A 55,836-nucleotide genomic window follows, 5' to 3' on the forward strand; every position below is an offset into this window, starting at 1 on the left:
CGCCGAGGAGGGAGTCCATGCGGAGCATCGGCGACTGACGAGAAGCCGGCGAGGTGCGTGCCCCGGCGGCGCGGACCCGGCCCCACCAAGGAGACGGCCCCTAGGACACGCCGGTGCCCCGGCCGCGTGGACGGGCCGGGGCACCGGTGGATGACGTGGCGTCAGGGGGCGGTGATGCCCGGCTGGGCCCCGGCACCGAAGGCCCAGCCCTCGACGTCGCCGGGGGCGGGGTTGTAGCTGCCCGCGCCCAGGGTGCTGTAGACCCAGGGGGTGCCGTGCTGGGCGTGCCAGTAGGACCAGTAGGCCGAGCCGCTGGGAGCGGTGCAGGTGGTGGGCAGGGCGTTGATCTTGCAGACGTAGCCGGGGAAGCGCGGGTGGAAGGAGTAGGAGAAGCCGGCCCCGGTGAGCGCGGCCAGTCCGCTGCTCGGGTCACCGGGGGCGCAGCCGGTCTGGATGCCTCCGCCGACGGCGGTGAAGTCCACCACCACGGTGACGCCGGAGGTGCCGGAGCAGGCGGCGGCCTGGGCGGGGGTGGCGGTCACCACGGCGGAGGCGGCGAGCAGGCCGGCGGCGAGGGCGGTCGCGCCGAAGGTTCTTCTGGTGGGCATGGTCCTCGGGCTCCTTCGGGTCAGCGGCAGGCGAGCGCGGGGGCGTCCGGACGGGCGCCGTGCGCGGAGAGGGTGGCCAGCGAGGCGCCGGAGAGGCCGAGCACGGCCTGGGCGGTGGCCCGGTTGGCGGTGGCGGCGTCGAAGCCGGTGGCGTCGTAGGCCACCGCGCCGCGGTTGACGGCGGTGGCGGAGCAGCCCTGCTGGAGCTTGACCAGGCTGGACCAGCCCTTGAGGCCGGCGGCGTAGCGGCCGCCCGAGAGCAGGGCGGCGGTGGCCAGGCCGGTGCTGTTGGCGTTGGAGGCGGTGGCCCCGGCGGCGGCGAAGCCACCGTCCGCGTTCTGGTGCGCCGTCAGCCAGCCGAGGCCCGAACCCGCCTTCGCGGTACGGCCGGTGGCGGCCAGTGCCTGGACCGCGAGGGCGGTGGCGTCCGGGTCGGCGGTGCAGGTCGGCTGGCCGAGGGCGACCGGGAAGCCGCCGTCCGCGCACTGGGTGCCGGCCAGGAAGTCCACGGCGGCGGCCGGGGCACCGGCCGGGGTGCGGTGCAGTGCGAGGACGGCCAGGGACTGGCCGAAGGTGTTGCTGTAGTCGCCCCACTGGGAGCGGTCCGAGAACCGGCCGGACGGTGTCTGCAGCCCGCGCAGCCGGGCCGGGAGGTCGACCCCGCCGAACGAGGCCGGATCGGCGCCGCGGACCTGGGCGGCCAGCAGCAGCTTGGCGGTGGCACCGGCGTAGGCCTCGGTGGTGCCGTCGCCGAGGTAGCCGGCGGTGTTGGCGGGCTGGGCCAGCCAGCTGGTGGTCCTGGCGGCGGCCTGGTCGGAGCTGCGGGAGGCGGCGAAGGCCAGTACCGCGTCGACGGTCAGGCCCTGGTCGGGGTAGGCGACGCCGTCGAAGACCGATTCGAAGTGGTCGCCGTTCACCAACTGGCGGGCCAGCCACCCAGCCGCGGCGGCGTCCGGCCGCAGGGTGGCGCCGCTTCCGGCGGTCGCCGAGGCGGTGGTGGCGGGCAGAGCGGCGGTGAGGGTGAGCGCGGATATCGCGAGCAGACCCAGGGAGCGGCGGAGCGCGAGCATGAACTGCCTTTCCGGGCCTGGACGCAGGGGCCCGGCGGCGCCGCCCCTGATGCCGGGCAGCCCGCGAGGCTCCGGCCCGCAGACCACGACGGGAGGAGTGGGCACATACCTCCGCCGCCGGGTGTCCGGGCTCGCCACCGACCGGGGCCGGCGGCCTACCGTTGCGGGTCAGCGCCGGCTTCGGACCGGCTTCCCCCAACGGCGGAGTCAAAGATCTGACGGCCCATCATCCCGGCGCCCCGGAGCCGGGGTCAAGGACGGGTCGCCGGCTGCGCCGTCCCGGCGGAGACGGGGACGGCCCCGTGCTGCTCCTCCTCGGGCCGGGCCTCGGCGGGGAGCAGGAAGGTGATCGCGAAGAAGGCCGCGAGCAGGCAGGCCTGGACCAGCAGGGCGTGCTGGAAGCCGGTGGAGAAGTCTCCGGTCCCGGCGCGGGCGAAGAACACCGAGCCGAAGACGGCGACGCCGATCGAGCCGCCGACCGCCTGGACCGCGGAGAGGACACCGGAGGCGGAGCCGATCTCCTGGTCGTCGACGGCGGCGAGCACGAAGCCGAACAGGGCGGCGATCACCATCCCGGAGCCGATGCCCGCGATCGTCACACCGGGGAGGACGTCCAGGATCGAGAACGGGGCCGCGTCGAGGCCGTCGAGTTCGTACCAGAGCACCGCTGCGCCGAGCAGCTGCACCGCGGGCCCGACCTGCAGCACCCGGCGGCCGATCCGGTCGGCGAGGAACGCGCCGCTGACGGCGCCGCCGATCGCGGTGCCGACGGCCAGCGGCAGGTTGCCGAGCCCGGCTTCGCCGGCGGTGTAGTGGTGGCCGATCTGGAGGTAGAGGGTCAGGACCAGCTGGGTGCCGACCAGTCCGCCGAAGAACAGGGCGATGCCGCCGAGCCCGACGGTGAAGGCCGGCTTGCGCAGCAGGCCCGGGGTCACCAGCGGTTCGCGGCCCGCCGCCGCCGTCCGGCGCTGCTGCGCGGCGAACAGGGCGAAGCCAGTCGCGGCGGCCGCCATCGACAGCCAGGTCCACAGCGGCCAGCCGTCCTCCTGACCCTGGTTCAGCGGTAGCACGAGCAGGGCGCAGGACGCCGCCACCAGGGTCGCGCCGGTGGTGTCGACGCGCACGCTGCGGTCGCCCGGCCGCCCGGGGACGGACTTCGCGGCGACCAGCAGGGCCGCGAGGCCGATGGGCAGGTTGACCAGGAACACCGACCGCCAGCCGAGACCGAAGAAGTCACCCTCGATCAGGAAGCCGCCGAGGACGGGGCCGATGATGCCGCCCATTCCCAGGACGGGGCCGAACACCGCGAAGACCTTGGTGAGTTCGGGGCCGGAGAAGTTCTCCCGCAGCAGGCCCAGGCCCTGCGGCAGCAGCAGAGCCCCGGCGGTGCCCTGGAGCAGGCGGAAGGCGATCAGTGACCCGGTGTCGGGCGCGAGGGCGCAGAGCAGCGAGCAGACGGTGAACGCGGTCAGGCCGATCAGGAACATCCGGCGCCGGCCGTAGCGGTCGCCGAGCCGGCCACCGAGCACCAGTCCGGCGCCCAGGGTCAGGGTGTAGCTGCCGATCACCCACTGCAGGCCGGTCGGACCGGCCCCCAGCGAGGCCTCCAGGTCGGGCCCGGCGACGTTGACGATCGAGGCGTCGAGCAGGTCCATGACCTCGGCGACGAGCATCGCGACCAGGACCAGCCAGCGCCGGCGGTGGGGCCCGGCGGTTTCGCCGTGGGTGGCGGACGGGTTGTCCACGCGAGATACCTCCATGGTGAAGTAGTTTCACGGTGAAGGTAAAGCGGGGACGGTAGGTTGTCAAAGCGCGGCCACCCGGACCGCGGGGAAGAGAACGGCGGAGGGCCGCCGGCATGGAGGAAGCCGTGGACGACGGTGTCGCGCAGCAGCGGGAGCGGTTGACCGAATCGCTGCGGGTCTACGGGGGCCACTACGCCGAACTCGGACGGCGCTTCGCCGCCTGGCTCGGCCTGCACTCCACCGACGCGACCGCGGTGCTGGAGATCGCCGCCGCCGAGGAGCGCGGCACCCCTCTGTCACCGGCCCGCCTGAGCGAGCGGATCGTCCTGTCCACGGGCGCCACCACCGCGCTGCTCAACCGCCTCGAAGCGGCGGGCCACATCACCCGGGCCCGCGAGCACACCGACCGACGCATCGTCACCCTGCGCAGCGGCGCGCACATCCACGAGCGCGCCGACGAGTTCTTCGGCCCGCTCGGCCGCCGCCTGGACGCCACGATGGCGCACTACCCGCCCCGGCTGCTGGAGCAGTTCGAGGCGTTCATGGCCGACCTGAACGCGACCGTGGACGCCCACCTCAGGGACGGGGACGCGGGCGCCCCGCCGTCCCCCTGACCGGTGGCCCGCACGGGCGCCCGGGTACGGCTCCGGGCCGGGACGCGTGGGTGCGCCCCGGCCCGGGAGGGAGTGACGGCGGGTCAGCCGCGGAAGTTCTCCGGGCGTTCCGGGGAGGCCTCGGCGAGGGCCTTGGTGACGGCCTCGACGCCGGCCCGCAGGCCGTAGACGGGGGTGTCGGGCTGCTGGCGCCAGGACTCGTCGATGGTGCCGGAGTCGACGCTGTCGAAGCCGAGGGCGTCGATCAGCTCGCGGACCAGCTGCTTGGCGGCCGCGTCGTCGCCGGCCACCGGGAGGGCGAGCCGGTCCGGGTCGCCGGCGGGGAGGGGGCGGTCGAGGATGTCCTGGGCGTAGGTGCCGTTGAAGGCCTTGACCACCGGGTGGCCGAGCTGGCGCTCCACCCAGCGGCTCTCGGTGACGCCCTCGTCCTCGATGCCGGCGATCCGGCCGTCGCGGTTGCGCGGGTAGTAGTTGTTGGTGTCGATGACCACGAAGCCCTCGGCCGCGCCGGCGAACAGGTCGTCCGGCAGGTCGGGGACGTTCTTCAGCGGGATGGTCACCACGACCAGCTCCGCACCGGCCGCCGCCTCGGTGGCGAGGACGGGGGTGGCGCCGGTCTCGGCCGCCAGGTCGGAAAGGGTCTCGGGGCCACGGGAGTTGGCCACCGAGACGTCGTGGCCGAGGGCGCTGAGGCGGCGGGTCAGGTTGCCGCCGATGTGGCCCGCGCCGATGATGCCGATCTTCATGGGGTGTGCTCCGTGTCTGTCGGTCGGGGAGGTGGGTCAGGCCAGCGCGCTGAGCTCGGCGAAGTCCGCGTCGTCCAGGGTGACCAGGGCGCCGCCGAGGTTCTCCTCCAGGTGGGCGACCCGGGAGGTGCCGGGGATCGGCAGCACGACCGGCGAGCGGCGCAGCAGCCAGGCCAGCGCGAGCTGGGCCGGGGTGGCGTCGAGGCGGGCCGCGATCGAGTCCAACTTGCTGCCCGGGCGCGCGAGTTCACCGGTGGCGATCGGGAACCACGGGATGAAGGCGATGCCCTCGGCCGTGACGTGGTCGAGCACCCGCTCGGAGCTGCGGTCGACCAGGTTGTAGCGGTTCTGCACGGAGACGATGGTGGCGTGCTTGCGGGCCTCCTCCAGCTCCTCCACGGTGACCTCGGAGAGGCCGAGGTGGCGGATCTTGCCCTCCTGCTGGAGCTGCGCCAGCTCGCCGAGCTGGTCGGCCAGCGGCACCTGCGGGTCGATCCGGTGCAGCTGGTACAGGTCGATCCGCTCCAGCCCGAGGTGGCGCAGGCTCAACTCGACCTGCTGGCGCAGGTACTCGGGCCGGCCCACCGGGTGCCAGCCGTTCGGCCCGGTCCGGGTCAGGCCGCCCTTGGTGGCGATCACCAGGTCGTCGGCGTACGGGCGCAGCGCCTGGCGGATCAGGTTCTCGCTGATGAACGGGCCGTAGGAGTCGGCGGTGTCGATGAAGGTCACACCCAGCTCGACCGCGCGGCGCAGCACCCGCACCGCCTCCGCCGGGTCCTCCGGATCGCCCCAGACCCCGGGCCCGGTGAGGCGCATCGCGCCGAAGCCGAGCCGGTTGACGGGAAGGTCGCCGCCGAGGGCGAAGCTGCCCGAGGCGTCGGCGGGACGGGGGCTGGACGAGGTGCTCATGGAGCACTCCAATCGGTCGGTCTCACGGTGCGTCAGCGGTCCGACGGGCGCCGTGCTGCCCGTCACGTGGATGCCGAACCGAGACCTTCCGGGGAATGTTCCCGTGTTGCGGCAGCATTGCGGTGCTCCGTTCAGTCGCCCGGACGGAGCCGCAGCCGTCAGGACTTGGTCTTGGAGAGCCGGTCGATGCTGATGGTCAGCGCGCTGTACGCGCTCTGCGCCTCGGCGGCCTCCGAGAGCTTCGGGCCGCCGGTCAGGCCGGTCGCCTTGTTCTGCACGCAGTTGGTGGCGGTGCGCTCGGTCTCGTCGAGCGCCTTGGACCAGTACTTCTGGGCGGTCTCGTCGGGAATCTCGCGGTACGCCTTCGCCGCTGCGACGTGGTCGAGCACCTCCTTGCAGCCCGCGATGACGGTGCTGCCACCGCCCTGGCCGCTGAGCTGTATCAGCTTGCGGATGTCGGTGCCCAGGGTGACGGTGTGCTCCTTGCCGCCCTTGTCCACCCAGCTCTTGAAGGAGTTGTCGTCGGAGGAGGAACAGCCGGCCAGGCCGGCCGAGAGCAGGGCGGCGGTGGCCAGCACGAGTACCCCGCGCAGGACGGGGCGGGGGTGGATCTCGACGGTCATGAGTGGGCACTTCCTTCGTCTCGGAGCCTGGGCGGCAGCGGAGCTGACAGCCTGTCAGGTCCGGGTGACATGTCGCAGCTCCTTCCCAGCTCCGGCCGCCGGCTCGGGTCACCGGTGCCGGCCGCTCAGCCGGTGATCCGCCAGGCGGTCCGGTCGAGGTGGAGGACCCGGTCGGCGCGGGCGGCCTGGGACGGGTGGTGGGTGATGGTGACGATCGCACCCGGGCGCCGGCGCAGCGCGTTCTCGACGTGGAGGGCGGTCGCGGCGTCGAGGTGGCTGGTGGCCTCGTCGAGGACGAGCAGGCGTGCCGGGCTGAGGAACGCACGGGTCAGGGCGAGGAGTTGGCGCTCGCCGGGGGAGAAGGCGGCGGCCGGGAGCACGGTGTCGAGGCCGCCGTGCCGGTCGGCCAGGTGCGCCGCGCCGAGGGTGCTCAGGGTCTCGGTGAGTTCGGGGGTGGAGCGGGGCGGGCCGGGCCAGCTGAGGTTGGCGCGCAGGGTTCCGGTGAAGACGTAGGGGTCCTGGGGCAGCAGGGTGCGAAGGGCGGCCTGCTCCTCCGGGAGCAGCGCTTCGGCGGACAGGCCGGAGAGCAGGACCTCGCCCCGGTCGGGCGGGAGGATTCCGGCCGCGACGGCGGCCAGGGTGGACTTTCCGATGCCGGAGGGGCCGACCACGGCGAGGGACTCGCCGTCCTCGATCGTCAGGTCGAGGTCGGTGAAGACCGGTTCGGCGTGGGCCCCGTAGGAGAAGGCGGCGCCGCGCAGTTCGAGGGCGGGCGCGCCGGGGACCGGTGCGGCGCGGGCGTGCGGGGCCGGGGGCAGGGCGGCGGACGTGGTGGCCGCGAGGCGGCCGGCGGCGACGGTCATCCGCAGCCAGGACGGGCCGAGGCCCTGCATCAGCAGGCGCACGGCGGGCTCCAGGGTGCCGAGCAGGTAGGCCAGGGCTCCCAGCAGCCCGCCGGGGGTCAGGCCGTGGCGCAGCAGCACGGGTGCGGCCAGGACCAGGACGGCGAGCGGGCCGTGCACGCCGAGGGCGACCAGCAGGTGGCGGACGGCGGCGAGGCGGGCCAGCCCGCGTCCGGCGGCCTCGTTGGCGGCGATGTCGGCCAGGATCCGGTCGAGGGCCCGCTGTTCGGCGCCGCAGGCGACCAGATCGCGCAGGGCCGTCGTGGCGTCGAGCGTGGAGGAGGCCAACTCCTCCTCCGTGACGAAGAGTTCGCGCTGCCGTCGGGCCATCCGGGGGGTGAGGGCGGCGAAGGTCAGCAGCGCCAGCAGCAGAGGCGCGGCGACCGGCGGCACGGCGGCCGGGGCGAGGGCGGCCGTGCCCACCAGGACGGCCGCGACGGTGAGCAGGAGGTGCGAGACCAGCAGGAGTTGACCCGCCAGGCCGTCCCGGACCGCCTCCACCTGGCGGGTCACCTGGGCCACCGCCAGGGCCGCCGCGCCGTCGCTGTGGCCGCGCGCGCCGGTGGCACGGCGCAGCAGTCCGGCCGAGGCCGTGGTCAACAGCCGGTCCCTGGCCGGTTCGACGGTCCGGGCGAGCGGGCCGTAGGCGCGGCGGGTGGACCAGGCGGAGAGCAGTGCGGCGGCGGCGAAGAGACCCAGCCAGGCGGCCGCCCGGCCGGGGCGGTGGGCGAGGAAGCCCTGGTCGACGGCGAGGGAGAGGGCCTTGCCGGAGAGCGCGGCGGGGGCGGCGGAGAGCACGGTCCAGCCGGCCAGGGCCGCCAGCTCCCGGGCGCTGCCGGTGAGGGCGGAGCGGAGCAGGGTGAGCGCGGGGCGGGGTGAGGCGGTCATCGGCGGCTCCCCGGCGCGACTGACGGCTGGACGGCGGATTCGGCCGACGGCGCGGCGGCGGGCTGGTCGGCGGGCTGCTCGGCGGGCTGGTCGGCGGGCGGAAGGGGCGCAGCCGTCGGTGCCGTGGGTCCGTCGGGGGTCTCGACGGTGAACAGCGCGCGGTACTCGCGCCGTGCCCACAGCACCCGGTGCGGGGCGACCGCCCGTATCCGTCCACCCTCCAACCACGCCACCAGGTCGGCCCGTTCGGCGATCGCGGCGCTGCGGGTGGTGGTGAGCCTGGTCCGCCCGGCGGCGTGCACCGCGAGGGCGTCCAGGACGGCGTCCTCGGTGGCCCGGTCCAGGCTCGCGGTGGCGTCGTCCAGGACGAGGAGGCGGGCGGGGCGGCAGAGTGCCCGGGCCAGGCCGGTCCGTTGGCGCTCGCCGCCGGAGAGCGGGGCGTCGGCCATCGGGGTGCGGTAGCCGAGGGGGAGGCGGCGCAGGAAGGCGTCGGCCCCGGCGGCCCGGGCGGCCCGCTCCAACTCGCCCTCGCCGAGCGCGGGTCGGCCGAGGGCCAGGGCCTCCCCGACGGTGCCGCCGTAGAGGACGGGGTCGGCGAAGGCCACCGCGACGGCGCCGCGCAGCCGGTCCGGCCGGACGGCGCCGAGGTCGGCTCCGTCGAGCCGTACCCGGCCGGCGTCGGGGGCCGTGAGCCCGGCGGCGAGGGCGGCCAGTGCGGAGGTCGCACTGTCGTCCGATCCCACCACGGCGACCCAACTCCGGCCCGGAACCGTGAGGTTGAGGCCCACCAGCAGCGGCGTCAGCGCCACCTCGTGGAACTCCAGGCGGCCCGCCCCGGCCGGCAGCGGCCGGACTCCGGCCAACGGCGCCGGTACAGTGGTGAGTTCGGCGATCCGGGCCGCGCCCGAGCGGGCCCGGGCCAGGTCCAACAGGCTCTGGGCGGCGCCGAACCCGCCCAGCCCGACGGTCGCGTAGGCCAGCGCGGCGGCCAGTCCGCCGGGGCTCAGCCGCCCGGCCGCCAGCTCGGCCCCGGCGGCGGCCAGGACGGCCACGTGGGTGGCGGGCGCGAGCAGTCCGACCTTCCAGGCGGTCTCGCGCTGGCTGGACCAGAGGCCGTGGCCGTGTCGCGACATCTCCGGCAACGGGCCGAGCACACGGGCGAGTTCGGTCTCCTCGGAGCCGGCGGCGCGGATGCTCCGCGCGCCCCGGAGGGCCTCGACCAGGCGGTTGGCGATCTCGCCCTGCGCCACCTGGTACGCCTCGCCGTGGCGGGCGGTGCGGCCGACCTGACGGCGCACCAGCCACCACCCCAGGGGGGCGGCCACCAGGAAGGCGAGGGTGGGCCACGGGGCGAGCAGGAACAGCCCCGCCACGGCGCCGAGGCCGGTCACCAGCTGGGCGGCGGTGTACACCACGGCGGCGCCGGCCAGCCCGGCCAGCGGGGCGCTGCCGGTCAGCCGGGCCGCGAGGTCCCCGGCCGCTGGGCGCTCGCCGGTACGGGGGCCCACCGGGCCGGGCCCGGCGGCGGCCAGGTGGCGCACCGTCGCCCCCCGCAGCGCGGCCGTGACGGCGGCCGCCCCGCGCGGCGCGGCGAACTGCGCGGCCGACTCGGCGAGCGCGAACACCGCGACCAGGAGGACCAGTTGGGCCCCGGCCGACATCCCCGCCCGGTGGTCGTCACCGGCCAGGGTGCGGTCGACCGCGCGGGCCAGGGTGCGCGGCAGCAGCAGGGTGCAGGTGGTGCTGGCGGCCACGGCGAGGGCCAGCAGCACGGTCCAGCGGCGGCCCAGTCGGAGGACCGGGCGGAGGGGCGAGGGACGGGAGGTGCGCGGCAGCGGCACGGGCGCTCCTGGGTGGCAGCGACGGGGAGCGGGAACGCCGGAGCCGGCCGTGCGGCGGACCGCACGGCCGACGGGGTGGATCAGACGCAGAGCACCGTGCTGACGGTGCTGTTGGTGCAGTTCACCACGGACAGGGAGCTGATGACCGAGCGGTACTCGGTGGTCTCCTCGGGGGTCTCCAGGGCCTGCAGGTCGAGGATCGCCATGGCTGTCTCCTTCGGTACTGGGTGGAGCGTGGGCTTCCCGGCGGTCGCCGGAAACTGGTGGGGCGGCATGACCCGGCCGCGACGGGGCCGCGGGCCCGGAGGCCCGTCGGGGTGAGGGGCGCGAGGGGCGCGAGGGCAGCAGGGGCCCTCGGGTGCCTCAGGGCCAGAAGGGCATCGGTGCGGTGCCGTCGTACACCGAGGCCAGGGCGGTGAGCACGCCGGCGGTCCCGGTCGCCAGGTCCATCGACAGGCGCAGCAGCTGCTCACCGGGGAAGGCCGGGTGGCTGCGGTGCGGCAGCACGTGCCAGGCCAGACGGCGGACGTGACGGGCGATCAGCTCCTCGGTGCGGGCGTCCGCCCGGCCGTCGGCGGAACGTTCCTGCGCGAGCAGGGCGATCAACCCGGCGCGGCCGTTGAAGAGGTTCGGCTGGACGATGAACTCCGGCTCCGCCGCCGCCCGGACCAGGCCGACCCGTTCGCCCAGCTGCTCGTCCGGGCGCAGCCTCAGCAGCGCCCGGGCCACCGCGGCGATGCCCGCGCTGCCGGCCTCCAGGTAGGGCAGCACCCGGCTGCCGTCGTCGACTTGGAGCGTTCCGTCCTCGGCGAGGACGCACCGCTCCAGGTCCCGGTCGAGCGCGGCGCGGGCCAGGTCGAGCAGCTGCGGCCGGCCGGTCTCCTCGTGCAGCGCCAGGAGCAGCAGCGCGGTGCCGCTCGCCCCGTGCAGCAGCCCGGCGCGGGCGCCCTTCGGGGCGGGCCCGCCCAGCCGCAGGGCCAAGACGGCCTGGTCCGCGCTCCGGGCGGCGGCCGTGAACAGCTCGCGGTCGCCGGTCAGCCGGGCGAAGTGCAGCTGGGCCAGGCCGATGCCGGCCGCGCCGGAGGAGAGGTCGGGGCCCCGGCCCTCGGGGTCGTCCTTCTCCAGGCGGTGGAGCAGGTCGAGCGCGGCGTCCCGGTGGCCGAGCCGCTCCAGTGCCCAGGCGGTGCCGTGCGCGCCGACGAACAGGCCGGGTCGGCAGGGTTCCCGCCGCACCGCGTCGAGCAGCCAGGCCAGGTGCTCCGGGGCGGGTTCGGCCCCGACGGTGTGCAGCGCCCACAGGACCCCGGCCGCACCGTAGGACAGACCGAGCCCGTCGTGGGTGAACTGGGCCGGGTCGCCCGGGAAGAGCCGGTCCTCCCGTTCGGGGGTGGCGCTCGCGGTGATCGCGGCCACCAGCTCCTCGCGCAGCCGGGGCCAACTCGCCGGCTCACCGTCGAACAGCGCCTCCACGGCTGCGAGTTCGAGCTCCTGGGCCGGATCGGAGCAGCCGGGGAAGGACAGGTAGCCGGCGGGCAGGTCGAACCGCGCCTCGGCCTCCCGGACCAGTGCGGTGCCCTTGGCCGGGTGCAGCACGCTGAGCGGCAGCAGCGGCAGGAACGCCCAGAGCCGCAGCGCGGCCAGCGCGTGCTCGTCGATGGCGAAGCCGGTCAGGCCGGCCGGTGGGGCGAACCCGGCCGCGCCGAGCGCGGGGCGGACGAACGCCTCGGCGGGGGAGGCGAGTTCGAAGTCGACGAAGACCACCGATCCGTCGTCGCGGACGATCAGGTTGCGCGGGTGCAGGTCGCCGAAGACGATGCCCCGGCCGTGGATGGCGCGCATCCCGCGCTCCACCTCGCCGAGCACCGCGAGCACCTCGTCCCGGTAGGCCGTGACGGTGGCCGCGTCGGCGCCGGGGTGCACCAGCGGGTAGCGCTGCCCGAACCACTTGTGCAGGCCCTCGCCCTCGACGTACTCCTGCACCAGGAAGCGGTGCTCCCAGGCCGTCAGGTCGCCGAGCACGGCGGGCACCGAGTCGAGCCCGGCCAGCGTCTCCAACACCCGCTGCTCGCGGGTGAGCCGGGTGACGGCGTCCTCGCCGCGCTGGTCCAGCCCCGCGTACGGGCGGCCCTCCTTGAGCACCACCGGGCCGCCGCCCGCCGCCGGCCGGGCCAGGTAGATGCCGCCGCCGTTGGAGAAGTGCAGCGCCCGCTCCACCGTGAACGGGAACTCGTCGTCGTGGCTGGCGCGGCCGGCCCCGGCGACGGTCTCGCGCAGGACCTCCGGCACCGGTGCCCAGTCGGGAAGGTCGAAGGCGGCCCGCCGCACGTCCGGCCGCAGCCGGCCGGAGGGTTCGCGCAGCGCGAGCACCAGCTCGCCCTCCTCGTTGCGGCAGAACTGCTCGGTGAACGCGCCGTAGCGCAGGTAGAGCGGCCCCCTGCGCCAGCGGAGGTCACTGAGCACGTACGGGCCGGGGGCCCCGTCCAGCGCCTCGTCCAGTTCGGTCAGACATCGGCCCAACTGGCCGTCGTCCACCGGGTAGAGCGTCATGAACTTGCCGCTGGAGCCGCGGGCGGCGTACTTGGCGTTCTGGGTCTGCACCAGGACCGGGCTTCGGAGGAACTTGAAGGCCAGCCCGTTCGCGTGGCAGTACGGGCGCACCACGTCCAGGATGCGCTGGGCGTTCTCCGGGCGGGCGGAGACGTGCACCTTCCAGCCCTGCTCGGGTATCGGCAGGTCGGCGGGCCGGTGCCCGACCCACACCTCGCGCAGGCTGCGCACCCAGCCGCTCGGCGCCGGCTCGGTGGTCGCGGGGAACTCCTCGCGGGCGGCCCACTGGACCGGTGAGTCGTAGAAGACCGGATCGGCGTAGGAGTACGCCTCGTAGCGCATGTCCATCGGATCGCTCCAGGGCGCGTGGCTGACGGAGGACGGCACCGGACCGGGCGCGGGGAGGGGCGCTGGGCCGGGAAGAACGGCACGGGGTCCGGGTGCCGGCGAGAGAGCGCGGGGCGAAGGTCCAGCGGGGCCGGGACGCGGGCCGAGGGAGTGCCTCGGGAGTCCGGTCCGGGCCGGGGGTGAACCGCCCACCGAGAGTCTGGGGGGGCCGGTGCGCAACTCGCCAGTGGTCCTGACGGGGTTGGCCGGATTCAGCGGGCGCATGCCAGGAGCACGGGACGGACGGGAGTGCTCGGGAGCATCGTGTGCGACTGATCGTCGGATCCGCTGCCGACGGGCCCGGCAGTGCTGGGTTCGTGGCATTTGCCGACGGCAACGGTGTCGTGGGGGAGCGTTCTCCCGGCCGGGCGGCCGCCCGTCGGGACCGGCCGGCGGACGGGCGCACATCGCCGGTTCGGCGGAGCGCACGGCTCCGGACCGGAGCACCCGCCCGGCCGCCGGTGTCCGAGATCCGACCGGCGCACCGGCGGCGCGGGAGGCGTGCGTGCGAGCCCCGGCGCTGCCCGCCGTGGTGACGGGCCCCGCGAACGCACCCGGCCCACCCTGATCATCCGATGGGATGGAGAGCAGCCTGCTGGTAGGGATGGTGACCGGCCGTCAGGCCGCAGTGCGCCACGGACCCGGAGGTGGACGGATGGACCGGCCCGACCAGCAGGACAGGACCCGATGTCGGCGGCGGGAGCGACGGTGGCGGGCGGGCGGGCGGCCGGTTGCGGGGTGTCCGGCGACCGTGTGGTCGGCGACCGGGCGGCGGGAGGTGCGCCTTGGCGGGATGTGACGAGCGGGTGCTGCGCGCGCTGGTCGAGCTGGCCGACACCTTCGGTGAGGACTTCGACGTGGTCGGACACCTCGGGCGGCTCGCCGAGTGCGCCGCCGGCCTGCTCTCGATGGCCTCGGTCGCCTCCGTCGCCTCGGTGGCGGTGGTGCTGACCGGCACCGGCGGAAGCCTGCACTGCGCCGCCGCGACGGACGGACGGGCCCGGCTGCTCGGCGGAGTGGAGGCCGAGAGCGGTCAGGGGGCGGCGGTGGCCTGCCTGCGCAGCGGCCGGGAGGCCCGCTTCCTGGCCGGCCAGGGCCCGGCGGACTGGCCGCTGTTCGCCGCCGCCGCCGGACGCTCCGGGGCCCGGGCGGCCGTCGGCCTGCCGCTGCGGCACCGCGAGCGGGTGCTCGGCGGGCTCGGCCTCTACGCCGACTCCGAGGCGGCGCTGGCCCCGGACCCGCTGCGGGTGCTGCGGGCCTTCGCCGAGGTGACCGCGATCGGCGTGCTGCGCGAGCAGTCCGCCCGCCACCAGGCGCGCACCGCCGAGCAGTTGAGGACCGCCCTGGCCAACCGGGTGGCCATCGAACAGGCCAAGGGCTTCCTGGCCCACCGCCTCTCGACCACCCCGGACGCGGCCTTCGAACTCCTCCGCAGCTCCGCCCGCTCCCGCGGCCAGCGCCTCACCGACCTCGCCACCGCCGTCCTGCACACCCCGCCGGACGCGCCGCTGCCGCTGCTCCCGCCGGCCTGAGGCGGTGTCAGGCCGGCGGCAGCAGGCCCGCCGGCGTCAGGACCTGGCGTCAGGCCTGCCGGAACGGGCCGTGCAGGGCCGCCCACTGGAGCAGCATCACGGTCTTGCCGTCGCAGATCCGGCCGTCGAGGGTCATCGCCAGGGCCTCGGTGAAGGGGATTTCGAGGACCTCGATGTCCTCGCCGTCCTCCTCCAGGCCGCCGCCGGTGCCGGTGCGGTCGGCCGCGGTGTAGGCGGCGGCGAAGAAGTGCAGGCGTTCGGTGACCGAGCCCGGACTCATGTAGGAGTCGAACAGGTGGGTGAGCGGCCCGAGTTCGACGCCGAGCTCCTCGGTGCTCTCCCGGCGGACCGCGGTCTCCGGGTCGTCCGCGTCCAGCAGGCCCGCCGCCGCCTCGATCAGCATCCCGTCCGGGTGGCCGTTGACGTAGGCGGGGTAGCGGAACTGCCGGGTGAGCAGCACGAGGCCGCGCTCCGCGTCGTACGGCAGGACCACCGCGCCGTTGCCCCGGTCGTAGGTCTCGCGCTGCTGGCTCTCCCAACGCCCGTCCCGGCGCCGGTAGTCGAAGGTGGTGCGGCGCAGGACGTGCCAGCCGCGGGAGGTGAGCTCGACCTCGCGGACCCGGACGCCGGCGTTGCGGTCGAGGTCACGGCCGGCCAGGTGGAGACCGGTGCGGCCGCGGTGGTCGGGGGTGTCGGTGCCGGGCAGCGGAGGGCCGGGTGTCGGCTGTTCGGTCATGGCGGTTACGATACATGCAGAATCGTGCAAGAACAGGAAGGAACGAGGATGCTGGCTGCCGAACGGCGCGACCACCTGCTGGAACTGCTCGCCCGCACCGGCAAGGTGGTGGCCAAGGAGGTCGCCGTCGACCTGGGCATCTCGGAGGACAGCGTCCGCCGCGACCTGCGCGACCTCGCGGCCGAGGGGCTGTGCCAGCGGGTCTACGGCGGCGCGCTGCCGGTCTCCCCGGCCGTGGCCGACTACGGGGCGCGGCAGGCCGTCGCCCCCGACGGCAAGCGGAGGGTGGCGGCCGCGGCCGCCGCGCTGGTCCGGCCGGGCGGCTCGGTCATCCTGGACGGCGGCACCACCGCCCTCGCGGTGGCCCGGGCCCTCCCGAAGGACCTCGGCTGCACCGTCATCACCCACAGCCCGACCGTCGCCACCGCCCTGATCGACCATCAGGGTGCGGAGATCTACCTGCTCGGCGGCCGGGTCTTCAAGCACTCGGCCGTCACCTGCGGCGCCGCCGCGGTGGAGGCCGCCCAGAACGTCTCCGCCGAGCTCTGCCTGCTCGGCGTCACCGGCGTCCACCCCGAGGCCGGGCTGACCACCGCCGACGCCGACGAGGCCGCGATGAAGCGCGCCCTCGCCGGGCGGGCCGCCGACACCTACGTCCTGGCCTCCTCGGAGAAGCTCGGCACCGCCTCCCAGTACCGGGTCCTCCCCTGGGAGAAGGTCACCGCCGTGCTCACCGACGCCGCCCCCCTGCATCCGGTGGTCGCCGGGCTCACCGCCCTCGGCGTGGACGTCCGGTCCGCCCCCTGACGGCAGGTCACGGAAATCACTCCCGCTCCGGAGCGCCCACCGCGTACCGTCTGCGGATGACCATTTCCCCCTCCGACCGCGTGCACGGCTCCCTGCTCGGCGGCGCCCTCGGCGACGCGCTGGGCTGGCCGGTGGAGTTCCGCCGCCTGGACCGCATCCGCGACGACTACGGCCCCCGGGGCGTGACCGGCCTGCGGGCCGCCGACCGCCCGGGCGACCGGGCCGGGGACATCACCGACGACACCCAGATGACCCTGTTCACCGTCGAGGGCCTGCTGGCCGGCGGCACCCCGGCCGACCTGCACCGCTCGTACCGGCACTGGCTGCTGACCCAGCGTCGGGAGGGCCCGGGCCCGCAGCCCGCCTCGCCCCTGCTGGCCCATGCCTTCCTCTACGCCCGCCGGGCCCCCGGCAACGCCTGCCTGAGCGGACTGGAGGAGCACCCGGACTTCGTCCCGCCGGTCGCGACCGGGCAGGTCGGGCCGGTGAACGGGCACTCCAAGGGCTGCGGCACCGTGATGCGCTCGGCCCCCTTCGGCCTGCTCGGCCTCGGCCCCGACGCGTCCTTCGAACTGGCCGCCCAGTGCGCCCAGCTGACCCACGGCCACCCCACCGGCCAACTGGCGGCCGGCGCCTTCGCCGCCCTGGTCGACCGGGTGGCGGCCGGTCTGCCGCTGCCCGAGGCGCTCGCCGCGGCCGTCGAGACGCTGGAGCGCCACCCGAACGCGGCGGAGACCGTCGAGGCCCTGGACCGGGCGGTGCGCATCGCCGCCGAGGGCCCGCCGTCGGCGGAGGCGGTGGAGCGCGTCGGACTGGGCTGGATCGCCGAGGAGTGCCTGGCCATCGCGGTGTACTGCGCCCTGACCACCACCGACGCCCGCTCGGCCCTGCTGCTCGCCGTCAACCACTCCGGCGACAGCGACTCCACCGGGGCGGTCTGCGGCAACCTGGTCGGTGCCCTGTACGGCGCGCAGGCCCTCCCCGCCGACTGGCTGGCGGTGGTCGAGGGCCGGGAGCTGATCACCGAGATGGCCGACGCCCTTCTGACGCGGGCTCGGCCCGGCGCCTGACCGAGGGTGGGCTCGGCCGGGCGCCTGACCGAGGGGGCTCAGTCCTCGTCCGGAAAGCCGTCGTCGATGCGCTGCTGCTCCTGTGCGGCGAGGGTGCGGTAGTGCTCCTCGCGGGCCTCCTCGCCGACATGGGCGGCGGCCGCAGTGGCGGCCCGGAGGGTGACCAGTGCGAGGCTGGGCACCTCGGCGGCCTGCCGGTCGGCCTCGGCGAAGACCGTGGCGGCGAGGTCGGTGGCAGCGCTGCCCGCGAGGAGGAAGAGCTCCTCGACGTACGTCCGGCCGAGGCCGTACTCCCACCACTCGGGGACGTCCGTCAGGGCCCGGCGGCACTCGGTCAGCGCCTCCCAGGCCGCCGGGTGGTGCCCGGCCCGGCGTTCGAGCCCGGCCAGGTCCTGCCAGCCGAAGGCCCGGTCACGGGCGCCCCCGGCGAACCGCAGCGACTCGCGCTGTACTCGAGCCGCCTCCACGAAGTCACCCAACTCGGCCAGGTGGTAGCGGAGTTCGCGAAGGGTGTCCGCGTCCCGCTCCTGCCCGGCGGCCCAGGCGTCCAGCAACTCCCGGGCGCGCTCGGTCTCGCCGCTCATCCGGGCGCGCTCGACCAGGGTGATCGGGTCCTCCGCCGCCGGGTCGGCCGGGAAGCGCCTGCGCATGAACGGGAACCAGTCGGTCACCTCCTGCTCGGAGACACACGGCCTCCCGTCCTCGCCGAGCAGCCGCTCCAGCAGGGCCTCCCGCTCCGGGTGTTCGCCCGCGCGGACGTGGGCGAGAGTGGCCTCCACGCCCGCCGCGCAGACCGCCTGGACGTCGTAGCCGCACCAGGTGTCGAAGTTGGCCCGCTTGATCTCCCACTGCTGCCAGACGTCCTCGACCACCCGGTACTCGGCGAGCAGCAGTCCGGCCAGCGTGGTCTCCTCGGTCAGCCCCTGGAACGGCGCCTCCCGTCGGCACTGCGCCTCCTGCCCGGCGAGCCAGCGGACCAACTCCAGGTCTCCCGGCCGCCGGTCGTACTGCAGGGCCCAGAGCACCTGGGCCCGCCGCGCCGCGTTGCGGTCGTACTCGTACCCGTCCGCGCCGACGGCCCGCTCGTACCGCAGCTCCTGCCAGGCGGCGGCCGACTCCCGCATCCGCACCAGTTCGTTCGACATCGGGCCAGCATCGCACCGGCCCCGGACGACACCGACGGCGGGTCGCCGTCACGAGGGGAGCCGGAGGGCGGTGGCGCGCTGGAGGAGGTGGTCGGCGGGGTGGCGGCGGCGGTGGGGGAGCAGGCCGCGGTGCAGACGGGCGGCGGCGGAGTGGGCGCGGCGGGAGGAGAGGTGGGGGTAGACGTCCAGGAACTGGTGCCAGGTGGAGCAGGCGGCGTCGAGGCGGCCGGCGGTGAGTTGACGCTCCGCCAGCTTGGCGAGGACCAGGGCGTGGGAGCGGGTCTCGGTGCGGGGGCGGCGCGCGGCGGAGGTCTCCAGGGACTTGATGGCTCCGCCGAGGTCGCCCGACTCGGCCTGCACCAGGGCGTGGTGGTGGTCCCAGGCCGCGCGGTGGTAGTCGCCGACCGGAGGGGCCGGGCCCTCGATGCGGGGGAGCAGGTCGAAGGCCTCGTGGATGTGCCGGCGGGCGGCGGCGCGGTCGGCGGTGGCGGCCTCGGCGAGGGCGAGCTGGCCGAGGACGGAGGCCCGCACGCGGATCGCGGAGGCGGGGAGGCGGATGCCGGCGGCCGCCCGGGCCAGGTCGAGGCTCTCCCGCGGGTGGTGGAGTTCGTGGGCCTGGGCGGCCATCGCCCGGAGGGTCATGGCCTGGGCCGTCAGGTCGCCGCACTGGCGGGCCAGCTCCAGGCCGAAGCGGTAGAAGTGCAGGGCCAGGCCGTTGAGTTCGTCGTCGAAGTGCATGAACGCGCAGAGGTAGCTCAGCCGCGAGGCGGCCGCCAGCACCTCCGTGTGCCGCACGGGCGAGGACGCGGCGGCGAGCATGTCGGGGACGGCGGAGGAGAGGAAGGCGGCGAGTGCGGTGCGGGCGTGGCCGCCGCCGCGGATCAGGTCGGCGGAGGAGAAGACGGGCAGGAGGAGGGTGAGGACGTGGGGGTCCGGCGGCGGGTGTCCGTCGTCGGGGCACGGGCCAGGGGGTGCGGCGGGGTACGGGAGGGCGGGCGCCCGGTCCGCCGTCCGGGCGTCGGCGGAGAGTCGAGCCCCGGCGGCCGGCTGGTAGGCGAGCACGCTGCCGCCCCGGTCGGGGCTGAGGGCGGCGGTGGCCAGGTGGGTGAGCAGGGAACGGGGGTTGGCGGGAGGTGCGCCGTTCGCGCCGCTGTCGGCGCCGCTTCCCTCGAAGCCGGCCTCGACCGGGCCGACCGGGCGGCCGAGGCGTTCGGTGAGCGCGGCGCAGACCAAGTGGGCGACCGGGCCCCGGGGTTGGGTGCCGGTCAGCCACTGGTGGACCGAGGCGCGTTGGTAGGCGACGCCCCGTAAACCGGACTCGGCGCCGATCCGGTTGACCGCGCGGGCCAACTGGGCACCGGTCCAGCGGGATTCGAGCAGGAGTTCTCGGAGACGGACGTTCGGGACGCGGTGGACTGCCACCCGCCTGCACCTCCTCGACGGGTCGTCGGAGCTGCCGCGGCCGTCGCCGGGGAGGGCCGCGGTGTGCGCGGGCGCGCGGCAGCGGTCACCGCGGCACGAGGCCTGGGCGCCGCACGACTCCGCACGCCTACGAAGAGGTTAGGGCATCGGGTGGGCAAGGTGGGCAAAACGGGCGGGAATTGACGGGGCGGAACTCTTGACGCCCCAGTGACCGGGGAAGCCGCACGGGACGCCCGGCAGGTCGCACCATCGAGGTGACCGGGTGTGCCGAGGTGCGCGCCCCGGATGGGAGGGAACTCCGCGATGAGCAAGGCTCCACGGCCGGTGGCCGACCGGGCGGCCACCGTCCACCTCTTCCCCGGCCAGGGCGACTTCGGCCTCGGGCCGCTGCTCCGGACCCTGCCCGCAGCGCCCTCCCTGCGGCGCGCCCTGGCCGAGGTGTTCGAGGAGGCGGACCGGGCCGTCGCCGAACTCGGTGTGGCGCCGCTCGGCCCCAGGCTCGCGGCGGCCACCCCGCCGAGTGCCCGGGAGCTGGCTTCGGAGATGCCCGGCACGCTCCAACTCGCCCAGTTCGGCGTCTGCCTGGCCGTGCACCGGGCCCTGGAGGAGGACGGGCTGGTCGCCGGCCGGTTCGTCTCCGTCAGCTTCGGGGAGATCCCCGCGCTGACCGCCGCCGGCAGTTGCTCGGTGGCGGACGGTGCCCGACTCGCCTGTCGCCTCGGGCAGTTGCTCACCTCGCACGGCGGAGGCATGACCCTGCTCGCCTCCGGTCCCTTCGAGACCAGACGCCTGCTCGGCCAGGCCGGCCCGGACGCGGCCCGGACCGTACTGGCCTGCGTCAACCACGCCGGGGAGACGGTGGTCTCGGGCCCGCTCCCCGATCTGGAGGCGGCCGAGCGGCGTGCCGCCGCGATGGGCGTGCCCTACCAGCGGCTGCGGCTGCCGTTCATGAGCCACCATCCGGGCCTCGCCGAGGAGGCCGCCGCGTTCGAGTGGTACGCGCGGCAGCTGCGCTGGGAGCCGCCCCGCCGCCCGGTCTTCTCGGCGGTGGCCGGACGCCTGCACGACGCGCGCACCGACCTGCCCAAGGCACTGGCCCACTGCCTGGTCAAGGCCTTCTCGCTGCCCACCGTGCTGCCCTCGGGCCTGAACGGCGCCGCGCTCGCGGTGGAGATGGGGACCGGGGGCGCACTGGCGAGCGCGGTGCGCGCGGTCACGCCGGGGGTACGGGCGCTCGCGCCGCTCGCGGAGGGACCCTGGCCCGCGCCCTCCAGCGCTCCTGACAGTGCGTCGGGTGCCGCGTCCGGTGCTCCGTCGGGTGCTCCGTCGGGCGCCGCAGCGGGCCCGGCCTCGGGCCTCGCGGCGGGAACGGCGGCGGGTGTGGCGGCGGGCACGGAAGGGGACACGGCGGCGGCCACGGCCCGCGGCTTCGCGGTGCCCTGGACGCACGACGCGCGACCGGCCCGCGCTGCTCACGTCGCCCGCCCCCACCGCCCTCCGTCCAGCTCCGTCGGGAGGAAGCCATGACCACCACGGCCCCCAGCGGGCTCCACGCCCGCCTCGCCCCCCTGCTCCCGCCCGAGCAGGCGGCCCCGCTGGCCCGTCTCCTGGAGGGCACCCTGCTGCGCCGCCCGCCCTCCGCCGTCACCGACACCGGTGCCCACCGCCGCCTGGCCCGGCTCGCGGCCCACCTCCCGCCCGCGCCCGAGGTCCTGGCCGAACCCGAACTCCTCGTCACTGTCAGCGAGTTGACGGCCCTCGCCGACCCCGCGCTCTACCAGACCTTCCTCTCCCACTACATCCTCTGCGTCGGCTCGCTCGCCGCGTTGGGCGGAGCGGAGGCCGACCTCGGCGGTGAGCTGGCCCACGCGCGGACCAAGGGCTCGTTCATGGTCACCGAGATCGGTGAGGCCTCCAGCCACCTGCGCATTCGGACCGAGGCCCGCTACGACGCCGGGCGCCGGGTCTTCGTGCTGCACACCCCGGACGAGGCCGCGGCCAAGTTCTCCTCCGTGGCGGCCCCCGGCCTGCCCCAGCAGGCGGTGGTCTGCGCCCGGATCGTCACCGGCCGAGGCCAGGACGGCGGCGGGGTGTTCTCCTTCCTGACGGACATCACGGGGGCCGACGGGCGGCCCGCGCCGGGGGTGAGCATCTCCGGCCCGGTCACGCTGGACGCGCTGCCGCTGCCGTACGGCTTCGTCCGCTTCGACGGCGCCGAGGTGCCCCGCGACCGCTGGCTGGCCGACGGTGCGACGATCGACGGGCACGGCGTGGTCGACGACCCGATCGGCGGCCAGGACGCCCGCCTGCAACGGACCCTGAGCTGTGGTCAGGCCCTCTGGGCCACCCTGCCCTCCGCGATGGCGGCCCTCGCCGCCCGCTCCGCCGCGACGGCCTGGCGGTTCAGCTCCGCCCGGCGCAGCCACGGCCGGCTGGCCCCGGGCCGCCCGGTGCTGGAGTACCGCACGCAGCAGCACGCCGTGATCGGGGCGCTCGCCACCGCGTACACCCTGCGCGGCTCGGCCCGGGCCGCGTTGGCGGAGTGGGCGGCCCTGCGGGACTCGACGCCGGCCGACCCCGGGCCGGGTGCCGTGATGACCTTCTCTCCCTGGGCCGCCGTCGACCGGGCCCTCGCCCTGCGCAAGGTGCACGCCACCCGGGCGGTCGCCGAGACCGTCGACGAGCTCCGGCACCGCTGCGGCCTCTCGGGGTTCTTCGGCGAGAACCGGCTCTCCGAGTACCTCGGACTGGCCCGGGCCTTCGAGAACGCCGGCGGGGACAACACCCTGACCCTGATGGACGCCGGACGCGCCCTCGCCGAGGGGACCGCGCTCCCCGCGGAGCCGGGGGAGGAGCTTCCCGCGCCGACCGAGCCCGGCTGGTGGCCCGCCGTGCTCGCCGCCCTGCAGGACCGCCTCGCCGCCGAACTCGCCCGGTCCCTGGCCGAGCGACGCGGCGCCTCCCACGAGGGGCTCGACCTCTGGAACCCCCTGCTGGCCGACGTCCTGCTGCTGGGCGAGGTCCACGCCACCCGCCTCGCGGCCGACGCCGCGTCAGCCGGTGAGGGTGGCGGCGACGTTCCGGGTGCCGCTGAGCTCGCCACCCTCGACGGACTGCGCCGGGCCCACCGCCTGGCCGGTCCGCTGCTGGCCCACGGCGTCCTGGCCCCCGCCACCGTCCGCGCCCTCCCGGCCGCCATGGACACGGTCTGCGACCGGCTGCTGCCGCAGCTCCCCGAGGTCGTCGCGGCCCTCGACCCGGCACCCGGCGGCGCCGCCCTCGACGCCCCGGAGTACGCCGCCGCGGTGATCGAGCGTCATGCCCCCGCCCCCGTCAGCCGTCTCACCGCCCGGATCGGCAGGACCCGTGAGCCGCGTACCCCGTGAGCCGCGTACCCCATGAGTCGCGCATCCCGTGAGCCTTCGCGCTCAGGGGAGTCGCCGGCCCCGCGCGGCGGCCCGGCCCCGCGCACCAGCACCGGAAGGACACCGTGAACCACGCCCCGCACATCGGCATCCTCGGCATGGGCACCCACCTGCCGTCCGCCGTCCGCACCAACCACGACGTCGCCCGCGAGGCCGGAGTCCCGGCCGACTGGATCACCGAACGCACCGGCGTCCTCGAACGCCGCTCCGCCCGCCCCGACCAGGCCGCATCCGACCTGGCGGCCGTGGCCGTCGAGGCCGCCTGCCGGGCCGCCGGTCTCGACCCCGGGCAGCTGGACCTGCTGCTCCTGGCCACCTCCACTCCCGACGAGCTCGGACCGGCCACCGCCTGCCGGGTCCAGGCCCTGACCGGTGCGGTCAACGCGGTGGCACTGGACGTCAGCGCGGCCTGCTCCGGCTGGCTGTTCGCCGCGAAGGTCGCCCACGCCTGGCTCGCCACCACCCCCGGTGCCCGGTACGCGGCGGTGGTCGGCGTCGAGGCGTACTCCAAGTTCGTGGACCCCGCCCACCGGGGCACCGCCGTGCTGTTCGCCGACGGCGCGGCCGCCGGCATCCTCGGCCCGGTGCCGCACGGCGGCTTCCGGGGCTTCCGGCTCGGCTCGGACGGCCGGGGCGCCCACCACGTGCTGATCCCCGGCGGCGGCAGCCGCATCCCGGCCAGCGCGCGGAGCCTCGCCGAGGGCCGCCACCACATCCACATGGACGGCCGGGCGGTCGGCGGATTCATCGCGGAGATCTTCCCGCTGATCGTCGAACGGGCCCTGGCCGAGCACGACGTGGACCTCAAGGACATCGACGCCGTCATCACCCACCAGCCCAACCCGCTGCTGCTGCGCACCGTCGCCGACCGGATCGGCATCCCCGCCGACCGGCTGCACATCACCGGCGACCTGACCGGAAACATCGGCGCGGCCTCCGCCCCCTACGCCCTCGCCGACGCGGCCGCCCTCGGCCGGCTGGCGGACGGCGCCCGGGTGCTGCTCTGCGTCTTCGGCGCCGGCCTCACCTGGGGCACCGCTCACCTCACCTGGACCGGCGCACCCAGCCACCACACCCACACGGACACCCACACGGACACCCGCACCGAAGCCTGCACCGAAGCCCGCACCACGCAGCGAACTCCTCTTCCGCGCAGCACCGTTCAGGTCTGACCGGACCTCAACCCCGGAGGTTTCCCCGTGACCATCCTCGACCGCTTCCGCCTCGACGGCCGCCGCGCCCTGGTGACCGGCGCCTCCCGCGGCATCGGCCGCGCCGTCGCCGTGGCCTTCGCCCAGGCCGGTGCGCAGCTCGCGCTCTCCGCCCGTACCGAGGCCGCCCTCAAGGAGACCGCCGACCTGGTCGCCGCGTACGGCCGCACGCCCGTGCTGGTGCCCGGCGACCTCGCCGACACCGCGCAGGCGGCGTTGGTCGACCAGGCCGCCGAGGCGATGGGCGGGCTGGACGTGCTGGTCCACAACGCCGGGACGCTGCCCGTCCAGCCGGACGGCAGCCCCGTCATGGCCCCGCTCCAGTACCTGCCGCAGCCCGCCTGGGACCAGGTGGTCGCGGTCAACCTGAACGCCACCGCGGCGATCTGCCGCCACGCCCACCCCCACCTGGCCCGTTCGGACGGGGCCAGTCTGGTGCTGATGTCCTCCGTGGCCGGGGTGGTCGGCACCCCGCTGATGGAGGCCTACGCGGCCACCAAGGCCGCCCAGGTGTCGCTCGCCCGCAGCCTCGCGGTCGGCTGGGCCCGCAGCGGCATCCGGGTGAACGCGCTCTGCCCCGGCTGGGTGCGCACCGACATGACCGCCGCCGTGCAGGCCGATCCGGCGCTCTCCGCCTGGCTGTTGGCGCACGTTCCGGCCGGGCGCTGGGCCGACCCGGAGGAGGTGGCCGGCGCCGCGCTCTTCCTCGCCTCACCCGCCGCCTCCTTCCTGAGCGGCCAGGCGGTGGTGCTGGACGGCGGCCTCTCCGTCCCCGACGGCGGTCTGGCCGGCTTCCCCAAGCCGCCCTCCCCGTTCGCCCCCGCTGCCGTATGACCGCCTCCCCGTCCGACCGCCGCACCGCGGTGGTCGCCGCGGTCGGCACCGCACTGCCACCCCGGGTGGTGACCAACGGTCAGGTCATCGCCCGGGGCGGGTTGGACAGCACCGACGCGTGGATCACCAGCCGGACGGGCATCCAGCGCCGGCGACTGGCCGGACCGGGCACCAGTACCGGCGACCTCGCCACGGCCGCCGCCCGTGCCGCCCTCGACGCGGCGGCGGACCGCGCTCCCGTCGGCACGGCCTCGGGCCGCGCCACCCTCGGAGCGGGCCCCGTCCCGAGCACCGCCCCCGGCCCCGACCTGCTGCTGCTCGCCACCACCACCCCCGACCGCCCCTGCCCCGCCACCGCGCCCGAGGTCGCCCACCGGCTCGGCCTCGGCCCCGTTCCCGCCTTCGACCTCGCCGCCGTCTGCTCCGGCTTCCTCTACGCCCTCACCGTGGCCAACGCCCTCGTCAGCAGCGGTGGTTGCCGTGCCCCTCTGGTGGTGGCGGCCGAGAAGTACTCGGCGATCGTCGACCCCTTCGACCGCGACACCGCACCCCTCTTCGGCGACGGCGCCGCCGCCGTCCTGCTCCGCCCCGGGACCCCGGACGAGCCCGGCGCCGTGCTGGCGAGCGACTGGGGCAGCGACGGCGGCGGGAGCGGCCTGATCACGGTCGAGGCCGGCGGCACCCGGTTGCCCGCCGCCGACCGACTCCCGCGTGAGCAGCGGCACTTCCGGATGAGCGGCCGTCAGGTCTACGCCCACGCCGTCCGCCGGATGGCCTCCTCGTCCGCGGCCGCACTGACCGCCACGGGGTGGCGGGCCTCCGACGTCCGGGCGTTCATCGGCCACCAGGCCAACCAGCGGATCCTGGACGCCGTCGCCGACCGGGTCGGCATCGCCCCGCCGCACCGCTTCGGCAACATCGGCGAACTCGGCAACACCGCCGGTGCCTCCATCCCGCTGGCCCTCGCCGACGCCCTCGCCCGAGGCCGGTGCGCGCCCGGCGCACCGACCCTGCTCACCGCCTTCGGCGGCGGCCTGACCTGGGCCTCCGTCACCCTGCGCTGGCCGGACGCCCCGGTCCGCGCCGTCGAACCGCCCGACCCCGCCCCGTCCGATCGCCTCGCACCGCCCCGCGCTCCCCAGGAGGTCAGTACACCGTGAACACCGCCGCCAACCCCGTCCGCGCCCACCTGGTCACCCTGCTCACCGAGAAGTTCGACGCGCCCGCCGACGCCGTCGCCGACGCCGCCGCCCTCCAGGACCTCGACCTCGACTCGCTGGCCCGGGTCGAGCTGGTCGTCAGCCTCCAGGAGCACTGGGGCGTCACCCTGGACGACGACGCCGACTCCGCCGCCGACGTCACCGTGGCCGACCTGGTCGGCCGGGTCAGCGCCCTGCTCGCCCAGTCCACCCGCCTGGCCGGGCCCTCGGCGTGAGCACGCTCCGGGAGGGCCCGAGCCCGGCTCCGCAGGCGGCTTCCGCTCCGACTCAGCCCCCGGGCCGGGCCTCGTCCCGGCCCTCAGCCCCGGCCCCGGCCTCGTCCCCGTCCCCGTTCCGGACCCCGCCCCCGACCGCGAGCGTGCCTGCGGCTCACGGTCGGGTCCCGGTCTCGGCCCCGGTTTCCGCTGCGGCCCGGGCCCCGGGAGCGCGAGTCCGGGCACCACTGGCCGTCACCGGGATCGGGCTGGTCACGCCGGCCGGGGTCGGGGCCGAGCAGACCTGGCGGGGCGTCCTCGAAGGCCGTCCCGCCGCCGCCCCCGACCCGCTGCTGGCGGGGCTGCCCGTCGGCCTCTCCTGTCGGGTGGCCGGCGACTACCTGGCCCTGACGGGCCGTCGGCAGCCCTGGCGGCTGGACCGGGCCACGCACTTCGCCCTGGCCGCCGCCCGGCAGGCCGTCACCGACGCCGGCCTGGACCCGGCCGACTGGGACGGCGCCCGCGTCGCGATCGTCCTCGGCTCCGCCGCCGGGGGCATCGGCAGCTACGAGCAGGCCGCCGACCGCCTGCGCACCCAGGGCCCGGGCGCGGTCTCGCCCCTCACCCTCCCCGCCTTCCTCCCCAACATGGCCGCCGGTGAACTGGCCATCGACCTCGCCGTCACCGGCCCCGTCCTGCACACCGCCACCGCCTGCGCCTCGGGCGCCACCGCCGTCCAGACGGCCGCCCTGCTGCTGCGTTCCGACGCCTGCGACATCGCCGTCGCGGGCGGCGCCGACGCCATGGTCACCCCGGTCTGCGTGAGCGGCTTCGCCCGGATGCGGGCGCTCTCCCGCAACCCCGAACCCGCTTCCGCCGCACGGCCGTTCGACGCCGACCGGGACGGATTCGTGATCGGCGAGGGCGCCGGCTTCCTGGTGCTGGAACGTCAGACCGACGCCGCCGCGCGGGGAGTCCGGCCGAAGGCCCTGCTGGTCGGCGCCGGGAGCGCCGCCGACGCCCACCACGCCACGGCCCCGCACCCCGAGGCGCGCGGGCTCGCCTCGGCCGTCCGGCTGGCCCTGGCGGAGGCCGGGGCCACCCCGGAGGACGTCGACCACCTCAATGCCCACGGCACCGGCACCCTGCTCAACGACGCCACCGAGGCCCGGATGATCGCCGCCCTGTTCGCCCGCCGCCCACCCTCCGTCACCTCCGCCAAGGGCACCATCGGCCACACCATGGGCGCCGCCGGCGCCATCGAGGCGGCCCTCACCGTCCTCACCGTCGCCCACCAACTCGTGCCCCCCACCGCAGGGTTCACCACCCCCGACCCCGACACCGCGCCGATCGACCTGGTCCACACCGCGCCCCGCCCCCAGCCCGTCCGCCTCGCCCTCTCCACCTCGGCCGGCTTCGGCGGCCACAACACCGCCCTGGCCTTCGCCCCGACACCGTGACGATCCGTTGCGCGAACGCTGCGACTGCTCCGCCGGGCGCTTCCGCAGGACGGTGAAGGGGGACACTCCCGAAGGCCGTACTACATCCGATCCGTCCAAGGAGCAGATGGGCCATGGCAGTTCACCTCACCGCAGCGGAACTCCGCCTCCTCCACGGCATCGAGGAGTCCCTGCGCCTCACCGACCCCTCCCTCGACCGCCTCCTGCGCCGACCGCCGGGCCTGCTGCGGCGCCTCGCCCGCCGGCCGCTCCCGCTCGTCCTCACCGTCCTGCTGCTCTCCCTGCTCGCCGAGGCCTGCACGGTCCTCGCCGTCCTGCGGACCCCGTGGGCGGCCGTGCCCGCCGTGTGCGCGGGCGTCGCGGTGCTGGCCGCCTTCCGCCGCCTGGCGGGCCTGCGGCTGCGTTGACCACGGCCCCGGCCCGCTGCACGACCGATGCCCCGCCGGATCGTCCCGACGGGGCATCAACCACTGCTGACCGTAGTGGAGTTCAGGATCGGACCACGGTCGCGGTCGAGGTGGTCGCCGTCGCGGTCGCGGTCGCGGTCGGGTGGCGGTGGCGCCAGTACGGGTTGTTCCGGGGCAGGCCCGCGCTGACCCGGCCGTACATGCCGAAGGTCGCGATGAGCAGGCCCATCACGAAGCTGAAGATCACGTTGGGCATCCGGAACGCCAGCAGGTTGGCGGAGCGCTCCAGCAGCGCGAGGTTCACGAAGCCGCTGACGACGAACAGCGTGCCGACCACGATGTTGACGGTGGAGGCGGTGTTGCCGCCGATGACCGCACCGGTGATCAGCACGGCGGCGACCACCAGGGAGACGACGCTGAGCAGCCCGTTGGAGGACAGCCCCGCGACGTCCTCGCCGTCCGTGCTGAAGAACGACAGGCCGTCCGCCAGCCCGAGGCAGCCGAACACCAACAGCACCGCGCCGCACAGTCCGGCGCCGATCCGGTAGACCTGGTTGAGTCGGTGGTCGACCGGCAGTTCGTCCTGGAGTTTCATGGCCCGATCCCTCCTCACGGGGCCCGGAGTCGTTCCGGCCCTCCACCGGAGACGGTCCTCCGGGGAGCCGCGGAGAGGCACTCGCAGCGCTCGCGCAGCGTTTGCGGAGTCGGCGGCCGCAGCCCGCCCCGTGTCGGACCATCCGTCCGGGGCACCGGTCCCGAAGGATGGGTACCCCACCCGCGCCAGAGCCTGTCTGACAATTCCCGTCGGGTCCGGCCCGCCCGGCACGCACGCTCGCCGCACGGCCGAAACGCCCAAGTAGCTCCGCTACGAGGGCGTTCCTGCCGCACGCCGATCGCACGCACCGAACGACCCGGCCTGATCCGACGCGAATTGTCAGACAGGCTCTAGGCCCGCGGGCCGCCCCACCGACCACGGAGGTCACCGCCATGGACCGTCGACTGCTCAGGGTGGTCGGAGCCGCGACCGCGGCCTACGGCGCGGCGGTGGCCGCGCGGCCGCTGCTCCTGGCCGCCCCGTCGGGCCTGGCCCCCGGCGGCGCGGTGCCCCGGGACGTGGCCACCTGTCTGCGGCCGCTGGCCCTGCGCGACGCGGCCTGCGGCCTGGCCATGGCCCTCGCACCGGACGACCGCAGCCTGCGGACCGCGACCGCCCTGCGGATCGCCTCCGACCTCTCCGACGCCCTCACCCTGACCACCACCCTCCCGGAACGCCGCCACCGGACCATGGCCCTCACGGTCTCGGTCGGCTGGGCCGCGCTCTCCGTCCTCGGTCTGGCCCGCACCCCGCGCGGCGCCTGAGCGCGTGCCCACCGGGCAGGAAACGCTGCACCAACGCTGCGCTTGGCCCCGTCGCATCGATTCGGCGCACTGTGGCGGTGTGACCGGAACAGTGATCGCCGAGCGGCAGCCGTCCTCCCTCCCCGAGGGCCAGACGGCCCTCGTCGCGGCGGTGGCCCGAGGCGACGAGACCGCCTTCGCCGCGCTCTACCGCTCCCTCGCCGGACCGGTGTACGGACTCGCGCTGCGACTGCTGCGCAGCGCCGCCCACGCGGAGGAGGTCACCCAGGAAGTGCTCCTCGAGGTCTGGCGGACCGCCCCCGCCTACCGCCCCGAACGCGGGACGGTGCTGACCTGGGCCCTGACGATCGCTCACCACCGGGCGGTGGACCGGGTCCGCTCCGTCCGGGCCTCCTCCGACCGCGAGCTCCGCTTCAGCCGCCAGGACCAACCGCTGCACGGCCCCGCCACCGACCAGGTCGAGCACCTGCTGGACGCGGACCGCGTCCGGTCCGCACTGGCCGAACTGACCGCCCCGCAGCGCGAATCGCTGGTCCTCGCCTACTACGGCGGCTACTCGCAGCGCGAGATCGCCGCCCTGCTCGGGGTGCCGCTGGGCACCGTGAAGACCCGCATGCGGGACGGCCTGCGCCGGCTCCGGCCGATCGTCGGCCCCTGACGGCCCTCGCCGACGCCCGCGCGGCCTTCGACCGTCGTCGGCCGCGTCGGCCTGCGAGCCGTCCTCCTCCCTCCTCCGGACGTGGAATGGTGGCGTGTCATGAGGGATCGTCAGGCCGGTGCGCCGGAGCATGCGACAGCCGGGCCGCCGGACGGCGCCGAGGCAGGTCTGCCCACCGGCGCGGTGGCCCGGCAGCTCGGGGTCTCCCCGACCACCGTCCGTTCCTGGGAACGCCGTTACGGACTCGGCCCGGCCGAACGCGCCGCCGGCCACCACCGCCGCTGGAGCCCGGCGGACATCGAGACCCTGGCGGCGATGTGCGCCCTCACCGCCCGGGGCGTCCCGCCCGCCGAGGCGGCCCGAACGGTCCTGGCCGAGCGCACCACCCCGACGGGCCCCGGCACGCCGATGAGCCCCGTCCGCAGCGAACCGCCTCCGCCGGCCGACGACCGCGCCCCGCGCGTGGGCGCGGTCCGGCCGGAGTGCCGCGGGCTGGTCCGGGCCGCCGTGCGGCTCGACTCGGCCGAGGTCGCGGCCCTCCTGCGCGAGACCGTGGACGCCCTGGGGGTGGTGGAGGCCTGGGGCGAGGTGATGATGCCCGCCCTACGGGCGGCCGGCCGCAAGTGGGCCCGTTCGGGTGAACAGTACGTGGAGGTGGAGCACCTGCTCTCCTGGCACGTCTCCACCGTCCTGCGCGCCGAGGCCGTCCGCCCCGGCGCCTCCCGCCCCGTCCCGCCCGTCCTGCTCGCCGCCATGCCCGACGAACAGCACACCCTCCCCCTGGAGGCGGTCGCCGCAGGCCTGACGGCCCGTCGGATCCCGTTCCGCATCCTCGGCGCCGCCGTCCCGCCCCGCGCCCTGCTGGACGCCCTCGAACGGACCGGCCCGGGCGCCGTCATGCTCTGGTCCCAGCACCCGACCACCGCCGACGCCCACCTCGTCCGCCGCGTCCTCACCACCACCTGGGGCCCCCGCGGCGCCCGCACCCACGCCCGCGTCCTCGCCGCCGGCCCCGGCTGGCACCGCGGCGACCACCCCGAAGGCACCACGAGCCCCCGCTCCCTCCCCGCCGCCCTCGACCTCCTCGAACGCGCCGTCAGCTGACCCGCCTCACCGGCAGGTCGTAGTTCCCGCACCCCTCCGATCCGGTGAAGTCGGCGGTGGGGCCGCCTCGTCGCGGGCTGTCCGGACGGGGGTGAACGCGGGCGGCTCGTGGAGGAGTTGGCGGCCAAGCTCGGCCGGGCCGTGCCGCACTGGTACGGAACGCAGCCGCCGAGCGCGGCCGAGGTCGAGGCGGCGGCCGGCCGCTCGAGTGGCTGATCAGGGGCCGGGTGCCCGGCGGGCCGCGATGGTCCGCCGGGTCGGGGGCCCGAGGCCCCTGATCAGAGGTGTCCGTCAGAGCGAGTCAAGCTCACCCGGCCACAGGGATGATGACGGTACGGCAGTGGAGGGGCCTTCCACCGCCATGCATCCTGGGCACGCCGTCCGAACAGCCGGCATGCCCACCGAGCGACCCGACGGCGCGGCAGATCCCCTCTCCCCGTGCTCACGGTGCGGCCCGACGCCGCGCGGTCCGAGCCGGTCCTCCTGACGGTGTACGGGCTATCACGTAGGGTGCCTAGGTTGTCGCTGCCATGGGGGTGGGCGGGTATGGGTGTAGTGCTGCCGGACGAGCTGGCGTGGGTGCTCGATCTGATCGGGGTGAACTGGCCGAACGTCGACGAGGACGACTACCGCGAGATGGCGGACGCGCTGCGCTCCTTCGCGGAGGAGATCGACAGCGGTGTCACCGACGCACACTCCGCAGTCCAGGACATGGTGGGGGCGAACGCGGGCCTCGCGGTCCAGGCGTTCGAAGCGCACTGGGGCAAGCTCTCCGGTACTCATCTCCACCAGCTTGCCGAGGGCGGCCGCATCGCGGCCGTCGCCCTGGACGGCACGGCCCTCGTGATCGAGGGTGCGAAGATCGCCGCGATCGCCCAGCTGTGCATCATGGCCGCAGAGGTCATCGCCGCCCAGGCCGCAGCCCCGTTCACCTTCGGCCTGTCGGAAGTCGGCGCACTCGGCGCCACCCAGGTGACCAGGCTGATCGTGAAGCGGCTGCTGAAGGAAGCCGAGCAGCAGATCATCAGCGAGCTGATGGCCATGGCGACCGGCCCGGTCATCGAAGCCATCGGCAGCATGGCCGGCGACCTGGTCATCAACCTGCTCGAGGACGCGGCGGAATCCGGCCCGCACGCCACGGGGAGCGCGGCATGAGCGACGGTTTCAAGTTCGACCCCGACTCGATGGACAACCTCAGTAAGCGGTTCGGCCGCTACTCCGACGAACTGGGGGAGACCAGCCGGCGCCACCACAGCCGTGCCCGGTCGGCGTTCGGCCGTACCAGGGGCAAGGGCGGTCTCGCGGCCGCGGCCGAGCAGGGCATCTCCAAGCTGATGGACGCGATGGAGCAGGGCCAGAAGGCGCTGCAGAAGCACCTGAAGGACGTCGGGCGGGGTCTGGAGATGACCAGCCGCAACCACAAGGAGAACGACCGGCGGATCGCCGACTCGCTCACCAAGGGCAAGGGTCATGACGCCGGGCCGAAGTCCCCGGGCGGTTCCGGGTCCGGCGGCGGGTCGAGGCCCGGTGGCAGCGGCCGGCGCAAGGGCGAGCGTCCGCTGGGGCGCGGGGGTCGCAACGGCCAGGCGGTCGACGGCAACAAGGGTTGCAGCACGGCCGGTGACCCGGTGGACGTGGTCACCGGCCAGATGATCACCTCGGAGACCGACCTGGTCCTGCCCGGCCTGCTGCCGGTTGTGCTGCGGCGCGGATACGCGTCGGACTACGTCGGAGGTCGCCTGTTCGGCCAGGGCTGGTCCTCCACGCTGGACCAGCGGATCGAGATCGACGCGGACGGTGTCCACTACGCCGGTGACGACGCCCAGATCCTGCACTATCCGCTACCGGATGCCCCGGGGCAGCCCGTCCTTCCCTCCGGCGGTGCGCAGTGGCCGCTGGTGTGGGAGCAGGCCAGCGGCGCCTTGACGATCGAAGATCCGGACAGTGGTACGACCCTGACCTTCGCTGTGCCGGCTGCTGAGGGCGGTGGCGGCCGGTACCGGATCGGCGAGATACGGCCCGTCACCTCGGTGCACGACCGTAACGGTCACCTGATCTCGTACATACGCGGGCAGGACGGTCTTCCGCTGGAGGTGCGGCACAGCGGCGGCTACCGGGTGGCGGTGGACACCACGGTCACCGAGGACGGTCCGCGGGTGAGTGGGCTGCGGCTCCCGGACGAGGCGGGCGGTCACCTCCCGGTCGTGGAGTACCTGTACTACCCGCACGGGCAGCTGGCGGGGGTGGTCAACTCGTCCGGTCTCCCGTACAGCTACGAGTACGACGACGACGGCCGGATGACCGCCTGGATCGACCGCAACGGGCAGAGCTACGAGTACGAGTACGACACCGGCGGCCGCGTCGTCGCCGGCAGGGGCCACAACAGTGTTCTGTCCGCCGAGTTCCGCTACGACACCGCGCAGCGGGTGACCGTGGCGGTGGACAGCCTGGGGCACCCGACGGAGTACCACTACGACGATCGCCTTCGGGTGGTTCGTGTGGTGGACCCGTTGGGGAACGCGTCGGTGACGCACTACGACGAGGCCGGGCGGGTCATCGGGCGCGTCGACGAGATCGGGCGGGTCACCCGCCTTGCCCTGGACGAGCACGGGAGTCCGGTGCGGATCACCGAGCCGGGCGGATCCGTCATCGACCTTGCCTACACGCCTTTGCGGCAGTTGGCGTCGGTGGCTCAGGGCGGGGCGGTAGTGGCCTCGTTCTCCTACGACCCGCGCGGCAACCTGGTGGAGAGCACGGACGCCGCCGGGGCGATGACGCGCCGTCAGTACGACGAGCAGGGCCGCCTCGTCCAGATCACGGATGCGCTCGGGCAGGTCCGGAGGTTCGAGAACAACGCGGCCGGGCTGGTCACCGTGACCACCGACCCGATGGGCAACACCAGCCGGGCCGGGTACGACGCATTCGGCCGGGTGGTGGCGTTCACCGACGCACTGGGTGCCACGACCGCTCTGACGTTCACCACGGAAGGGCGCGTCACCGCACGACTGCACCCGGACGGAACACAGGAGAAGTGGGAGTACGACCCGGAAGGCAATCTCACCCGGCACGAGCTCGACGGCGCGATCACCACTTTCGAGACCGGGCCGTTCGGCAAGCTCACGGGCCGCACCCTCGCGGATGGCGAGGTCCACCGGTTCGAGTACGACACCGAGCTGCAGCTCATGTCCGTCTCCATGAACGGTGCCAGCTGGAGCTACCGCTACGACCCGGCCGGCCACCTCGTCGGGGAGACCGACTTCAACGGTCGGGCCTTCGGGTACCGTCTGGACGGCGCCGACCAACTGCTGGAGATCACCGACCCGGCAGGGCAGAACACCACCTTCTCCTACGACCTGCAGGGCCGGATCACCCAGCGCCGTCACCACGACGGCACCACGACCACCCTCGCCTACGACGAGCGCGGGCGTCTGACAGCCCTTCAGGACACCTGGGGAAGCATCGAGTACACCCACGATGCGGCCGGCCGTGTCCTCACCGAGACCACCGCGGGGCACACCACCACCTGGGCCTACGACGTGCTCGGCCGTCGCACGAGCCGTACCACCCCCAGCGGCATCGTCTCCACCTGGACCTACAACGCCAACAGCCAGCCGGACGCCCTCCACCAGCCCCTGGGCACCCTGACCTTCGTTCACGATGCCGCGGGCCGCGAGACCACCCGCTACCTCGGTGCTCAAGCGGCCCTGACCCAGACCTGGGACACCGCCGACCGGCTCAGCGCCCAAGCCATCTGGGCCACCACCCCGGAAGGCAATGCCGGCCCCGTCAGCTTGCAGGAACGCACCTTTGCCTACCGCTCTGACGGCACCCCGACGATGCTCACCGACCGCACCCGGGGCAGCCGCGCCTTCGAACTGACCCCGGCCGGACGTGTCACCCAGGTACGAGCGGAAACCTGGCGGGAGACGTACGCCTACGACACCCTCGGCAACGTCACGCGCGCCGATGACAGCCGGGACCAGGACAGCACCACCGCCGGTGAGCGCACCTACCACGGCTCCCTCCTGCGGGCCGCGGGCCGCAGCAGCTACGAGTACGACGAACGGGGCCGGCGCACCCGCCGGATCTCGCGCACCCTGTCAGGGCAGCGACGCGAGTGGCGCTACACCTGGAACGCCGAAGACCAGCTGATCCGAGTCGACAGCCCCCGGCGGGGGACCTGGGCCTATGCCTACGACGCCTTGGGCCGGCGGTCCGTCAAGTGGCGCCTGGACGAGCAAGGGCAGGCCGTCGAGGCCGTCCACTTCGTGTGGGACGGAACCCACCTCGTCGAGCAGTACACGGCATTGCCGGACGGCAGCCGACGCAGCATCACCTGGGACTGGGCACCGGGCAGTTGGACCCCGGTGTCCCAGACCGAACGCCGCTGGGACCTCCACGGAGCCGTCCTCGAGGAGCGGTTCTACGCCATCGTCACCGACCTGGCCGACACACCGAGCGAACTGGTCACCAGCGACGGCCACATCGCATGGACCGGTGACAGCGACCTCTGGGGCCGGCGCCACCACCAGGATGACGACAGCGCACCCACATGCCTGCTGGGCCGCCCCGGGCAGTACCACGACCGGGAGTCGGGCCTTGAGTACAACTACTTCCGCTACTACGACCCCAGCACCGCCTGCTACCTCAGCAGCGACCCGATCGGTCTCGACGGCGGCCCCAACCCGCACGGCTACGTTCCCAACCCGCTCTTCTGGAGCGATCCCCTCGGCCTGGCCGCAAAGCGCCAGCCCGTGGGCTGGGGCGGGTCCCACTACAGCCTCCGGCCGAGCAACTGGACCGACGGCAGCGACAACAACGCCTACGAGCGCAACCACGTCCCGGCCCGCGACGCCTACCTGGGCGTCGGCAGCAGCAAGCTCGGATACGGCGCGGGCCCGGCCATCCGCATGGACTACGACGACCACCGCAAGTTCATCAGCACCGGCTCGGGAGCCGCCTCCATCGCCTGGCGCGCCAAGCAACGGCTCCTCATCGCCCAAGGCAAGTTCGACGTGGCGATGAAGATGGACATCGGCAAGATCCGCAAGATCCACGGCACCAAGTACGACGCCGCGATCAAGGAGATGGTCGACCACCTGCCCCACAACAAGGGCTTCCAGGACTACCTGGCGGCCAACAACTGGAAGATCAGGACGTGCCTCCTAAAATGACCGCCATGGACATCGAACTCGATCCCCCGCACGGCATCACCGGCTTCCCTCTCGGCCTGTCGCTCGAGGAGCTCAAGTCAGCTGCCGCCACGCTGGGCAGGGTCGACGTCACCAACGAAGGCTCGGCATCGGTCTTCAACCCGCTGCAGGTCCTCGCTGTACACCCGCAGTTCGAGATCCTCTTCGACTTCCAGGAGGGCAAGACCCTCCGCGCGGCCGAGATCTGGATCCCGCGCTCCGGTCCCGAGGCGATCACTGTCCGATTCCGCGGCATCGACGTGTTCACCACCCCCGCCCTGCAGCTCCTCCAGCAGCTCGGGGACCTGGGTCTGGCCGTCCGTCAGATCGAACCCAACCACTGGGTGATCCCCAGCCTCTCGCTCGGCTTCACCCGGACCGCCGGCCATGAGGTGCCGCTCGACAGCAACGGCGACCCCCTCTACTTCCAAGCCGTCCTCACGGGAACCGCTGACTACTACGACTTCCTGCTCGGTACCTGAACCTGCGGCAAGGACGTCGGCGGATGAGCCGTACGAAGCCTGGCGAGGATCAGTGAGGAACATGGATCGTCGACCTCGCCTTGCAGGCGTCCGGGCCGAGGTCGGCGTCCACGTGGCGAAGAGCCTCCCGGCACGCTGGCGGTCCGGCCTCTGTCGGCGCTCTACCGATGCCTCCGGCCCGGCGACGTCACCCTCTGAATCATGCGAACTACAGGGGGAGCAGTCATGCCGGACCGGAGGCCGGGAGCCCTGGTGCGGGGCTGCGAAGCAGGTGACGCGGGGTGGGATCAGAAGCCGGTGTCGTAGGTGTAGAGGGCGGTGTGGTCGAGCATGTCGGCCGGGGTGACGTTGTTCCAGGGCTTCATGGTGTCGTTGAGGTCGACGACGTTGGTGGTGCCGGCGGCGGGGAGGTAGGGGGAGGAGGGGTGGCGCTTCTGCCACTCGGACCAGAGCTTGTCGATGAAGCAGTGGTGGAGCCAGAAGACCGGGTCGTTGGGGGACATGCCGGTGCTCATCATGCCGCCGACCCAGACGTGCACGCGGTTGTGGAGGTTGACGCCGCGCCAGCCTTCGAGGTTGTTGCGGAAGCCGGCCGAGGTGCTGTTCCAGGGGGCGGCGTCGTACTCGGCGATGGCGAGGACGCCGTCGGCCTCGGTGCGGGTGGGGAGTTGGGCGACCGAGGTGGCGAGGGAGCGGCGGAGGTAGTTGCGGCTGTCGGGGCGGACGGTGAGGGTCCAGTTGCCGGTGGAGTAGGCGAACGGGCCGGTGGTGACCTGGCCGTCGCTGCTGCGGCCGTTGCCGCCCATGAAGTCGGCGCCCCAGATGGTGGCGGAGGTGGTGCGGTCGGCGGTCCAGTCCCAGTAGGGGAGGGTGACGCTCGGGTCGATCGCCTGGAGGGCCTGCTCGAACTGGAGCAGGAAGCGGCGGTGCCAGGGCAGGAAGGACGGCGAACGGTGGCCGACCCGCTCGCCGTTGTCGGTGTCGCCGACGATGAACTGGTTGTGGGTGCTGACGAAGGAGTCGTAGCCGCCGTTGCGCTTGAGTGCGAGCACGGCGTTGACGAAGGCGCGCTTCTCCTGGGCCGTCAGGGTCGCCTGGTTCTTGCGGACTGCCATGAGTCCCCCCTTGTACGAGTGGTGGTGATGGTGGTGGCGGAGGTGTGGTGCGGATCAGGCGACGGCGACCGGGACGAGCGTGGCGCCCTGGAGGTCGTTGACGGCGGCGCGGGCGAGCGCGCGGGGCGTCGGGAAGGTCTGGTAGTGGTTGACCACGCTGATCCAGCTGCCGTCGGCGTTGCGCATCATGTGCAGCTCCTCGCCGTCGATGCGCACCTCGTAGCCGGTGCCGCCGCCCTCGCCGCCGGTGGTGCCGTGGTGGTGGCCGGCGGTGTGGGCGACCGGACGGCCCTGGATGCGGCGGCCGTGGAAGACCTCGTCGAAGGTGTCGGACGCGCCCGGGTCGGCGGCGGTCGCGGAGTCGCCGGTCGGGCCGACCAGGCCGAGGCCGAAGGCGCCGGCAGCGGCGGTCAGCGCGACGGCCGAGCCCTGCAGCATCCGACGGCGGGTCAGATCCGAGGTGTGGGTGGTTTCGGACATCAGAAGTACCCCCTTGGGCGCACCTGTGGTGTTGGGGCGCCGTTCATCAAGCAGTGCAGAAACGTTAATGCGAAGGAATCTCAAGATCACCCTCGCTGTTTCGATGCTTTCAAGCCGCAATGACCTAGGGAACTGCCGATCGGCGGGGGTCGGTTGGCGATGGCCGGATCGAGCCAGCCGGGCGCGGACCACCCCTTGGGATGGGCCGTAAGATCTTCACTCCCTTCACTGAATGATCATCAGAAGAGAAGGGATCTTCACTCTGTGTAGTGGATGGAGTGGAGATCTTCCGGTGCCGGGCCCGGGGCTGTGACCTGCGGTGATCTGGCTCACGGCGGAAGGATGGCGCGATGACGGGCACGCACGATCATGTTCCGGTCACGGAACGTGTCATGCCCCGGTCGGCTGACCCGCAATCCGGTCGGCCCGGGCGCGCATCGTCTCGGCGCGCTGGTTGCCGAGCGCGGTGAGCAGCTCGGCCGCGCGGAGCCAGGCGGCGCGGGCGGCGGCGGTGTCGCCGAGCTCCTGGTGGGCCTGGGCCAGGTGGTCCAGGACCTCGGCCTGGTTGTAGTGGTTGAGGACCTCCCCGTACAGCCGTAGGGAGACCTCGAAGTGCCGGACGGCCTCCGGGAGTTCACCCAGGCGGTGGAGGGCGTAGCCGATGCTGTCCCAGGTCGCGGCCTCGCTGAAGGTGTTGCCGGTCCGCTGGAGCAGCGGCAGCGCCTCGCGGCAGCTGGCGATGGCCTCGCGGTGCCGGCCGAGGAGGGTCGAGTACCAGCCCACGGCGTTGAGTTCACGGGCGACGGGGTTGGGGTCGTCCAGGGTCCGGTAGATCGCCAGCGCGGCCCGGGCGTGGTCGAGGGCCTCCGGGAGCCGTTGCTGCCGGCCCCGGACCCAGCCCAGGCTGCGCAGGGCGTCGGCCCGTTCGAGCGGGGTCAGGTGGTCCAGCCGGCGCTCCACGTGGCCGACCGCCTCGTCGGCCTCCTCGCCCCGCCCCGCCTCGGCGAGGGCCCGGCCCAGTGCCGCGGCGGCCTGGCTGATGGCCGCGGGGTCGTCCAGCAGGAGGCCGGCGTCCAGGGCCAGTCGCTGCAGCTCGATCTGGTCGGCCCACTGGCCCAGCGCGGAGAAGTAGGGCACGCAGTCCTGGGCCAGGCCCGTCCGGAAGTGCAGCAGCCGGGGGTCCTCGCCCTGGCGCAACGCGGCCAGGATGGTGCGCTCCTCCTGCCGGAACCAGGCGAGCGCCCCCTCGGGGTCGTCGAAGGGCAGCAGGGCGACGCCGGGAGCGGGCGCGTGGTCCAACTCGTGGATGGTGCGGGTCTCCCAGGCACGGACGGCGGAGCGCGCGTTGTGCCGCAGGTAGTCCAGCAGGCGCAGCTCGGCGGCGTACCGGTCGTCCCCCTCGCGGTCCAGCAGCTCGGCGGCGTGCGCGCGCACCAGGTCGTGCAGCGCGAACTGTCCGGCCGCGTCGCGCCCGAGCAGGCTCTTCGCGACCAGGGAGCGGAGCAACCGCCGGGCCCGGGACGGCGGTTCGGCGGCGGCCGAGGCCGCCGCCTCGGTGGAGAACGACGGGCCGGGGAGCACGGCGAGGTGGCGGAAGAACCGGGCGCTCTCGGCGTCGAGGGCACGGTACGACCAGGAGAAGACGGCCCGGACGTCGGTGTGCGGGTCGTCGGTGGTGAACTCGTCGAGCAGGGTGCGGGTCCGGGTCAGCTCGTCCGCCACGGTCCGCAGGCCGAGGGCGGGTTCGGCGCTGAGGCGGGCCGCCAGGACGGCCACGGCGAGCGGTAGCCGCCCGCACAGCTCCACCAGTTCGGCGGCGTGGGCGGGTTCGGCCGCCGCCCGGTCCGCGCCGATCCGGGCGGCCAGTGCGGCCAGGCCCTCGGCGGCGCTCCAGGGGCCCAGGTCGAGCAGCACGGCCTCGTCGGTGGCGGCCAAGCCGGTGAGGTGGTGGCGGGAGGTGATGACGGTCGGGCAGTCGGCGGACCTGGGGAGCAGCGGGCGGACCTGCCGGGAGTCGCGGGCGTTGTCCAGCAGCAGGAGCATCCGGCGTCCCGCGATCCGCTCCCGGAACGCGGCGGCGCGCTGCTCCGCCCCGTCGGGGATCGAGGCGGCGGGAACGCCGAGGGCGGTGAGCAGGCCGGAGAGCGCCTCGCCGGCCTCCAGGTGGTGGCCGGAGGGGTCGAAGCCGCGCAGGTCGAGGTGGAGCAGGCCGTCCGGGAAGCGGTCGGCGTGGAGGTGGGCCCAGTGCACGGCCAGGCTGGTCTTGCCCACGCCGCCCAGTCCGCTCACCGCCACGACCGGCGGGTGGCCGTCGGGGGCGGTGGCGGTGGTGAGGCGGTCGAGCAGCGCCTCGCGGCCGCGGAACGTCCGCAGATCGGGCGGGAGTTGACGGGGAATCGGGCGGTCCGTCGGCCCGGCGGTTCCCGCTCCCGCGCTCGCTCCTCTGCCTGAGCCTGTGCTTGCGCCCGGGCCCGTGGCGGACGTGCCGGGGCGCGCGGCCTCGGTGAGGGCGCGGCGCTCGTGTTCGTCCAGCGGGAGGGCGTCCAGCAGCTCGGCCAGGGTGCTGAGCCGGGGAACGCTGCGGCCGCGCTCCATGTCCCCGATCGCCCGCACGCTGACGCCCGACGCCGACGCCAGCCCCTCCAACGTGAGCCGGGCCCGTTCGCGTGCCCCCCGCAGCAGCGTGCCGAACGCCGTCCGTTCCACCTTCGTACCCCCTCGACCTGCCCCCGAACGGAGATCATCTCACCGAACTGCCCGGGAACCGCCTGCCGACTGCCTGGCCGTCGGTCGAGCAGGGGGGAAGGCTGGAGGCGGCACAGCCGAGGGAAGGAGCAGCAGCGGTGGAACACCTCACCACGCCCATGGTCGGTCGCGAGAACGAACGGGTGGTGCTCTCCGCCTTCCTGACGGACCCTCACGGCCAGGCGCTGGTGCTCAAGGGCGAGACCGGCGTCGGGAAGAGCGCCCTGCTGGAGGACACCGCACGGCAGGCGGCCGCCTCCGGACACCGGGTGGTCCGCGCCGTGGGGGTGGAGGCGGAGTCGCAGCTGCCCTACTCGGGCCTGCACCAGCTGCTCCACCCGCTGCTCCCGCAGGCCGGAGCGCTGGACGTCGCGCACCGGACCGCCATCGACGTGGTCTTCGGCCGCAGCCGGGAGACCCCGCCGTCCGTGATGACCCTGGGCATCGCGGTGCTGGACCTGGTGGCCGTCGCGGCCGAGCGGGAGCGGCTGCTGCTGGTGCTGGACGACGGCCAGTGGCTGGACGCGGCCAGCACGGAGGTCTGCGGCTTCGTCGGCAGGCGGCTGGCCGGTACCACCGCGAAGCTGCTCGCCGCGCTGCGCCCGGAGAGCTCGGCGGGCTTCGACGCGGCCGCGCTGCCGGTGCTGCCGGTGCCGCCCCTGGACGGGGCCGCCGCGGAGCGGCTGCTCGACGGGCGGCATCCGGCGGTGGACCCGCGGGTACGGCGGCAGGTGCTGGAGCAGGCGCGGGGCAATCCGCTGGCCCTGCTCGAACTCCCCGCCTACCTGGGCGGCCTGACGGAGGGCGAGCCCGGGGCCGGGCCGGTGGCGGTGCCGCTGCCGGACCGGTTCCGCCAGGTGTACGGCGCGCGGATCGCCGGGCTCGGGGCGGCGGTGCGGGCGGAGCTGCTGCGCGGCGCGCTGGACGGCGTCAACGCCGTCGCGGTCTCGGGCGGCGGGGTGTTCGGAGGGACGTCGAGCAGTGAAGCGCCGGTCGGCGAGGCGCCGGGCGGCGGGGCGTCGCGCGGAGCGGTGCCGGCCGGCCGGGTCGGCCCGGCCGTGCGGTACCGGATGCGGGACGTCGAGGAGGCGGCCGCCGCCGGGCTGTTGGACCAGGACCCGGTGAGCGGGGAGTTCGCCTTCCGGCACCCGCTGGTGCGCTCGACGGTCGTCCGGCTGGCCACCCCCAACGAGCGGCGGGCCGCGCACGCGGAGCTCGCCCGGGTGCACCGCGACGAGGTCGAACGCCGGGCCACCCACCTGGCGGCCGCAGCGGTCGACCCGGACGAGGAGGTCGCCGTCGCCCTGGAGGAGGCCGCCGCCTCCGCCACCCGGCGCGGTGGCGCCGCCGCCGCGGTGACCTGGCTGACCCGGGCGGCCGAGCTGAGCCCGGTGGCGGCCGACCGGGCCCGCCGTCTCGGTGACGCCGCCTTCGTGGCCGGGCACGCCGGGCTGCTCCACCAGGCCCAGCTGCTGGCGGGCGCGGAGCGGGTGTCCGGGGCCGCCGGGACGACGGCCTCGGCGCTGGCCTTCGCCTACGCGGTCCTGTACGAGGACGGGGACGTGCGCTCGGCGCACCGGCAGCTGCTCGCCGCCGCGGAGCGGGCCGGTGCGGCCGGCCCGTCGGCGGAGCTCACCCGGGTGGTGAACCTGCTGCTCGGGGTCAGCCAGTACGTCGGCGACGCCGGGTACTGGGAGCGGACGCACCGACTCCTGGACGGGCTGGGCGAGTTGGTGCCCGTGAGCTCGCGGATCTACCGGGACGCCTGGAGCGACGTGGTGCGGCGCGGCACCGGGGTCGCCGAGCGGGTCGCCGCGGGGTACGCGGACTACCCGGACCTCGACCCGTGGGACATCACCCGGCTCGGCGTCGCCGCCTACCACGTCGACCACCTCAGCCACTACCGCACCTACCTGCTGCGCAGCGTGGAGCGCGAGCTACGGACGGGCGCGGTGGCCAACGGCATGACCATGCTCCACCTGATCATGCTCGACCGGATGGCCTCCGGTGAGTGGGAGGCGGCGGAGCGCACGGGACAGCAGGTCCTGGAACTGACGCTGGCCCACGGGAACGTGCTCTTCGCCCAGCAGAGCCGCGCCTACCTGGCCCAACTCGCCGCGCTGCGAGGGGAGACGGAGCGGGCCAGGGAACTCCAGGCGGAGGTCGACCGCTGGGCGCGGCCGCGCCGGGTCGGCTTCCTGGTCCAGATCACCGAGGCGGCCGCCACCACGGCGGCGCTGAGCGAGGGGGACTACGAGGCCGCCTACCGGTGCGCGATCGGGATCACCGCGCCCGGCGCGTTCGAGCCCTGCTCCCACCAGGCCCCGCGCACTCTGCTGGACCTGGTCGAGGCCGCCCTGCACACCGGGCGGGACGAGGAGGCCCGCCGCCACGCGGTGGCCGCCCGGGAGGCCGGCCTCCCGCAGGTCTCGCCCCGGCTCGCGGTCACCACCTACGGCGCGCTGGCCATGACCGCCGCGGACCTCGACGAGGCCACCGCGATGTACCGGCGGGCGGAGGCCCACCCGGCCGCCGGTGACTTCCCCTTCGAGCTGGCCCGCATCCGGCTGGCCCACGGCATCCACCTGCGCCAGCACGCCGGCCCCCGGGCCGCGCGCCCCGTCCTCACCGCAGCCGCCGAGACCCTCGGACGCCTCGGCGCCCGCGCCTGGGCCGAACGCGCCCGCGCCGAACTCCGCACCTGCGGCGCCCCGGCCGCCGCCTCCGCGGGCGTGCCCGGAACCCCCGACCCCTCCGCGCTCACCTGGCAGGAACGCCGGATCGCCGACCTGGCCGCCACCGGCCTGACCAACAAGGAGATCGGCGAACGCACCCACCTCTCCCCACGCACCGTCAGCTCCCACCTCTACCGCGTCTTCCCCAAGCTCGGCATCACCTCCCGCGCAGCCCTGCGCGACGCCCTCGCCGCCCTGCCCGCCGACCTTCCGTGAACGGCCCCCGGGCGTGGGGGAGTCCGGAGGGAGGCCGCCCGGCCGGTGGGGTCCGTGGGGATGGGAGGATCGCCCGATGAGAGACGACCACCGCAACCACCCGTCGACCACGGCCGGCGATCGGGAGTCGCTGACCACCTTCCTCGACTACCACCGCGCCACCCTCGCGCTGAAGTGCCGGGAACTGAGTGCCGATCAGCTGAAGCGGCGGCCGGTCCCGTCCTCCGGCCTGTCCCTCCTGGGCCTCGTGCGGCACGCCGCCGACGTGGAGCGGGGGTGGTTCCTGATGGTGCTGGCCGGTCAGGACTGTTCGCCGCTCTGGCCCGGGACCGACGGCGAGGACGCCGCCTTCCGGGTCGACGACGCGGACGTGGACGAGGCGTTCGCGCGCTGGCACGAGGCCTGTGAGGGCTCCCGGAGCGTCGCGGACGGCTTCGAGTCGCTCGACGGGACGGTGGAGTTCCGGGGCGAGGTGATCTCGCTCCGCTACGTCCTCACCCACATGATCGAGGAGTACGCGCGCCACAACGGCCACGCCGACCTGCTCCGCGAGGCGATCGACGGAGAGGTCGGCGAGTAGGCGGCCCGGGCCCGGGGCCCGCGGTGGTGTCGGAGCCGGCACCACTGCGGAGGAAGCCCTCAGGCGGTGGGGGCCGCCGCCTCGGTGAGGGTGCCGTCGGCGAGGTGGAGGCGGCGGGTGGTGCCGATGGCGGTGAGGAAGCGTTCGTCGTGGCTGACGACCAGGAGGGCGCCCTGGTAGGAGGCGAGGGCGCTCTCGAGCTGGGCGAGGCTGACCAGGTCGAGGTTGTTGGTGGGCTCGTCCAGCAGGAGCAGGTGGGGCGCGGGGGAGGCACAGAGCACGCAGGCGAGGGTGGCGCGCAGGCGCTCGCCGCCGGACAGGGCGCGGGTGGGGAGGTGGGCCTTGGCGCCGCGGAAGAGGAAGCGGGCCAGCAGGTTCATCCGGTCGGCGGAGGGGAGTTCGGGGGCGGCCAGCGCGAAGTTCTCGGCCACGGTGAGCTCGGGGTCGAGCAGGTCGAGGCGCTGGGAGAGGTAGGCGCTGCGGCCCTCGGCCCGGCGCAGCCGGCCGTCGGAGGGGGTGAGGTCACCCAGCAGGAGGCGGAGCAGGGTGGTCTTGCCGGCGCCGTTGGGGCCGGTCAGGGCGATCCGCTCCGGGCCCCGGACGGTCAGGTCGATGCCGCCGGGCGCGAAGAACGGGGCGCCGTCGCGCAGGAGTTGGAGGCCCTCGCCGACGAAGAGGTCGCGCCCGGCGGGGACCTTGGTGTCGGGGAGTTCCAGGACCAGCCGCTGGTCGTCGCGCAGGGCGCGCTCGGCCTCGTCCAGCCGTGCCCTCGCCTCCCCGACCCGGCCCGCGTGGACCTGGCCGGCCCGGCCCGCCGACTCCTGGGCGCCGCGCTTCATGGTCCCGGCGAAGATCTTGGGCAGCCCGGCGCTCTTCAGGTTGCGCGCCGCGTTGCTCGCCCGACGGTCGGCGCGTTCCCTGGCCTGTTGCAACTCCCGCTTCTCGCGCTTGAGTTCCTGCTCCGCGTTGCGGACGTTCCGCTCCGCGACCTCCTGCGCGGACTGGACGGCCTGCTCGTAGGCGGTGAAGTCGCCCCCGTACAGGCGCAGTTCGTCGCCGCCGAGTTCGGCGATCCGCTCCATCCGGTCCAGCAGCGCCCGGTCGTGGCTGACCAGGAGCAGGCAGCCGGTGAAGCCGTCCAGGGCGTCGTAGAGCCGGTGGCGGGCGGCGAGGTCGAGGTTGTTGGTGGGCTCGTCCAGCAGCAACACGTCCGGCCGGGCCAGGAGTTGGGCGGCGAGGCCGAGTTGGACGGCCTGGCCGCCGCTGAGGGTCTCCAGGCGTCGGCCGAGGCCGATGCCGTCGAGGCCGAGCCGTTCGAGCTGGGCGGTGCAGCGCTCCTCCACGTCCCAGTCGTCGCCGATGGTGGTGAAGTGCTCCTCCGAGACGTCGCCGGACTCGACGGCGTCGATGGCGCGGATGACGTCGGCGACGCCGAGCACCTCGGCCACCGTCAGGCCGGCCGAGAGCGGCAGGTCCTGCGGGAGGTAGCCGGCGGTGCCGTTGACCGTCACCGACCCCGCCGTGGGCGTGAGTCGGCCGGCCAGCAGGCGCAGCAGGGTGGACTTGCCGGAGCCGTTGGGCGCGACCAGGCCGGTGCGGCCGGTGCCGAGGGCGAAGGAGAGGTCCTGGAGGACGGGGGTGTCGTCGGGCCAGGAGAAGGACAGGTGGGAGCAGACGATGGAGGCATCGGACATGGAAGGACCCCGGAGTGGGCAGGGCGGAGCGGACTCCGCCGGGAGGACGGGAGACTGGGGGAAGGAGGTACGACGAACCGGGCCGCTCCGCCGGGTGTCCACCACCCGTCGACGGCCTCAGGACCGGGTCTCACCCGGAGATGTCGTCGTCACCCGCCATGTCTGCCTCTGCTCGTGTTGCCGATGGGTCGTTCGTTCGCCAGCGTAACAGGACGGTCCGCAGGTCCGTCGACCGGTTTTCTTCGGTGTGTCGAAGCAGCCGTCGCCCGCCGTCATTTGACGGATCCTCAGCGGCGACGGTGCGCGGGAGCGTCGTCCTCATCAGCCCCGGAGCCTGTGCCGGGGCGCCTGACGACGGGAACCTCACGTGAACCGACGACTCCTCGCCGCCCTCGCGGCGGCCGTGCCCCTGGCCGCCGTGGTGTACGCCCCCGGGGCCGCCGCGGCACCGCCGAGCTGTGCGGCACCGGCGGTGAAGGCCCCGCCCGGGACGGTGGTCGAGCGGGCGGACGCCGTCGCCCGCGCCGCCGGGGACTTCGAGGTGCCGGCCGTCTTCCCGCTGCCGTCCCAGCGGATCTCGGACGTCCCGGCGTTCTGCGACGTCACGGTGGTGCTCGCCCACCCCGGCCAGGGCGACCACGCCACCGTCCGGGTCTGGCTGCCGCAGCAGAACTGGAACGGCCGGCTCCAGACGGTCGGCGGCAGCGCGTACGCCGCCGGGGACTACGGCAGCGGTCTGGCCGCCGCGCTGAAGAGCGGCTACGCCGCCGCCACCACCGACGCGGGCGTCTCCAGCTACATCGACGCCGGATGGGCCCTGACGGCCGGGGGTTCGGTCAACCGGCCGCTGCTGGAGAACTTCGCCTCGCGCTCCGAGCACGAGGCGGCCGTGGTGGCCAAGGCGGTGATCGCCGGGCACTACGGCCGCGGCGCCTCCTACGCCTACTTCAACGGCTGCTCCACCGGCGGGCGGCAGGGCTACGCGGAGGCGCAGAGGTACCCCGAGGACTACGACGGCATCCTCGCCAACGCTCCGGCCGTCCACTGGGACGAGTTCGAGGTGGCCACGCTCTGGCCGCAGGTGGTGATGAACGAGGCGAAGACCTACCCGAGCGCCTGCGAGTTCAAGGCCTTCACCGAGGCCGCCGTCCGGGAGTGCGACCAACTCGACGGCGTACGGGACGGGTTGGTGACGGATCCGGGCCGCTGCGGCTACGACCCGCGTCGGCTGGTCGGCACCGTGGTGGAGTGCGAGGGCGAGGCGGTGACGGTCACCGCCGCCGACGCGGAGGTGGTGCGCCGGATCTGGGACGGGCCGCGCTCGACCTCGGGCGAGCGGCTGTGGCCCGGGGTGCCGGTCGGCGCCGAGCTGGGCGGCGGCCTGGCCGGCACCCGGGTGGACGAGGCCACGGGCGCACGGGTCGGCGCGCCGTTCCCGGTGCCGGCGGCCTGGGTGAACTCGTGGGTGCGCAAGCAGCCCACGGCGGACCTCTCGACGGTCACCTCCGGGGAGCTCGCCCGCCTGTTCCGCCGCTCGCAGGCCGAGTACGACCGGGTGATCGGGACGGACGACCCGGACCTCTCGGGCTTCCGCAGGGCCGGGGGCAAGCTGCTCACCTGGCACGGCCTGGCCGACGAGTTCATCCCGGCGGACGGCACGGTCCGCTACCGGGAGGCGGTGGAGCGGCGGATGGGCGGTGCGAAGCGGACCGACGAGTTCTACCGCGTCTTCCTGGCGCCCGGCACGGCGCACTGCGCCCTGAACACCGCGGTCGGGGGCACCGACGCCCTCGGCGCGCTGACGGCCTGGGTCGAGCAGGGCAAGGCCCCGAAGACCCTGCCGGCGGCCCTGGCCACCGCCGACGGACGGACCGTCAACCGGGAGCTGTGCCCCTACCCGCAGCTGCCGCGCTACCGCGGCCACGGCGATCCGGCTCAGGCGTCCAGCTTCCGCTGCGCCGCCTGACGCACCGTCCGGCCCGCACCCCGCTCCCGGGGTGCGGGCCGTTCGCGTTCGTCCGTCCGTGCGTCTGTCCGTCCGCCTGTCCGTCCGTCGTCGGTGGGCGATCATTCAGTCATTCGACTGATCCCGAAGGCGGGTGACGTGCCGGAGGCTGGGACGGCACCCCGTTCTCATCCTCTTCTCCCCTCCGGAGGGTCCGTTGTGATCCGCACTCCCGTCCTGTTCGTCCCCGGTGCCTGGCTGCGCGCGAGCTCCTGGGAGTGCTGGGTCGAGCACTTCGCGAACCACGGCTACCCGGCGCACGCCCCGGGCTGGCCGGGGAAGCCGTCCGATCCGGGGTTGGACGAGCTGACAGGGCACTACGCCGGGATCGCCCGGGCCTTCGAGGTGCCACCGGTCCTGATCGGCCACTCGGTGGGCGGGCTGGTCGTGCAGCACCTGCTCGGGGACGGTGTCGGGCGCGCGGCGGTGGCGCTCGCGCCGGCGCCGATCAACGGGGTGGAGCTGCTGGAGCGGGAGTGCGCGCCCGAGTGCACGGGGAGTTCGGTCGAGCTCTCCGTCGCGCGCTTCCACGAGCTGCTCGCGAACACCGTCGGCCGGGAGGAGGCCGAGCTCCTCCACGAGCGCTACGCCGTGCCCGCGCCCCGGCGCCTGGTCGAGGACGTGCTGCGGCACCGCGGCACGGCCGTGGACACCGCTAACCCGGCCCGCGGCCCGTTGCTGCTGGTCTCCGGGCAGGAGGACCGCCTGGTCCCCGACCGCGTCACGCGCGCCGTCTACAAGCAGTACGGCGACTCCACCGCCCCGACCGATCTGAAGCAGTGGGCCGACCGTGGCCACTCCCTCACCGTGGACGGCGGCTGGCGCCCCGTCGCCGACCACGTGCTGGGCTGGCTGACGGAGCGTGGGATCACGCCCGGCTGAGGTCGGGCAGGGACGGTGCCTCGGGTGGCGCCGTCCCGGGCGACGGTGTCCTACGCGGCGAAGGGGCCCTCGGCGACGAAGCGGTGGAGGAGGCGGGCGAAGGTCCTGGCCTCCTCCTCCGGCCAGTCGGCGAGGGCCGACTCGATGGCGGCGGCCAGGCGGCGGCGGGTCGTCGCGATGACCTCCCGGCCGGCGGGGGTGAGGGCGAGGAGGGTGGCCCGGCCGTCCGCGGGATCGGGTTCGCGGCGCAGCAGGCCGGCCTGTTCGAGGCGGTCGGCGCGGCGGGTGACGGTGGTGCGGTCGAGCTCCACCTCGCGGCCGAGGTCGGCGGCGCTGCACGGTCCGGTGCGGGCCAGGCCGCTGAGGACGGGGTAGGTGAGGTCGTCGACCGCCGCCCCGAGGCCGTCGGTGAGGTGGGCGTAGAGGCGGGTGCGGGTCCCGCGACGGAGGAGCTGGCCGAGGGCGTGGGCGATGTCCTCGCCGGTGGAGTTGGTCACCCTCGAAGAATAGCGTGCGCTGCGCACGCTTTTCGGCTAAGGTCAGATGCGTGCTCGAAGCACGTATCCACTCTCGTGTGCCAGCCCCTGCCGTGGAGGAACTCCCATGTCCCGCACCGACATCCGCACTGCCCTGACCGACCTGCTGCTGACCCCGGGCCTCGCCCTGGAGGAGGCCGCGGACCGGCACTTCGCCCCCGACTACCGCCAGCGCACCGACGGCCGCTGGGACGACCGCACCGAGTTCCTCGCCCACATCGCCCACCTGCGCACGGTGGTGGCGGGCGGCTCGGTCGAGGTCCACGACGAGCTCTCCAGCGGCGACCGCTACGCCGACCGCCACACCATGGAGGTGGTCAAGACCGACGGCTCCACCGTCCGGATGGAGGTCTACCTGTTCGCCGAGTTCGCCCCCGACGGCCGCTTCCGCCGGATCGAGGAGACCACCCTGCTGCTCGAAGGGGCCGAGGGCGATCGGAACTTGGGCAGTGCCAGGTGACGGAGCGGACGCGGACGAGGGGGACCGTCGGGTGACGGTCCCCCTCGTCGTGCGGGGCGCGGGTCAGAGGTGGTCGGCGTCCACCACGGCCTGGGCGAAGGCGGTCGGGGCCTCCTGGGGGAGGTTGTGACCGATGGCCGGCAGGGCGCGGTGGTCGTACGGGCCGGTGAACATGGAGCGGTAGGACGCGCCGTCGCCCGGGGCGGTGAAGGGGTCGCGCCCGGCGTCGAGCGTGACGGCGGGCACGGTGATGACGGGACGCCGGGCGAGCCGGGCCTCGTACTGGTCGTAGCGGTGCTCGCCCTCGGCGATGCCCAGGCGCCAGCGGTAGTTGTGGACCACCACGGCGGCGTAGTCCGGGTTCTCGAAGGCGGCGGCGGTACGGGCGAAGGTGGCCTCGTCGAACTGCCAGGTGGGGGAGACCTGTTGCCAGACGAAGCGGGTCAGCTCACGGCGGCGGTCCGGGTCCTGCATCGCCCGTGCGCCGCGCTCGGTGGCGAAGTAGTACTGGTACCACCAGGTGTGCTCGGCCGCCGCCGCGATCGGGTTCCGCTGCGCCGCCCGGTCGGTGATCAGGTAGCCGCTCACCGAGACCAGGGCCTTGACCCGCTCGGGCCACAGTGCCGCCAGGATGTCGGCGGTCCGCGAGCCCCAGTCGAAGCCGGCCAGCACCGCGCGGTGGATCCCGAGCGCGTCCATCAGGGCCAGCACGTCCAGGGCCACGGCGGACTGCTGGCCGTTGCGGAAGCTGCGCGGGGAGAGGAAACGGGTGGTGCCGTGGCCCCGGAGGTGGGGGACGATCACCCGGTAGCCGAGGTCCGCGAGCAGCGGGGCGACGTCCACGAAGCTGTGGATGTCGTAGGGCCAGCCGTGCAGACAGATCACCACCGGGCCGTCAGCGGGGCCGAGTTCGGCGTATCCGACGTCGAGCAGTCCGGCCCGGACCTGCTGGAGGACGGGGAAGGTGGTGTGGGTGCCCGGAGCGATCGCGGGGACGACGGGAGCTCGCCGCACGGTGGCGGGGGAGCCGGGGGCGGCGAGGGCGGCCGGGAGACCGGTGACGGTCAGCGAGGCGGCGGCCGCGCCGGTGCCGAGGGCCTTGGTGAAGGTGCGCCTGGTGATCATGAGGAGCCTTTCGAGGCGGGGCTCCGGGCCGGCCCGTCGAGGACCGGCCCGGAGCGGGAGGAGCAGGGGTGTCAGACCGCGACGGCCCTGATGGTGACCGGGATGTTGCCCCGGGTGGCCTTCGAGTACGGGCAGAGCTGGTGCGCGGCGGCGCCGAGCTCCTCGGCCATCTCCTGCTCCACGCCGCCGAGTTCGAGGTTGAGCACGGCGCTCAGGCCGAAGGCGTCGCCCGCCCCGTGGGTCAGCGTCGCCTCCACCGTGACGCGGGTGCTGGTGAGCCGGACCTGGCGGCCGGCGGCGGCCCGTCGCACCGCGCCGAGGAAGCACGCGCCCCAGCCGGCGGCGAAGAGCTGCTCGGGGTTGGTGGCGCCGCCGGCGCCGCCGAGCTCGGCGGGTATGGCGAGCGCGGTGGTGAGAAGACCGTCGTCGGAGGCGACCTGACCGCCGTTGCGGCCCTCACCCGTCACGGTCACCGTTCCGGTGTAGCTGACTGTCATGTTCCTTCTCCTGTCGGTGAGTTGTTCGGTGCTCAGTTCGGTGCTCAGTTCGGCGCTCAGGCGGGGAAGTCCGCCGAGCGGCTGATCTCGGCCCAGTGCTCGGTCTCGGCCTCGCGGGCCCGGCCCGCCGCCAGGGCGGCCGTCACGGCCTGGGCGCCGAGCAGCAGGCGGCGCGGCGGGTCCGGGCGTCCGACCACGTCGAGGATCACCCGGGCCGCCCGGTCCGGATCACCGGGCTGGGTGCCGTCGTTGGCGGCCCGGTAGGCGTTCATCGCGCCTACCGTCTCCCGGTAGTCCTCGCCCACGGCGTGCAGCTCCATCGAGGAGCCCTGCCAGTCGGTGCGGAACGCTCCGGGCTCGACGATGACCACGGCGAGCCCGAACGGTGCGACCTCGGCGGCCAGCACCTCCGAGAAGCCCTCGACGGCGAACTTGGCGCTCTGGTAGGCCCCCATGCCGGGTGTGCCGCCCACCCGGCCGCCGACGGAGGAGAACTGCACGAAGGTGCCCGCGCGTTGGGCGCGCAGCACGGGCAGCGCGGCCCGGGTCACGTTCACCACGCCGAAGAAGTTCGCCTCGACCTGGGCCCGGAAGTCCTGGTCCGTCATCTCCTCGATGGGGGCGCTGTTGGCGTACCCGGCGTTGTTCACCACCACGTCCAGCACCCCGAAGGCCTCGACGCCGGTCCGGACCGCCTCGCGGGCGGCGGCCGGGTCCGTGACGTCCAGGGCCACGGCCCTGAGCCGCCCGTCGTGACGGTCCGCCAGGTCGGCCAGCCGCTCCGGGCGCCGGGCGGTGGCGACCACCTGTCCGCCGGCCGCGAGCACCGCCTCGGTGAGGCTCCGTCCGAAGCCCCTTGAGGCTCCCGTGATGAGCCAGGTTCCGGTCATCGTCCGTTCCCTTCGGTGGATCCGTCCGGTACCCGCACGGGCACCGAACGGACGAACGCGCGCACCGCGTCGGCGAACACGGTGGGCTCCTCCAAGTGGCCGAAGTGGCCGCTCTCCGCCAGGACCGCCAGCCGGGACCCCGGGATCAGGGCGTGCAGCTCGCGCGCCCACCGCGGCCCGCAGACCACGTCGTAGCGGCCGACCACGACCAGGGCCGGTACGGTGAGGAAGGTGAGCGCCTCACGGTCGTCGATCCGGTCGGGGACGCCGTGCTCGTCGAGCGGCGAGATGTAGGTGCACCGAACCCGCTCGCGCAGCGGCCCGAACTCGCGTTCCCGGGACCAGAAATGGGCAAAGTAGACGGGCATGAGCGCGCGCAGCGCCGCGGTGATCTCCTCGTCGTCGGTGACGGTGCCGGCCGCGTGCAGACCGGCCAGCGCCGCCGGGAGCTCGGGGTGCGCCGCGTTCCGCGCGACGAACTCGCCCACCCGGGTGGCGGCCTCGGCCTGGTGCTCCGGGCCGGTCACCGGTGCGCTCTCGTAGAGCACCAGTCCGTGCAGCCGCCCGGGGTGGTGCAGGGCGAAGTGCTGGGCCACGAAGCCGCCGTGGGAGTGGCCGAGCAGGAACACCCGCTCCAGCGACAGGCGGTCGAGCAGGGCGGCCAGGCTGCGGGTGATCCGGGCCCTGGTGTAGCCGTCGGGGTGGGTGGGCAGGCGCTGCGAGCCGCCGGTGCCCAGCGGCTCCACGTAGACCACGGTCAGGAACTCCTCCAGGGCGGGTGCCCGGAGGTACTCCCAGTCGACACCCGGCCCGCCGGGCACGGCCAGGCAGACCGGTCCGGAGCCGTACACGTGGTAGCGCTGCTCCAGGCCGTCCACCCGGAGCAGGTGCGGGCCGGGGGAGAGGTCGTCGTTCTCGTTCATCCTCCTGCTCCGGCCGGTCAGTTGGCGGAGCGGGTGGTACGGGCGGCCTCCGCGACCACCCGCGCCACGGTGCCCGGGTGGGAGACGGCGACGGAGTGCGAGGCGGCCACCTCGGTGACCCGGGCGTGGGCCCGGCCCGCCATGAACAGCTGGGCGGCGCGCGGGATGTTCAGGTCCTCGGTGGTGACCACGTCCCAGCTCGGCTTCTCCTTCCAGGCGGCCACGGTGGCCGGCTCCTTCAGGGCCGCCTCGGCGATCGGCCGCTGGGTCGCGGCCATCAACGCGGCCTGGCCGGCCGGGACGTCGGCCGCGAACTGGTGGTGGAAGGCATCGGGGCGGATGGAGAGGTCGGTGGTGGTGGAGCCGTCGGGGAGCGTGTAGGTGACCGGGTCCAGGGTCGGCCCGAGCGTGGAGCCCGGGTACTTCCCGGAGAGCCCGAGCGCCGTCTCCCCGGCCTCCGGCAGGAACGCGGCCACGTACACCAGCGCCTTGACGTCGGGGTCCCCCGCGCCGGCCGCGCTGATCACCGAGCCGCCGTAGGAGTGGCCCACCAGGACCTTGGGGCCGGGGATGTGCCGGATGACCCCGCGGAGCGCGGCCGCGTCCGAGGCCGGCCCGCGCAGCGGCACGGCGGGCGCCACCACCGGGTAACCGTCCGCCTGGAGGCGCTTGATGACGCCGGACCAGCTGGACGCGTCGGCGAACGCCCCGTGCACCAGCACGATGGTGGGCTTGGCGCCGGCCGTGGCCGTGGCCAGGGCGGTTTCGGGTGCGGGGGCACTCGCGCTGGCGGTGGCGGTGCCGCCGACCACGGCCGTGGCCAGGGCCGCACTCGCGGCGGCCACCAGCACGGCCTTGGCCCTCTTCTCTGCTGCCATGGGACTGTTCCTCTCTGGGACACCCGGGGTGACCGGGGCTTCTGATGACCACACCCTCGCCCGACCACCACCGGCGGCAGATCCGTCAGTTGACGGTCGGACCCTCGGCACCGTCATGACCTCGGTCACCGGCGAGGGCCGACGTCAACTGACCGATGCGGCGCTGACGGCGGTCCGGACAGGGTGGAGCCGCAGCCGGGCAGACCGTCCGGTGCACCCCTTCACCGGAGGACCCCGTGACCGTCGTCAGCTTCCATCTCCTCTCCTCGCTCGGCCCGGCCGAAGTCCTGGACGTGCTCACCGATTTCGGGCCGGCGCGGGCGCAGGCGTGGCCCTCCATCGACGCGGCGCACTTCGCGGTGCACGGCCTGGGCGAGGGCTGGGCCGAGGTCACCGAGGGCACCGCCGCCGCCTGGGAGCGGGCCCGCTACGACTGGCAGCCCGGCGGGGACGAGGTCACCGTCACCACCCTCGACTCCAAGCTCTTCGGCTCGGGCGGGGGTTGGCACTTCCGGATGACGCCGGAGGGCGGCGGCACCCGGGTCGACGTCCGGCTGACCCGGACACCGGACACCCTGAAGGGGAAGCTGCTGGCCGCGCTCCTGCCCGTGGTCGCGCCGTCGGCGCTGCGGAAGTCCTTCGCCGGTCCGTTGAAGGTCCGCTGAAGGTCCGCTGAGAGTCCGTCGAGGGTCCGCTGGAGGGTGTGCCGGCGGCTCCGGTGACGGTTCGCGGGCGGGCGTTCTCCGAGGGGCGTCGGCGGCGCGAGGCGCGGGCGGGTTCGCGCCCCGTGCGTCGAGTGCCTCGGGCGGCCCGACGCCGACGCTGTTCCGCAGCCCGGCCCGGCGGTACGGTCGGCCCGACTTCCCGAAGGCGGCGGGCGATCGGAGGCGATGGTGAATCCAGCGCGAAGCGGCGGTCGGTCCGGGGCCGGGCACGC

At 74.6% G+C, this 55,836-nt stretch carries 49 protein-coding genes and 1 riboswitch (1 of these 50 only partly in view); of the genes, 25 read left to right on the forward strand and 24 right to left on the reverse strand.

Annotation, left to right across the window (positions count from 1 at the left end; genetic code table 11):
• Positions 1–161 precede the first annotated feature (161 nt).
• From ACWEPF_RS16435 to ACWEPF_RS16445, 3 genes are all read right to left on the reverse strand, one after another.
• Positions 162–608, reverse strand: coding sequence for a flagellar hook-length control protein FliK (locus tag ACWEPF_RS16435; protein ID WP_452173089.1), 447 nt, complete (start codon positions 606–608; stop codon positions 162–164).
• A 20-nt stretch (positions 609–628) separates the two neighbouring features.
• The gene (locus ACWEPF_RS16440; RefSeq protein ID WP_452173090.1) at positions 629–1,678 is read right to left on the reverse strand and encodes a peptidase; all 1,050 of its coding nucleotides are present in this window, start codon (positions 1,676–1,678) and stop codon (positions 629–631) included.
• A gap of 99 nt (positions 1,679–1,777) precedes the next feature.
• Positions 1,778–1,896, reverse strand: a riboswitch (cobalamin riboswitch).
• Between the two features lie 33 nt (positions 1,897–1,929).
• Positions 1,930–3,438, reverse strand: a complete 1,509-nt coding sequence (locus ACWEPF_RS16445) for an MFS transporter (RefSeq protein WP_452173091.1) — start codon at positions 3,436–3,438, stop codon at positions 1,930–1,932.
• Positions 3,439–3,536: 98 nt separating this feature from the next.
• On the opposite strand from ACWEPF_RS16445, the gene ACWEPF_RS16450 reads away from it, so the two are divergent.
• Complete coding sequence (locus ACWEPF_RS16450; RefSeq protein WP_452173092.1) at positions 3,537–4,037, forward strand: MarR family winged helix-turn-helix transcriptional regulator; 501 nt, start codon at positions 3,537–3,539, stop codon at positions 4,035–4,037.
• An 83-nt stretch (positions 4,038–4,120) separates the two neighbouring features.
• Here the strand turns inward: ACWEPF_RS16450 and ACWEPF_RS16455 are convergent, their stop codons facing one another.
• The 7 genes from ACWEPF_RS16455 to lanKC form a co-directional block, all read right to left on the reverse strand.
• Positions 4,121–4,783, reverse strand: a complete 663-nt coding sequence (locus tag ACWEPF_RS16455) for an NADPH-dependent F420 reductase (RefSeq protein ID WP_452173093.1) — start codon at positions 4,781–4,783, stop codon at positions 4,121–4,123.
• A 36-nt stretch (positions 4,784–4,819) separates the two neighbouring features.
• Positions 4,820–5,692: an aldo/keto reductase gene (locus ACWEPF_RS16460; RefSeq protein ID WP_452173094.1), complete on the reverse strand. Its 873-nt coding sequence runs from the start codon at positions 5,690–5,692 to the stop codon at positions 4,820–4,822.
• A gap of 158 nt (positions 5,693–5,850) precedes the next feature.
• Positions 5,851–6,315, reverse strand: coding sequence for a hypothetical protein (locus ACWEPF_RS16465; protein ID WP_452173095.1), 465 nt, complete (start codon positions 6,313–6,315; stop codon positions 5,851–5,853).
• Between the two features lie 125 nt (positions 6,316–6,440).
• Complete coding sequence (locus ACWEPF_RS16470; RefSeq protein ID WP_452173096.1) at positions 6,441–8,105, reverse strand: ATP-binding cassette domain-containing protein; 1,665 nt, start codon at positions 8,103–8,105, stop codon at positions 6,441–6,443.
• Complete coding sequence (locus tag ACWEPF_RS16475; protein WP_452173097.1) at positions 8,102–9,946, reverse strand: ATP-binding cassette domain-containing protein; 1,845 nt, start codon at positions 9,944–9,946, stop codon at positions 8,102–8,104. The genes ACWEPF_RS16470 and ACWEPF_RS16475 overlap by 4 nt, the downstream gene beginning before the upstream one ends.
• 80 nt (positions 9,947–10,026) lie before the next feature.
• Positions 10,027–10,152, reverse strand: coding sequence for a SapB/AmfS family lanthipeptide (locus tag ACWEPF_RS16480; RefSeq protein WP_345284545.1), 126 nt, complete (start codon positions 10,150–10,152; stop codon positions 10,027–10,029).
• A 157-nt stretch (positions 10,153–10,309) separates the two neighbouring features.
• On the reverse strand, positions 10,310–12,841 hold the full coding sequence (gene lanKC / locus ACWEPF_RS16485) for a class III lanthionine synthetase LanKC (RefSeq protein WP_452173098.1): 2,532 nt from the start codon (positions 12,839–12,841) through the stop codon (positions 10,310–10,312).
• Between the two features lie 824 nt (positions 12,842–13,665).
• Between lanKC and ACWEPF_RS16490 the strand changes: the two genes are divergently transcribed.
• Positions 13,666–14,412, forward strand: a complete 747-nt coding sequence (locus tag ACWEPF_RS16490; protein ID WP_452173099.1) for an ANTAR domain-containing protein — start codon at positions 13,666–13,668, stop codon at positions 14,410–14,412.
• A 49-nt stretch (positions 14,413–14,461) separates the two neighbouring features.
• Here ACWEPF_RS16490 and ACWEPF_RS16495 read toward each other — a convergent pair whose 3' ends face one another.
• Positions 14,462–15,148, reverse strand: a complete 687-nt coding sequence (locus ACWEPF_RS16495; protein WP_452173100.1) for an NUDIX domain-containing protein — start codon at positions 15,146–15,148, stop codon at positions 14,462–14,464.
• Positions 15,149–15,196: 48 nt separating this feature from the next.
• Between ACWEPF_RS16495 and ACWEPF_RS16500 the strand changes: the two genes are divergently transcribed.
• Both ACWEPF_RS16500 and ACWEPF_RS16505 read left to right on the forward strand, forming a co-directional pair.
• Positions 15,197–15,955, forward strand: a complete 759-nt coding sequence (locus ACWEPF_RS16500; RefSeq protein WP_452173101.1) for a DeoR/GlpR family DNA-binding transcription regulator — start codon at positions 15,197–15,199, stop codon at positions 15,953–15,955.
• 56 nt (positions 15,956–16,011) lie between these two features.
• Entirely contained in the window at positions 16,012–17,025 is a 1,014-nt protein-coding gene (locus ACWEPF_RS16505) for an ADP-ribosylglycohydrolase family protein (RefSeq protein ID WP_452173102.1), read from the forward strand.
• A 38-nt stretch (positions 17,026–17,063) separates the two neighbouring features.
• On the opposite strand, the gene ACWEPF_RS16510 is transcribed toward ACWEPF_RS16505, so the two are convergent.
• Both ACWEPF_RS16510 and ACWEPF_RS16515 read right to left on the reverse strand, forming a co-directional pair.
• Positions 17,064–18,170: a hypothetical protein gene (locus tag ACWEPF_RS16510; RefSeq protein WP_452173103.1), complete on the reverse strand. Its 1,107-nt coding sequence runs from the start codon at positions 18,168–18,170 to the stop codon at positions 17,064–17,066.
• Between the two features lie 48 nt (positions 18,171–18,218).
• On the reverse strand, positions 18,219–19,592 hold the full coding sequence (locus tag ACWEPF_RS16515; protein ID WP_452173104.1) for a tetratricopeptide repeat protein: 1,374 nt from the start codon (positions 19,590–19,592) through the stop codon (positions 18,219–18,221).
• Positions 19,593–19,895: 303 nt separating this feature from the next.
• Between ACWEPF_RS16515 and ACWEPF_RS16520 the strand changes: the two genes are divergently transcribed.
• The 8 genes from ACWEPF_RS16520 (at position 19,896) to ACWEPF_RS16555 (ending at position 28,343) form a co-directional block, all read left to right on the forward strand.
• Positions 19,896–21,119 (forward strand): acyltransferase domain-containing protein, encoded by a 1,224-nt coding sequence (locus ACWEPF_RS16520; RefSeq protein ID WP_452173105.1) that lies wholly within the window; start codon positions 19,896–19,898, stop codon positions 21,117–21,119.
• Positions 21,116–22,978, forward strand: coding sequence for an acyl-CoA dehydrogenase family protein (locus tag ACWEPF_RS16525; RefSeq protein ID WP_452173106.1), 1,863 nt, complete (start codon positions 21,116–21,118; stop codon positions 22,976–22,978). The genes ACWEPF_RS16520 and ACWEPF_RS16525 overlap by 4 nt, the downstream gene beginning before the upstream one ends.
• Positions 22,979–23,082: 104 nt before the next feature.
• Positions 23,083–24,189, forward strand: coding sequence for a 3-oxoacyl-ACP synthase III family protein (locus tag ACWEPF_RS16530; protein ID WP_452173107.1), 1,107 nt, complete (start codon positions 23,083–23,085; stop codon positions 24,187–24,189).
• A 27-nt stretch (positions 24,190–24,216) separates the two neighbouring features.
• On the forward strand, positions 24,217–25,062 hold the full coding sequence (locus ACWEPF_RS16535) for an SDR family NAD(P)-dependent oxidoreductase (protein ID WP_452173108.1): 846 nt from the start codon (positions 24,217–24,219) through the stop codon (positions 25,060–25,062).
• Positions 25,059–26,222 (forward strand): beta-ketoacyl-ACP synthase 3, encoded by a 1,164-nt coding sequence (locus ACWEPF_RS16540; protein ID WP_452173109.1) that lies wholly within the window; start codon positions 25,059–25,061, stop codon positions 26,220–26,222. Before ACWEPF_RS16535 ends, ACWEPF_RS16540 begins: the two co-directional genes overlap by 4 nt.
• The gene (locus ACWEPF_RS16545; protein ID WP_345281383.1) at positions 26,219–26,497 is read left to right on the forward strand and encodes an acyl carrier protein; all 279 of its coding nucleotides are present in this window, start codon (positions 26,219–26,221) and stop codon (positions 26,495–26,497) included. The genes ACWEPF_RS16540 and ACWEPF_RS16545 overlap by 4 nt, the downstream gene beginning before the upstream one ends.
• Positions 26,498–26,724: 227 nt before the next feature.
• Complete coding sequence (locus ACWEPF_RS16550; protein ID WP_452173185.1) at positions 26,725–27,936, forward strand: beta-ketoacyl-[acyl-carrier-protein] synthase family protein; 1,212 nt, start codon at positions 26,725–26,727, stop codon at positions 27,934–27,936.
• A 113-nt stretch (positions 27,937–28,049) separates the two neighbouring features.
• The gene (locus ACWEPF_RS16555) at positions 28,050–28,343 is read left to right on the forward strand and encodes a DUF3040 domain-containing protein (RefSeq protein WP_452173110.1); all 294 of its coding nucleotides are present in this window, start codon (positions 28,050–28,052) and stop codon (positions 28,341–28,343) included.
• A gap of 82 nt (positions 28,344–28,425) precedes the next feature.
• On the opposite strand, the gene ACWEPF_RS16560 is transcribed toward ACWEPF_RS16555, so the two are convergent.
• A complete protein-coding gene (locus tag ACWEPF_RS16560) occupies positions 28,426–28,938 on the reverse strand; it encodes a DUF4383 domain-containing protein (RefSeq protein ID WP_452173111.1) in 513 nt (170 codons plus the stop codon).
• Positions 28,939–29,330: 392 nt separating this feature from the next.
• On the opposite strand from ACWEPF_RS16560, the gene ACWEPF_RS16565 reads away from it, so the two are divergent.
• The 6 genes from ACWEPF_RS16565 (at position 29,331) to ACWEPF_RS16590 (ending at position 37,138) form a co-directional block, all read left to right on the forward strand.
• Entirely contained in the window at positions 29,331–29,702 is a 372-nt protein-coding gene (locus ACWEPF_RS16565; protein ID WP_452173112.1) for a hypothetical protein, read from the forward strand.
• Positions 29,703–29,781: 79 nt separating this feature from the next.
• Positions 29,782–30,360, forward strand: a complete 579-nt coding sequence (locus ACWEPF_RS16570; protein WP_452173113.1) for a sigma-70 family RNA polymerase sigma factor — start codon at positions 29,782–29,784, stop codon at positions 30,358–30,360.
• Positions 30,361–30,459: 99 nt separating this feature from the next.
• Positions 30,460–31,464 (forward strand): MerR family transcriptional regulator, encoded by a 1,005-nt coding sequence (locus tag ACWEPF_RS16575; RefSeq protein ID WP_452173114.1) that lies wholly within the window; start codon positions 30,460–30,462, stop codon positions 31,462–31,464.
• A 546-nt stretch (positions 31,465–32,010) separates the two neighbouring features.
• A complete protein-coding gene (locus ACWEPF_RS16580) occupies positions 32,011–32,619 on the forward strand; it encodes a WXG100-like domain-containing protein (protein WP_345281397.1) in 609 nt (202 codons plus the stop codon).
• On the forward strand, positions 32,616–36,638 hold the full coding sequence (locus ACWEPF_RS16585) for a DUF6531 domain-containing protein (RefSeq protein ID WP_452173115.1): 4,023 nt from the start codon (positions 32,616–32,618) through the stop codon (positions 36,636–36,638). The genes ACWEPF_RS16580 and ACWEPF_RS16585 overlap by 4 nt, the downstream gene beginning before the upstream one ends.
• A 5-nt stretch (positions 36,639–36,643) precedes the next feature.
• Positions 36,644–37,138, forward strand: a complete 495-nt coding sequence (locus tag ACWEPF_RS16590; RefSeq protein WP_452173116.1) for a hypothetical protein — start codon at positions 36,644–36,646, stop codon at positions 37,136–37,138.
• 287 nt (positions 37,139–37,425) lie between these two features.
• On the opposite strand, the gene melC2 is transcribed toward ACWEPF_RS16590, so the two are convergent.
• The 3 genes from melC2 to ACWEPF_RS16605 form a co-directional block, all read right to left on the reverse strand.
• On the reverse strand, positions 37,426–38,253 hold the full coding sequence (gene melC2, locus ACWEPF_RS16595) for a tyrosinase MelC2 (RefSeq protein ID WP_452173117.1): 828 nt from the start codon (positions 38,251–38,253) through the stop codon (positions 37,426–37,428).
• A 54-nt stretch (positions 38,254–38,307) separates the two neighbouring features.
• Positions 38,308–38,733 carry an apotyrosinase chaperone MelC1 gene (gene melC1, locus ACWEPF_RS16600; RefSeq protein ID WP_345281402.1) on the reverse strand — a complete coding sequence of 142 codons (426 nt, stop codon included), beginning with the start codon at positions 38,731–38,733 and terminating at the stop codon, positions 38,308–38,310.
• A 390-nt stretch (positions 38,734–39,123) separates the two neighbouring features.
• Positions 39,124–41,439 (reverse strand): ATP-binding protein, encoded by a 2,316-nt coding sequence (locus tag ACWEPF_RS16605; protein ID WP_452173118.1) that lies wholly within the window; start codon positions 41,437–41,439, stop codon positions 39,124–39,126.
• 137 nt (positions 41,440–41,576) lie between these two features.
• Between ACWEPF_RS16605 and ACWEPF_RS16610 the strand changes: the two genes are divergently transcribed.
• Positions 41,577–44,429, forward strand: coding sequence for an AAA family ATPase (locus tag ACWEPF_RS16610; RefSeq protein WP_452173119.1), 2,853 nt, complete (start codon positions 41,577–41,579; stop codon positions 44,427–44,429).
• A gap of 76 nt (positions 44,430–44,505) precedes the next feature.
• Positions 44,506–45,009, forward strand: a complete 504-nt coding sequence (locus ACWEPF_RS16615; protein ID WP_452173120.1) for a DinB family protein — start codon at positions 44,506–44,508, stop codon at positions 45,007–45,009.
• Between the two features lie 59 nt (positions 45,010–45,068).
• On the opposite strand, the gene ACWEPF_RS16620 is transcribed toward ACWEPF_RS16615, so the two are convergent.
• Positions 45,069–46,703 carry an ABC-F family ATP-binding cassette domain-containing protein gene (locus ACWEPF_RS16620; RefSeq protein ID WP_452173121.1) on the reverse strand — a complete coding sequence of 545 codons (1,635 nt, stop codon included), beginning with the start codon at positions 46,701–46,703 and terminating at the stop codon, positions 45,069–45,071.
• 367 nt (positions 46,704–47,070) lie between these two features.
• On the opposite strand from ACWEPF_RS16620, the gene ACWEPF_RS16625 reads away from it, so the two are divergent.
• Both ACWEPF_RS16625 and ACWEPF_RS16630 read left to right on the forward strand, forming a co-directional pair.
• Positions 47,071–48,669 (forward strand): DUF6351 family protein, encoded by a 1,599-nt coding sequence (locus ACWEPF_RS16625; RefSeq protein WP_452173122.1) that lies wholly within the window; start codon positions 47,071–47,073, stop codon positions 48,667–48,669.
• Positions 48,670–48,867: 198 nt separating this feature from the next.
• Positions 48,868–49,590 carry an alpha/beta hydrolase gene (locus ACWEPF_RS16630; protein ID WP_452173123.1) on the forward strand — a complete coding sequence of 241 codons (723 nt, stop codon included), beginning with the start codon at positions 48,868–48,870 and terminating at the stop codon, positions 49,588–49,590.
• 50 nt (positions 49,591–49,640) lie between these two features.
• On the opposite strand, the gene ACWEPF_RS16635 is transcribed toward ACWEPF_RS16630, so the two are convergent.
• Positions 49,641–50,087 (reverse strand): MarR family winged helix-turn-helix transcriptional regulator, encoded by a 447-nt coding sequence (locus ACWEPF_RS16635; RefSeq protein WP_452173124.1) that lies wholly within the window; start codon positions 50,085–50,087, stop codon positions 49,641–49,643.
• Positions 50,088–50,193: 106 nt separating this feature from the next.
• Here ACWEPF_RS16635 and ACWEPF_RS16640 point away from each other — a divergent pair, with 106 nt between their 5' ends.
• On the forward strand, positions 50,194–50,586 hold the full coding sequence (locus tag ACWEPF_RS16640) for a nuclear transport factor 2 family protein (RefSeq protein WP_452173125.1): 393 nt from the start codon (positions 50,194–50,196) through the stop codon (positions 50,584–50,586).
• 63 nt (positions 50,587–50,649) lie between these two features.
• Here the strand turns inward: ACWEPF_RS16640 and ACWEPF_RS16645 are convergent, their stop codons facing one another.
• The 5 genes from ACWEPF_RS16645 to ACWEPF_RS16665 all read right to left on the reverse strand — a co-directional run bounded on the left by ACWEPF_RS16645 (position 50,650) and on the right by ACWEPF_RS16665 (position 54,899).
• Positions 50,650–51,711 (reverse strand): alpha/beta fold hydrolase, encoded by a 1,062-nt coding sequence (locus tag ACWEPF_RS16645; RefSeq protein ID WP_452173126.1) that lies wholly within the window; start codon positions 51,709–51,711, stop codon positions 50,650–50,652.
• A gap of 71 nt (positions 51,712–51,782) precedes the next feature.
• Positions 51,783–52,208, reverse strand: coding sequence for an Ohr family peroxiredoxin (locus ACWEPF_RS16650; RefSeq protein WP_452173127.1), 426 nt, complete (start codon positions 52,206–52,208; stop codon positions 51,783–51,785).
• A 56-nt stretch (positions 52,209–52,264) separates the two neighbouring features.
• Positions 52,265–53,098, reverse strand: a complete 834-nt coding sequence (locus ACWEPF_RS16655) for an oxidoreductase (protein WP_452173128.1) — start codon at positions 53,096–53,098, stop codon at positions 52,265–52,267.
• Complete coding sequence (locus ACWEPF_RS16660) at positions 53,095–54,021, reverse strand: alpha/beta fold hydrolase (RefSeq protein WP_452173129.1); 927 nt, start codon at positions 54,019–54,021, stop codon at positions 53,095–53,097. Before ACWEPF_RS16660 ends, ACWEPF_RS16655 begins: the two co-directional genes overlap by 4 nt.
• Positions 54,022–54,038: 17 nt before the next feature.
• Positions 54,039–54,899: an alpha/beta fold hydrolase gene (locus ACWEPF_RS16665; protein WP_380149930.1), complete on the reverse strand. Its 861-nt coding sequence runs from the start codon at positions 54,897–54,899 to the stop codon at positions 54,039–54,041.
• Positions 54,900–55,135: 236 nt separating this feature from the next.
• On the opposite strand from ACWEPF_RS16665, the gene ACWEPF_RS16670 reads away from it, so the two are divergent.
• Both ACWEPF_RS16670 and ACWEPF_RS16675 read left to right on the forward strand, forming a co-directional pair.
• Positions 55,136–55,564: a hypothetical protein gene (locus ACWEPF_RS16670; protein ID WP_452173130.1), complete on the forward strand. Its 429-nt coding sequence runs from the start codon at positions 55,136–55,138 to the stop codon at positions 55,562–55,564.
• A 228-nt stretch (positions 55,565–55,792) separates the two neighbouring features.
• Positions 55,793–55,836, forward strand: the 5' end (the start) of a protein-coding gene (locus ACWEPF_RS16675; protein ID WP_452173131.1) for an FAD-dependent oxidoreductase. It continues 1,372 nt past the right edge of the window; 44 of the gene's 1,416 nt are visible here — the first part of the coding sequence; it begins with the start codon at positions 55,793–55,795; its stop codon lies beyond the right edge, outside the window.

The organism is Kitasatospora sp. NPDC004289, assembly GCF_053602875.1.

Excerpts from the sequence above, each read along its gene's own strand:
- ACWEPF_RS16435 (WP_452173089.1), bottom strand. The coding sequence starts at position 608 with ATGCCCACCAGAAGAACCTTCGGCGCGACCGCCCTCGCCGCCGGCCTG.
- ACWEPF_RS16440 (WP_452173090.1), bottom strand. The coding sequence starts at position 1,678 with ATGCTCGCGCTCCGCCGCTCCCTGGGTCTGCTCGCGATATCCGCGCTC.
- ACWEPF_RS16445 (WP_452173091.1), bottom strand. The coding sequence starts at position 3,438 with ATGGAGGTATCTCGCGTGGACAACCCGTCCGCCACCCACGGCGAAACC.
- ACWEPF_RS16450 (WP_452173092.1), top strand. The coding sequence starts at position 3,537 with ATGGAGGAAGCCGTGGACGACGGTGTCGCGCAGCAGCGGGAGCGGTTG.
- ACWEPF_RS16455 (WP_452173093.1), bottom strand. The coding sequence starts at position 4,783 with ATGAAGATCGGCATCATCGGCGCGGGCCACATCGGCGGCAACCTGACC.
- ACWEPF_RS16460 (WP_452173094.1), bottom strand. The coding sequence starts at position 5,692 with ATGAGCACCTCGTCCAGCCCCCGTCCCGCCGACGCCTCGGGCAGCTTC.
- ACWEPF_RS16465 (WP_452173095.1), bottom strand. The coding sequence starts at position 6,315 with ATGACCGTCGAGATCCACCCCCGCCCCGTCCTGCGCGGGGTACTCGTG.
- ACWEPF_RS16470 (WP_452173096.1), bottom strand. The coding sequence starts at position 8,105 with ATGACCGCCTCACCCCGCCCCGCGCTCACCCTGCTCCGCTCCGCCCTC.
- ACWEPF_RS16480 (WP_345284545.1), bottom strand. The coding sequence starts at position 10,152 with ATGGCGATCCTCGACCTGCAGGCCCTGGAGACCCCCGAGGAGACCACC.
- lanKC (WP_452173098.1), bottom strand. The coding sequence starts at position 12,841 with ATGGACATGCGCTACGAGGCGTACTCCTACGCCGATCCGGTCTTCTAC.
- ACWEPF_RS16495 (WP_452173100.1), bottom strand. The coding sequence starts at position 15,148 with ATGACCGAACAGCCGACACCCGGCCCTCCGCTGCCCGGCACCGACACC.
- ACWEPF_RS16500 (WP_452173101.1), top strand. The coding sequence starts at position 15,197 with ATGCTGGCTGCCGAACGGCGCGACCACCTGCTGGAACTGCTCGCCCGC.
- ACWEPF_RS16505 (WP_452173102.1), top strand. The coding sequence starts at position 16,012 with ATGACCATTTCCCCCTCCGACCGCGTGCACGGCTCCCTGCTCGGCGGC.
- ACWEPF_RS16510 (WP_452173103.1), bottom strand. The coding sequence starts at position 18,170 with ATGTCGAACGAACTGGTGCGGATGCGGGAGTCGGCCGCCGCCTGGCAG.
- ACWEPF_RS16520 (WP_452173105.1), top strand. The coding sequence starts at position 19,896 with ATGAGCAAGGCTCCACGGCCGGTGGCCGACCGGGCGGCCACCGTCCAC.
- ACWEPF_RS16525 (WP_452173106.1), top strand. The coding sequence starts at position 21,116 with ATGACCACCACGGCCCCCAGCGGGCTCCACGCCCGCCTCGCCCCCCTG.
- ACWEPF_RS16540 (WP_452173109.1), top strand. The coding sequence starts at position 25,059 with ATGACCGCCTCCCCGTCCGACCGCCGCACCGCGGTGGTCGCCGCGGTC.
- ACWEPF_RS16555 (WP_452173110.1), top strand. The coding sequence starts at position 28,050 with ATGGCAGTTCACCTCACCGCAGCGGAACTCCGCCTCCTCCACGGCATC.
- ACWEPF_RS16560 (WP_452173111.1), bottom strand. The coding sequence starts at position 28,938 with ATGAAACTCCAGGACGAACTGCCGGTCGACCACCGACTCAACCAGGTC.
- ACWEPF_RS16565 (WP_452173112.1), top strand. The coding sequence starts at position 29,331 with ATGGACCGTCGACTGCTCAGGGTGGTCGGAGCCGCGACCGCGGCCTAC.
- ACWEPF_RS16575 (WP_452173114.1), top strand. The coding sequence starts at position 30,460 with ATGAGGGATCGTCAGGCCGGTGCGCCGGAGCATGCGACAGCCGGGCCG.
- ACWEPF_RS16580 (WP_345281397.1), top strand. The coding sequence starts at position 32,011 with ATGGGTGTAGTGCTGCCGGACGAGCTGGCGTGGGTGCTCGATCTGATC.
- ACWEPF_RS16585 (WP_452173115.1), top strand. The coding sequence starts at position 32,616 with ATGAGCGACGGTTTCAAGTTCGACCCCGACTCGATGGACAACCTCAGT.
- ACWEPF_RS16590 (WP_452173116.1), top strand. The coding sequence starts at position 36,644 with ATGGACATCGAACTCGATCCCCCGCACGGCATCACCGGCTTCCCTCTC.
- melC2 (WP_452173117.1), bottom strand. The coding sequence starts at position 38,253 with ATGGCAGTCCGCAAGAACCAGGCGACCCTGACGGCCCAGGAGAAGCGC.
- melC1 (WP_345281402.1), bottom strand. The coding sequence starts at position 38,733 with ATGTCCGAAACCACCCACACCTCGGATCTGACCCGCCGTCGGATGCTG.
- ACWEPF_RS16615 (WP_452173120.1), top strand. The coding sequence starts at position 44,506 with ATGAGAGACGACCACCGCAACCACCCGTCGACCACGGCCGGCGATCGG.
- ACWEPF_RS16620 (WP_452173121.1), bottom strand. The coding sequence starts at position 46,703 with ATGTCCGATGCCTCCATCGTCTGCTCCCACCTGTCCTTCTCCTGGCCC.
- ACWEPF_RS16640 (WP_452173125.1), top strand. The coding sequence starts at position 50,194 with ATGTCCCGCACCGACATCCGCACTGCCCTGACCGACCTGCTGCTGACC.
- ACWEPF_RS16645 (WP_452173126.1), bottom strand. The coding sequence starts at position 51,711 with ATGATCACCAGGCGCACCTTCACCAAGGCCCTCGGCACCGGCGCGGCC.
- ACWEPF_RS16650 (WP_452173127.1), bottom strand. The coding sequence starts at position 52,208 with ATGACAGTCAGCTACACCGGAACGGTGACCGTGACGGGTGAGGGCCGC.
- ACWEPF_RS16655 (WP_452173128.1), bottom strand. The coding sequence starts at position 53,098 with ATGACCGGAACCTGGCTCATCACGGGAGCCTCAAGGGGCTTCGGACGG.
- ACWEPF_RS16660 (WP_452173129.1), bottom strand. The coding sequence starts at position 54,021 with ATGAACGAGAACGACGACCTCTCCCCCGGCCCGCACCTGCTCCGGGTG.
- ACWEPF_RS16665 (WP_380149930.1), bottom strand. The coding sequence starts at position 54,899 with ATGGCAGCAGAGAAGAGGGCCAAGGCCGTGCTGGTGGCCGCCGCGAGT.